We start from the raw sequence: 50495 nt of genomic DNA, 5'->3' as shown, positions 1-50495 counted from the left end.
CCCGAAGCCCGAAGCCCGAAGTCTTTAACGCTTATCTATCAAAGCTTAAAAAACCTGCTTGCTTAATTATCCTACTAGGCGTAAAATGCGCGCTCATTTCGGCTTTTAAATTATTAATTCCTTGCCTTAAACCGACCGGCCGAAACGGTAGAAGGCTCTATTAACCGTAAGGAATATCCATGCGTCATTACGAAATCGTATTCATGGTTCACCCTGATCAGAGTGAGCAAGTTGCTGGTATGATCGAACGTTATACTGGTTCTATCACTGAAGCAGGTGGTACTATCCACCGTCTTGAAGACTGGGGCCGTCGTCAACTGGCTTACCCAATCAACAAGCTTCATAAAGCTCATTATGTTCTTATGAACGTTGAAGCACCAACTGAAGTAATCAGCGAGCTAGAAACTACTTTCCGCTACAACGATGCAGTGCTTCGTAACTTAGTTATGCGTACTAAAAACGCTGTAACTGAAGCGTCTCCTCTTGTAAGAGAAGAGAAGAAAGAAGCACCAGCTGCTTAATTGTTTTGAGTCCTAGCATGGCACGTAGTCAGCAGTTACTATAATGGTTAGCCCATATACGAATCAGCTGGTTATATCGGGGGTTGTTTGTAAAACACCCAAGTTTAGCCAAAGCCCCGCGGGTATACCGCATTGTATTTTTGTTGTAGAACATAAATCAATGCAAGTTGAAGCAGATCTTAACCGTAATAGTTATGTGAGGCTTCGGGTGGTAGCCAGTGGTAAGCAAATGCAACAACAGACTCAACATTTGCACGTTGGGCAGGCATTGCAAGTGAGTGGTTTTTTAAATCGCCACGAAGGTCGTAACGGCCTTAGCCAATTGGTTTTGCATGCTCAGCATATAGAAAGAATTATTTGAGGAATTAATCTCATGGCACGTTATTTCAGACGTCGTAAGTTCTGCCGCTTTAAAGCGGAAGGCGTACAACAAATCGATTACAAAGATCTAGCTACTCTTAGAAACTATGTTACAGAAAGTGGCAAAATCGTACCTAGCCGTATCACAGGTACTAGCGCTAAATACCAGCGCCAGCTAGCAACTGCTATTAAGCGTGCTCGCTACTTAGCCCTTCTTCCATACACTGACTTACATAAGTAAGCAGCGGATTAACACGTTTTTAAAAGGTGTAGAAACATGCAAGTTATTCTACTAGATAAGATCGCTAACCTAGGTGGCCTAGGTGACCAGGTTGTTGTTAAATCTGGCTTCGCACGTAACTTCCTTTTCCCACAAGGTAAGGCAGTTCCTGCAACTAAAGCAAACATTGAAACGTTTGACGCACGTCGCGCAGAACTAGAAGCAAAAATCGCTGAACAGTTAACTGCAGCACAAGCACGCGCTGACAAACTTGAAGCATTAGCAGAAGTTACATTAGTATCTAAAGCTGGTGACGAAGGTAAATTATTCGGTTCAATCGGTACTCGTGACATCGCTGACGCTATCTCAGCTGTTGGTGTTGAAGTTGCTAAATCAGAAGTTCGTTTACCTCTAGGTACTATCCGTGAGACTGGCGAATTTGATGTTGCAATCGCAGTACACTCAGACGTAACAGCTACTATTAAAGTAATCGTTATTGCTGAAGCTTAATTTTTAAAATTAAGTTAAAAAAAACCGTGCTTTGCACGGTTTTTTTGTATCTAAAATTTGTAATTCAAAACAATAAATTGTTTGCTGTGGATTAAATCAAACACTTTTCTAAGTTAAACCTTTATTTTCAAAAAAATTTATTTCATTTAAACCTTTCTATTTCTCCTCGCGTCTAATAAGTTAAATTGCAATTACATAATTATAAACAGGAAAAATTTGCGATGTTAATGGACGCTAATCAGCCAATAACTGATCAAGTGCAGCAAATGCTTATTGATCAAGTTAAAAACGGCGACCAGTTAGCCTATAAAGCGCTCTATGACATGCATAAAGCAAAAGTTTATGGCTTATGCCTGAGGCTAATAGCCGATGAGGGGCATGCGCAAGATGCAACTCAAGAAGTATTTGTACAGGTATGGCACAAAATAGCGCAGTTTGATGGGCGTTCGCAATTTTCTACCTGGCTTTACAGTGTCACCAGTAATATTGCTATTAGCTATGTGCGTAAGCAAAAACATTGGTTTAATAAAGTTATTAGCTTTGAACAAAGCGGTATGGATGAGCAATCTGCAAATGACTGCAATGGCTTAAATGGCTTAGATAAATTAATCGTTAGGCTGCCTGAGCGTGCAAGAATGGTATTTGTACTGTATGCCGTTGAAGGTTATAGGCATGAAGAAATAGCAACCTTGCTAGGCATGGCTGTAGGCTCTAGTAAGGCGCAATATCATCGTGCAAGGCAATTATTAAAACAGTGGTACGAAAATGAGTAAAACAAATTTTGATGACTACTTAAATGAGTCGCTAACACAATTAAATAAAAATATAACACCCGATAAAGAGCTCTGGGATGGGATTGAGCGCGCCATAATGACTAATAAGCAGGCAAGTACAGTTAAGAGTGTAGTTTGGCCGAAGCTAACTGCCATTGCGGCATGTTGTGTGGCTGCTTTGGTTAGCACTATGGTGTTTTTTACATCTCCAGAGACAAATACCGCTGTGGCGATGAGTGATTTTTTTACTAAGCAAAAACAAAGTTTACTTGTTCAATACCAAAGCCAAGCGGCACTAACAGATAACTGGCAAGTGCAGCTAAAAGAACTTGAAGATGCTGAGCAGGCTATAAAGCAAACACTTGAAAATGAACCACAAAATAAGGCGCTACTGTCCATGTTAGCGCAAGTATATCAACAACAACTCGACTTAATTAACAAGGTGCATGCACCGCGTTGGCAACAAATCTAGGAGAAATAAATGAAAGCAATAATACTTGGAATAGCTTTATTACCAATGGCTGTATTTGCCGGTGAAAAAATAGAACAACAAATTGAAGTACCAAACGGTGGCGTTATTCATATAGAAAATCAGCGCGGCAATGTAAATATTATGGGCTGGGAGAAAAATCAATTTAAAGTGAGCGGCGAGCTTGACGATAAAGCACAAGGCTACACTCTTAAAACACAGGGTAATAAAACTCAGTTTATTGTAAAAATGCCTGATCTTTCAAATTGGGATAATAACAATAATGGCTCAACGCTAACTATTTTCATGCCTCAAAGCAGTGCGCTGGAGTATGTTGGGGTTAACGCTTCGGTAACTGCAAAAGAGTTAAAAAGAGGCACTGAAATTGATGTAGTCAATGGCGCCATTACAGTAAATGATCTTAACGGCGATATTAAGCTTACTAGTGTTAACGGTGACATCAACGCAAAAAACCTCAGTGGTAAAGTGCAATTTGAAACTGTAAATGGCGCAATTGATGATCAGCAATCTAACGGAGAAGTTCGTTTTAATGCGGTTAATGGGAATATAAAATCAAACTCGACTGCTAATGATATTCGCTTAGAAAACGTAAACGGTGATATCAATCTTACCTTCGATGCAATCAAAGAGTTACAAATAAGCACTGTAAATGGCGAAGTTGAAGTGCGTATTAATCGCCTTTTAAGTGATGCTGATGTAAGTTTTGAATCTGTAAGTGGCAATGCTGAGTTTTACTTTCCAGCTGATTTATCGGCACAATTTGAAGTGCAAGCCCATGCCAGCGGTAAAATTGACAACCAGCTAACGAGCGACCAAGTGCAAAAAGCCAAGTATGGCCCAGCTAGTGGAATTAAGTTTAATGCTAATGGCACCGATGCCAGTGTAGAAATGAATACCATAAGTGGGACGATTGGACTTAAGCGCCAATAATCATCCATTTTATTTTAAGTTACAAAAAGCAGGAAAGATTTCCTGCTTTGCTATTTGCACAGCCCTGCCAAGTCGATAGAATAGAGCCATTCAATTTTAGTACTGTGAAGTTATGGCCAAACCAGATAAGCAAGTCGACACTCTTAAAGTTCCTCCCCATTCAATAGAAGCTGAACAATCTGTTTTAGGTGGTTTAATGCTTGATAATCAAGCATTTGATCGCGTAGCTGAACTTGTTGTGTCACAGGACTTTTATACCCGTACCCATAAGCTTATTTTTGAGGCAATGACAGCACTGGCTGAAATTGGCGATCCGATTGATTTAATTACTATTTCTGAAAGTTTAGAAAAAAATAATCAGCTTTCAGGGATTGGCGGCTTTGCGTATTTAGCCGAAATAGCTAAAAACACCCCAAGTGCTGCTAATATTGATGCTTACGCTAGCATTGTACGCGAGCGTGCAGTTGTGCGTGAAATGATTGGTGTTGCCAATGAAATTGCTGAGGCAGGCTTTAACCCAGAAGGGCGCACAAGTCACGATTTACTCGACTTTGCTGAGAGCAAAGTATTTAAAATTGCTGAGCAACGTACAAAAAGTAGTGATGGCCCGCAAAGCATTCACAACATACTTGAAAAAACCGTTGATAAAATAGAAGAGCTTTATCAGTCACCACAAGATGGTGTTACCGGTGTAAGCACAGGTTATGCTGATTTAGATAAAATGACGACTGGTCTGCAGCCCTCTGATTTAATTATTGTAGCAGCACGTCCATCGATGGGTAAAACTACCTTTGCGATGAACCTTGCTGAGCATGCAGCAATGACCCAAGACAAGCCTGTACTTATCTACTCACTAGAGATGCCCTCTGAACAAATTATGATGAGGATGCTGGCGTCCCTTGGCCGAATTAACCAAACCAAAGTACGTACTGGTCAGCTAGATGACGATGACTGGGCGCGCCTTTCATCAACCATGGGGTTACTCATGGAAAAAGGCAAAATGTATGTTGATGACGCCTCAGGCTTAACACCCACTGATGTACGTTCACGTGCACGTCGTATTGCTCGCGATCATGGTGGGATAAGTATGATCATGGTCGATTACCTACAATTAATGCGCGTACCTAGCTTGTCAGATAATCGTACCTTAGAAATTGCCGAAATTTCACGTTCACTTAAAGCATTAGCAAAAGAATTACAGTGTCCGGTTGTTGCACTATCGCAGCTTAACCGTACCCTAGAGCAACGTGCTGATAAACGCCCAATTAACTCAGATTTGCGTGAGTCGGGCTCTATTGAGCAAGATGCCGATTTAATCATGTTTATTTATCGTGACGAAGTATACAACGAAGACAGTACTGATAAAGGTGTTGCAGAAATTATCATCGGTAAACAGCGTAACGGTCCTATTGGTAAAGTGCGCCTAACCTTCCAAGGTCAATTCTCTCGCTTTGATAATTACGCGGGGCCTGCTGTAGATGATGATTACTAATGCGCTTAGCTATTGCCGAAATTAACTTACAAGCACTTGCTCATAATTTAGCGCAAGTGCGACAGTTTGCGCCTAACAGTAAAGTAATGGCGGTATTAAAAGCCAATGCTTATGGCCATGGTTTAGTAAAAATAGCGCAGCACCTTAATGATGCCGACGCATTTGCAGTGGCACGAATAGATGAAGCGCTCGCACTGCGAGCTGGCGGGCTGACCAAGCCTATTGTGTTGCTGGAAGGTTTTTTCCATCAAGATGAGTTGCCGATTTTATTAGCCAATAACTTTCAAACTATAATCCATGATGAAAACCAGCTCAGAGCACTTGAAAATGCAAAGCTCGATGCACCAATCAGTTGCTGGTTAAAAATCAATACGGGTATGCATCGTTTAGGGGTTGCACCAACGCAATTGAATGATTTTTATCAGCGCTTGCAAGCGACTAATAACGCTAAAGATGCAATCAATTTAATGACGCACTTTTCCAGTGCCGATGATGTTAATGATCCCAAAACAGCAGAGCAAATTGCTTTGTTTGATTCATTAGTGCAAGGCAAACAACAAGCACATTGTTTAGCAAATTCGGCCGGTATTATTGCTTGGCCTGCCGGTCATGGCGAGTGGGTGCGTCCAGGCTTGATGATGTATGGTGTATCACCAATGCTTAACACTTCTGGAAAAGATCATCAGCTTAAGCCGGTGATGCGCTTAACCACTAAGGTTATTGCAATTCGCGATGTTGATGCTGCGCAAGGTGTTGGTTATGGTGGTAGATGGCAAAGTGCTCAGCCGACTAAGCTTGCAGTTGTTGCTATGGGCTATGGTGATGGCTATCCGCGTCATGCTAAACATGGTACCCCTGTAGTGATTGCTGGCAAACGTTATGGTATTGCTGGCAACATCTCTATGGATATGATCAGTGTTGATATTGGTGAAAATGCTGATAGCATCAAAGTAGGCGATGAGGTGGTGATGTGGGGCCCCGAGTTACCGGTAGAAGAAATTGCACAATGTGCTGATACTATATCTTACGAGTTATTGTGTAATATTACACCGCGCGTAAGTTATGAGTACCAGCGCTAATATTTATTTTAAAAATACCCATTAAGCTTACATTGCTAGAATGATCGTGATGTTCATTTAATCGGTATCGTTACTCTTTTATAAAGTAAATATCGCTAAAGCCCATGCGAGCAAATTCTTGATCACGAAAGTTACGCACAGCCGATGACCCTTTAGAGGTCATTTCAATTTGGCGTACCATGTTTAAGTAGTTAGTTAAATCGATACCTTCGGCAGCCGCAATAGCCTGATACATATCGTGGTATTTATCTTTGGCGAAGTTAATTTCGCGCGGTTGATTTTTAAAAGTGTAGGTAATTCTGCGTGCCATAATGAGCTCATTTAAATTGAGTGTTAGTGTAATTTTACACTGTATTTAAGTTGCGTTGAATGATTAGTTGAAATCAAATAATTAAAAAGGTGAGTTTGAAATGAAATTATCAGTAGAGATCAGTAAATACCCGCTCCACCAAGATTACATTCCTTTTATTAAAGGCTTTATCGACAGAGTTAATGCTTACGAAGAACTCAAAGTGATCACGAATACGATGTCAACCCAAATATTTGGTGATTATGATCTAGTTTTGCAAGTGATCAGCACAGAAATTAAACATTCATATGAGCAATTTGGTAAAGCTATATTTGTGTGTAAATTTATTTCGGGCGATTTATCTCCCGAATAACCTCTTAACAAACACGGTCGTTTTATAATGATGGATTTTGTAACGCAAATACTCAGTGGTTTTACTGCTATGTCGCATTGGGAATATATTGCGGTTGCTTTGTCGATGGCGTATTTATTACTGGCCATTAAAGAGAACTTATGGTGCTGGCCTGCGGCTTTTTTTAGTACGCTTATTTATACCATTATGTATTGGAATGGCGCGCTGCTAATGGAGTCGTTACTAAACTTTTATTACATGTATATGGCGGTGTTTGGTTGGGTCGTGTGGCGCAAAGGCAAGGCTAATCAAGCGCAGCGACTAATTACATCCTGGCCGGTAAACCGACATATTATTTTAATTGTACTCACTACATTAGTGTCATTAGCAATTGGCTATGTAATGCAAAACTATACGCATGCAGATTTTGCCTATCTTGATAGTTTCACAACTTGCTTTGCTGTGGTTACTACGTATCTGGTAGCTAAAAAAGTACTAGAAAATTGGCTCTATTGGATAGTCATTGATGCGGCCTCTATGTATTTGTACTATGAAAAAGGCTATTACCCAACCCTTGTTTTATTTGTATTTTATACCGTTATGGCAGCATGGGGGTTTAAAACGTGGTACGAAGAATACGAGCAAAGCCAAGCCAAGCCCATGGCGCAACTTTAGTCTATGAATCAGCATTCTCAGTTAGTTAATATTTGTAGCGCGTTTTTAGTACCGAGCACAATAACCGCAACAGAGTATTTGGTTAACGGTCTAAGCAACGATAACTTTTTGATCCGTACTGACAGCCAAGCTTATTTATTAAAGTGTTATAAATCGTATTGGCCACAAGTAGGGTTACATGCTCAGTATGAGCTCAGTAAACAACAAGTTTGCTCTGCTCCCATATGGCTCGATAAGCAAAATAAGCGCGCAGCTTTTAACTATATAGAGGGAGAGGTTGCAGAGTCTTATTTGGCGATGCCGCTACTGGCTAAACTTGTTAAGCTTCATGCGTATACAACTAATAATGAGGCAATGAATATAGCTTTGGAATTGCAAGCCTATCAGCATTTATTAGTGTTTAAACAGTATGAAAAGCTCATAAACAAGACATTAAAAAGCATAGCCAACATGCCCGTAGATAGCGGCTTTTGCCATAACGACTTAGTCAAAGAAAATATCGTGGTAAACCCGCAAGGTGTTTATTTAATCGATTTTGAGTATGCTCAAACAAATGATGTGTATTTTGATCTTGCTGCGTTAGCGGTTAGTTTTAAATTAGATGCTTCAGGCAAGCAGGCTCTGCTTAACAATTACAAAACGCACACCCTATCAGAACAATTTTATTTATCTATGCACAAACTCAATTGCTATCAGTTAGTTTATTTACTGTTATGTATAGGTTGGTATGAGCAACGCGCTATAAACAATCAGGTTGTTGTATTGCGCGCGCAACTGGATGAGCTTATTGCTTTAATGGAGGGTTAAAATCCGCCAAAGCGTTCCGCAAGCTCTTTGTATTTTGCTACTTCATCAGCGTCAAATTGCATTTCGCCGTTATTATCTTCTGATTTAGCGATTAATAGGCTTTCTCGAGCAAGGCGTTTAACTCGCTCGACTTTAACTCCTAAAAACTCAGCAACTTGTTCTGTTAACATTAACTTCATAATTACTTCCTCGTATTTAATCTTTCCGTCCAGTGACAATAATAGATAATATGTGTCTAAAGCGTTACTGTTTTTTATAGGATATAAATAAATAGCGCTTTTTTTACCTTTTGTTAAGTGATTAGCTCAAATTATAGACATGTAAACGAATCATGCTGGTATTTATACAAAGATGCCTTTATTATTGCGCATGCTAAAGCATTGATATCGCGAGTTGATGTAGAAGCAACAAATGTGCTCTCGTGGTGAAATGGATATCACGTGGCCCTCCGGAGGCTAAGTTGTAGGTTCGATCCCTACCGAGAGCGCCATTTGGTCCCTTTCCTTTTCTAGATAGTAAATACTAATATCTAAACAAATGATGACCTGAGTGTGGCCAACTTAAAACTATTTTAATTTTAAGAGCTGACAATTTCGTTACTTTTGCGTAATAAAAGTTTATCTTAAATTTAGAGTGTATTTACATATACGCATATCTACAGCTTTGTCCTTTCTAGCCATACTTCTCATCCTAAATATTTAATGACTTTATTTTCTTAGTTGAAATATAGATTAACTTCAGACCTTATTTCTTTCGTCAAACCATCAACAGGATCTACTTACACCGTTATGCAAATATAAAATATATTGTATACAATGATGATTTAATGTTACAAAAGTGTTTCTCTTTCCGAGTTGGATAGAGAAAACAATAATTATCAAAGGTAAATTATGAAAATTAAAACATTAATTCTGGCGCTACCTATACTTGGAGCAAGCTCTTTAGCTCAATCAGCTAACCTGCAAGAGCGCTTGTTTACACCAAAAAATGCAGAAGTTGAGCGCACACATCATCACGGTGTAGATCACCAAAATAATGAAAAAGCCCCTATAGCTGAGTTGCAAAAGCAGCCACAACAACTTAATCAATTTATGATGCGCAGCCAAGCTGCCGTTGTCAGTTGTGATTTAAGTGCGATGGCAAGTGCAAGCACTAGTGCAATTATCACTGAACTTAAGAGCCAAGGTACTAGTTGTATTAATGAACTATTTAGTGCGCCATCCTCTATTCAGAGTCAAGTTTACAGCTCAGATAACATGTATGCCGTTGCAAATCATGCTAAGTCACTCTCACAGACTTATGCTGGTGGTGGAGATGTTGACTTAGAAGCGCTGTTTTTATATTTGCGTGCGGGTTTTTATGTTGAGTTTTACAACGGTGACGTGAATTTTAGTTCTTGGGTACAGCCTGCAGTAGTTGATGCTATAGATGCATTTGTAAACAATAGCCACTTTTATGATGATAATGATGGACACGGTAAAACACTTGCTGAAGTTATCATAACTATGGATAGTGCTGAGCAGCAGCATCGTTACTTAAACGTGGTAAAGCAGTGGTTAACGCGCTTCAATGAGAGTTATGCTGCAAAATGGAATATGCGTAGTGCTGTTAATGGTATTTTCACGCTACTTTATCGTGGCCAGTGGAATGATGCATTTGTAACCGCTATCGGCACTGATACTGACTTAGTTGCTAAGCTAAGCGCATTTACTCAAAAGCAGTGGATGATAGACTCAGATGCACAATACTTAATTGTTAACGCTGCCAGTGAACTAGCTCGTTTAAAACAATATTCAGGCACGCCAATACAAGCAAGTGTTGATACTGGTTTGAAAGCTATTTTTAGCACCTATAACAGTTTTGGTTATGGTGATGCAGTATGGCTTGCAGCAGCTGATTCTGTAAGTTATTACGCAGATTGTAATGACTACGGTATTTGTGGCTTTGTTGATGAACTAACTCAACAAGTGTTGTCACAAAGTTATAGCTGTAGTAGTACTATAAAAATTCGCTCGCAAAATATGACGGCTATTCAACATGCATCAGCATGTGATGCTATGGGCGCTGAAGAAGGGCTTTTTCATAATAAGCTAGCCACAAATAACACCCCTGTTGCTGATGACAACAATAACTTTTTACAAGTAAATATTTTTGACAGTAGTGACGATTATAGCAAGTACGCAGGTGCTATCTTTGGTATAAATACTAACAATGGCGGTATGTATTTAGAAGGTGACCCATCTGTAGCTGGCAACCAAGCTAATTTTATAGCTTATGAAGCAAGTTATGCCAATGCAGAGCACTATGTATGGAACTTAGAGCACGAGTATGTTCACTATTTAGATGGCCGTTTCGACTTATATGGTGACTTTAATGCACCCACAGAAGATATTGTCTGGTGGTCAGAGGGGGTTGCAGAGTATGTTGCTAATTTAAATAACAACGATGCTGCAAAAGCCACTATTAGTGATGGCTCGCGCTATACACTAGCGCAAATTTTTGACACCACCTATGATGGATTTGATCAAGATCGAATTTATCGCTGGGGTTACTTAGCTGTTCGCTTTATGTTTGAACGTCACAACAACGAACTTGATGCCATGTTGGCTCATACTCGCACTGGTAATTGGAGTGCCTATAAATCAAAAACTGTAGAGTGGGCCAATAACTATGAGAATGAATTTGTACAGTGGTGCGATGACTTAGTTGCAGGTACGAGCACTAATATCCCACCAGTAGCACAAATTAATGGCCCATATTCTGGCATGCAAAATAACAATATTAACTTCACGAGTAATGGTAGTAATGATAGCGATGGTAGTATCGCCAGTTATCAATGGAACTTTGGCGATGGTAGCAGTTCAAATCTGGCCAATCCTACTCATAGTTACACAAGTGCAGGAGAATACACCATAACATTAACCGTGGTTGATAATGAAGGTGCAAGCCAAACTGTCACTACAGTAGCAACTATCGAAGCTGACAGTAGTGTTGATGATGGTGTGCTATTGAATAGCCAGCCAATTAACATCAGTGGCGCTCAAGATGAATTTTTATATTTCACTTTTGATGTTCCTTCAGGCGCCAGCGACCTTATGTTTAATTTAACTGGTGGTACAGGTGATGCGGATTTATATGTAAGTTTTGAAGCAGCACCGAGTGAAGCTATATATGATTGTCGCCCTTACATTGGTGGTAACGAAGAGTCGTGTGCTATAAACCCTGCACAAGTAGGCCGATACCATGTGATGGTTAGAGGTTATAATGCATTTGATAACGTTCAGTTAACAGCATCATTTACCCAAGTGACTTCTAACGTGCCAGATGTGTGTGCTAGTCAAGGCAGCCGAAGCCGTGGCCGCTTAAATGATGGCGAAGTAATTTGTCTAGGTAATAGCGATCCTATGTGGTTTAGCATTGCAGATGTTCAAGGCCAAAATGGTATTGCGATCACCACCGCTAATGGTAGTGGTGATTTAAGTCTAAGCTACGCTGCAAGTGGTTGGCCAAATGGTAACAACGAAGTGGCTGAGTCAAATAATAGCGGAAATGGAGAGTGTATTTATATTTCAGGCCAGAGTGAATATTGGGGCTACCTAAAAGTAGCTGGTAATAGCACTGGTGCAAGCTTAGTCATCGACTTTAACAGTCAAGGGTGTCGTTAGTTAATATATAAACTTAAAGCGTGATCTCACGTATTTTATATAATGGAGTCATCAGTTTTCTGGTGGCTCTTTTTTTATAAAGAAACAAATGCAAAGGCTCATTTCTTCAAAGTCAAAACACCCCTTTATCTTTTTTATAAATTGAACTACTTGGATGTAAAGTTGATAAATAAACATTCAATTGTACTTACGTTGCAAAAGTGTCGATAAAGCTGACAACTTCAATATTGATGAGTACATTGAAAGGTAATTAAATTAGGGCATAGGTGGCTGAGTATGAAGAGAAAGGAAGCAACTCAGTTAACGCTGGACTAAATAATGGTTATCTAAAGAGAAGCTTAAAGCCACTTTCTTTCGAAAGTGGCGTTTGTCCTATTGTTAAGCTTAGGACAAAGTTAGCTCTTGAATAAGACGAATAGGCTCACCATCAACATTTAAAATGGCCTTTACAGAAATCTGTTGTGGTTTGTCAGTTTTTGTTACTTTGAAGATGTATGTTTTTTGTTCATAAGGTGCTAAATCAACACTTTTCTGTTGAGATTTTGCGGGAGTGGCTTGCTCGAATGATGTCGAGGTTAGAATAATGTCACCAATTGTATCTCCAGAATAAGGCCCAGATAAATTAAGCTCTACTAACCAATGGTCTTCATGCTCTTTCGATTTTACTATATTTAACTCAACGCCATTAAACGGGGTTACTCGCTTTAAGAGAGTAGATTGGTGCGTTAACGACTTCCATTTGAGAGTTTGCGCAATAGTAATCTTTTCAGCATTTATTTCTGTTGGCAGTGAGATATTATGTGTTCCTGAGCTCAAGTTGCGTTTGAGCTGATGAGTTTTGATTAGCTTATCAGCGCTATCTATGAGTGTTACTTGTGCAGTAATTTCTAAAGGGGAACCAGTTGGATTGACCACTCTTAAAAAAGGCCTTTTTTGGTGATAATAAATATCAGATTTAACCCCGGATAGAGTACTAAAACCAGTATTATTTAATGTGGCTATATATTGATTTTCCAAGAACTCTAGTTCAGAACTGGCTTCATCGTGCAGCTCAATAGAGGGGAGTTTTGCCAAAATATTACTCAATTCAAGATCGCATTGTGGTATAAATCTCTCGTGTTGCTGGCAGGTTTTAAACACTCGGTTTAATAGAGCATAATTTTTAAAAAGCCAGGGGTTTGTAAGCGCATTCTCTGCTGTGACAGACACCAAGCGAGTGGGGGTAGGGTTAAATAAGTACGGGGTGATTTTATGGTTGTTATTTTGACCTAATAAGCTGATCTTTTCGCTGTTAAGTGTTGAAATCATTTGCTTATTCAGGGGAATAGAAAATTGTTGGGTTACTTTTTTACTGTCACTTTGAGCGTGTAAGTTAACGCGTAACTGTGTTTGCTCGAGCGTTAGATTTATTGCAAGTTTCTTATCTGCAATTAATGCACCTTTTATCTCAGGTGTCAGGGCTATTTGCTTTGCTTTAAAGTTATCGTAGCTTTGTGCATTTATAATTAAGTGACTGCCATCTTCAATAAGCAGCATCAGTAATTGATCATCACTTGCTTGCTCTTCACCGACAAAAGTACGGCGATATTTTTGGTTTTTTTGGCTACGCTTACCTTGTAATGCTATGCCAATGTTTCCTCGATGTAATTGAGCAGCTTCAAATTCGATTAACGCGGCCACTTGGTTTTTATTTACCACATCAATGAGCGAACTCGGCTTTGGTGCAGGAAAGTCCATGACTGGGTGATTAGCCGTTGAGGGGGGGGTAATATCTAACCGCGATAATGCCGTCGATTGAGTGTTACGTAGCCAGTAAGCGTTACCGTCTTGCTCCCAAGGGCCCGATACAATATGGAAGCTAGGCTGGATATTCTCTACAAAATCAGCAAAACCTTGTTCTATTTCCGACCAATTTTTAAAAGTACTTTTAAGCAGTGAGTTAGCTGTTGAAAGTGTGGCTTCGCTGTGTGGGTTCGCCAGTCTTAGCTCTTCAATAAAGTGAGCAAAGTACTGTGCCCGTTCAGGAGAGCTTAAAAGGTAATGAATTATAAAAAAATTAAGTCCACGTTTTAGTGCAGGATCGTCATTTATTTCTTCAATTGTAGGTTTATTTGCACTGTAATATTGTTTTAAACCGGTTTCAATGTAATTCATTGGAGCGCGATCAAATACCATAACGGTGAGTTGTTTTTGCTTAGGATCATAAACATGGTGAGCAATCGAATCAGCTAAACCTTCGGTGATCCAATTAGGTGCCCACGTTGAATGGCCGTTTAATGCCATATGAAAAGCATGCATGGTTTCGTGAATAACTATATAGCGCTGGTGGTGCTCACGGTGGCTGGGGAAATTATATCCGGCACGGTTATAAAACATGGTTTCACCACCGGCAGTTTTATGTACCCCACGTAAAAAACCATCATCAAGCATGGCCTCTTGTACACGTGATCGACTACTACCATAAACAACTGCAATGCGTTGGCGCTCAATATTGGGGGGAGCCATACCAAATAAAGCAACATAATGTGGGTATGCCATTTCAAGTAACTCTAAGTATAGCGTGACTTTTTCTTTAGGTAGATCACTTTTTAGCGCAAAGTGCTTACTTACCCACCAGTTGTAGCCCCGACTATTTCCTATTTTGCCATCGCTGTATGTATATGGAATTTTTTTTCCTAAAAACTCTATATCGATATTATTGAGTGTGCTGGTATAGCCCTGCACGGTAATGTTTGCTTGCATTTTACTTGGGCTGCTTTTTATATTGCCAATACTAGGCTTATTATTATTCGCACTAGAATTAGGCGTGGGCTGACAGGCCGTGAGTAGTAAAGTTAATAATGTGAGAGATATAATTTTTGTCATTTTATTTGCTTTAAGTGTATATTGTATGCAATATAAAATACTGTGTTTAATTGAAAAAGTAAACTATGAATAATAACCAACAATTACAATCAGCAGCACAGCAGGGAACCGAGAAAAATAAACAAACTTGGCGTAGCTTTGGATTAGGTTTCTATTTGGCTAATACCATGGAAATTTTTGAGCGTTTAGCTTGGTATGGTTTCTTTGCTGTATCATCGGTATATATGACCACACCCATTGAACAAGGGGGGGTCGGATTTAGTGATGCAGAGCGAGGTGCAGTACAGGGGATAATTCCGTTTTTTTTATATTTATTACCTGTGATCACTGGGGCTTTTGCCGATCGCTATGGCTATAAAAAAATGTTTACATGCTCATTTGTTGTGATGGCGCCAAGCTATTACTTCTTAGGTCAAGTGACTGATTTTAATTCGTTCTTTATGATTTTAATGTTAGTCGCTTTTGGTGCATCCTGCTTTAAACCTGTGGTAGTAGGCACTATTAGTCAAAATACTAACGACAGTAACCGAGGATTAGGCTTTGGTATTTTTTACACTATGGTTAATTTAGGTGGCTTCATTGGCCCGTTAGTGGCTGGGTATTTAAGGACTATTAGTTGGGATGCGGTATTTATTATGTCGGCATCTTGGATTGTTATTAATTTTATTCCATTGCTTTTTTACCGTGAGTCAAGCAGTAAACTACGTAGCAGCATAGGTGCGGCAGCGGTTTTACAGCAAGCTCAACATGTTTTGGGTAACAGCCGTTTCGCATTATTACTGTTTACCAGTGTAATTATTTTAATGACGGGGGGAGTTAGCTGGTTAACATACACTCAAGCTTTTTCACTAATTACGATTTGGTTAGCTGCGAACTGGTTATGGGATAAGTGCGTAAGCGTGCAAAAAGCGTCTAAATGGTATCTACAACCGGTGAGGGTTAGCAATCGTAGTTTTGCACTATATTTAGCAATATTAACGGGGTTTTGGACGGTATATAACCAACTTTTTTATACTCTACCTTTGTTTATACGTGACTATATTGATACTCAAGATTTAGTTGTACTCTTGAGTTACTTTGGTCAATCAGCAGTGGATTTTTTTGCTTATGTTGATATTCAAGCTTTAAGTAACAAACTGCAAACACTGGCTGCTACTCATAGTGTAACACCAGTCAAAGAGGTAAATTTAGAGGCTGTGCGTCTAGAGTTAGTCCACTTAAAAGTTAATGTTCCTGTTGCTGAAATAGCGCTATTTTTTAAACAAGCCAGTGCTTCTAGCTTTTCGGCTGAGCAAAGTATGCAATTGGCGCAGCAGTGGCTTAAATACCGACAGGTAAACCCTGAATACCTGATTAATTTAGATTTTGCAGCTATTGTTCTGTTACAAATAATAGTAAGTGTTAAATGTCAGCATTTTAAAGTTATATCTGTCTTAATAAGCGGTTTAATTGTCACAGCAGGTGCTTTTTTAGTGTTGTTATTAATGAGCGCGGGGGTATTACTAAGCCAATTGGGAGGTTTAGTAGTGGTAACGGTTATATTATTAATTGCTTTTGGTGAAATGCTCACCTCTCCAAAAAGCCAAGAGTATGTAGCCAGCATAGCTCCAAAAGGCAGTGCTGCTATGTTTATGGGTTATTACTTTGTGTCTATGGCATTAGGCTTTTTATTTGCTGGATTTTTGTCTGGGTGGAGTTATGGTTACCTAGTCAAAGAGATAAAGTCCCCCGAAATCATGTGGCTATTATTTGCAGGCATTGCACTAGTTACCGGATTTGGTTTTTATTTATTAGCGCGATACAAAAAGGACTAAATAAATGATTTTTAAAAATCTGTTTATTTTAATCACCGTGCTTTTAATCAGTCATTGTAAGGCTGCTGCCAGTGAGGTGGTTAATTATAAGAACTTAATAAATAGAACCGGCAGCCCATATTATATGCAGGAATTTGAGCAAGGCGATCATCAACGTTTTAGCCCTCTTTTTGATTTAGGCGCATGGCATGGACATTTGCTACCAACAGGTGAAAACGCCGGCGCGTTCACCGGGCCTGCTATTGTTACTGAGGAGTATTTAAATTTTATAGCACCTTATTTAGAAAAGCTGACTGTTTATAAAGGCTTGAAAGTCGATGAGGCCAATAAAGTGAAGCTAGCAATGCGGGCTTACAGCTTACCCGGCGCGTTAGTGCAAGAGCTAAGCGGTGACGGGGTAAACATAATACTTACTTTGCGCTTTGTGACAAATCGCACTTCATTAGTTAAAACACAGATCAAAACCACAGAGCCTATTACATTACATTTTGCAGGACAGCTTATAAACCATTTACGTGCTAACAATGGCACTGAAAGAGAGGGGCGTTCGCCATTTGTGGTTTATCCGGAATTAAATCCCCAATGGCAAGTCACCAACAATAGTATTGCGATTAGTTTTGGCAAAGTAAGGGCGCATGGACACATACTCACTTCGGGGAGCTCACAGTTATTGCTTAAAAAAACGTTAGCGGTTAGAACACGTCATGACGACCTAAGTTACTCAAGCACAACGCACATAAAAAACAATCGTACATTCTACACAAGCTATTCATATTTATTAAATAATCAAGAAGCGGTACGTGAAAAAGAGGTTATTGATAAAATTTTAAAGCAACCCGAACATCATTTATCACTTAGTAAATTACGTTGGCAAGAGTATATAAATAAAGCCACACAGCCAATTAGTAACAAGCAACCAGCTCTACAAAAACTTGCAGTAAAAAGTGTTGAAACGTTAATTGGAAATTGGCGCAGTAAAGCTGGTGCAGTAGGTTTTGATACCGTTAGTCCAGCCGTTACCGGTCGCTGGTTTTCAGGTAATCAAACTTGGCCTTGGGATAGCTACAAGCAGGCATATGCACTGGTAACATTTAATCCAGAGCTTGCTAAACAAAATTTGAATGCTGTGTTTGAGCATCAAATAACGCCAAACGATGCTGTCAGGCCATGGGATGCTGGATTTATACCTGACTTAGTGGCCTATAATTTTAGTGCAAAACGCGGTGGGGACGGCACAAATTGGAATGAGCGTAATACTAAGCCAAGCTTGGCATCTTGGGCTGTGTGGCAGGTGTTTGAAAATACAGGCGATACTCAGTGGCTCGCGCACATATACCCTAAACTAGTTGCTTATCGTGAATGGTGGCTAAGCAATCGTGATCATAATAAAAACGGTGTGCCAGAGTATGGTGCCACTGTTGATAAAGCTCATAATACTCGTGACGGCAAGTTATTATTTAAAGTAAAAACCTCGGCAGGTTGGCGAACAAGAAGTGGCTTAAAAAACTATAGGACTTACCTAAGCGATGAAGCAACCTTAGAAATTAAAGTTCCGGCACAAACAGCCGCATCTTGGGAATCTGGTCGTGATGATGCTGCTGTGTTTGGTTTTATAAATAATCAACAGTTAAATCGTTATATAAAAAACGGCGGGATTCGTGGTGACTGGCATGTTGGTTTTGCAGAAAATCGTAATGATACAGGTACATTAGTTGGGTATTCATTATTGCAAGAATCTGTGGATCAAGCCTCTTATATGGCTGCTGATAACCGTTATTTAAGTAAAATAGCGAAGCAGCTTAAATTACCGCACCAAGCAAGTTACTTTTTAAGGCAAGCCGCTCAGTTAAGGGATTATATCAATCGGTGCATGTTTGATAAAAATACAGGCTTCTACTACGACATTGAAATAGCAGATACCCCCTTAGCGAATGGTTGCGCTGGGAGGGCTTTAGTAAAAAGAGGCAAAGGTCCTGAAGGGTGGTCACCGTTATTTAATCAAGTAGCGAGTATGGAACAGGCCAGTGATGTGGTAAAAACAATGCTTGATAACAATGAGTTTAATACTTACGTTCCGCTTGGCAGTGCTGCGCTGACTAACCCGGCTTTCGGTGCGGATATTTATTGGCGTGGACGTGTATGGCTTGATCAAGCTTACTTTGGGTTAGTAGGTATGAGTCATTACGGTTATTGCAAACAAGCTCAGCAACTAAGTGAAAAGCTATTAAATCATGCCAATGGTTTGCTTTCTAATGCACCAATACGTGAGAACTATAATCCGCTTAATGGTGAGCAACAAGGAGCGCCTAACTTTTCATGGAGCGCAGCACACTTATTACTAATTGCTCAAAAGCAAGGTAAATGGTGCCAATAATTGACACTGTTTAATTCAGTTCACCAGACTAATCACACTATGGCATAAATTAATCACCACTGCTTAAGCTTCACAAATTACAAGAGAACTAACACAAATAGAATATTGTATACAATATTCTATTTGTGTTAGTATTTATAGGAGTTACCTTTAAGCAACAGGAAATATGATGAAAACAACGAACACAGATTGGCGCTCTTCAGTTATGCCGGCCGTATTCACATGGCTAAAAGAGCCTGAATCTGGGGTACTTGAAATTGATTTTGATACAACAAAAAAGTACGCTGCAGAAATTTTAAAAGCACAAGGGAAAGGCGGTAGCAAAATGGGGGGGCTCGTTGGGTCCGGTACGTTAGGTGAAAATAGTTATTTAAGTGTTGAACAGCGCCTTTCTTTACTAGAGGCTCTTTCTGATGTTGCAAAAGAATACGGTGTCCCACTGATCAGTGGTGCTGCGGCAGAAACGAAAGAAGAAATAGCTGAAATTGTAAAGCAACTCGCATCTGTTGGCGTAGATACAGTCATGGTTATGCCACCAAAAACCAAAGAAGCACCTAGTGATGAAGACATGTATGCGTATTATGCGCTTTGTGCAACAGCCGCTAAAGAGGCTGGCATTACAATTATGCCTTATAACAACCCAGATGCAGCTGGCTACCATGCGCTCTCAACCGAGCTTCTTAAAAAACTTGCTGCGCTTCCTGAAGTAACTGCGTTAAAAATATCGACGTCAGATGTTTCAATCATTGAGACGATAATGCTAGAAAACAAAGATGCAAAAATTTTGGCAGGTGTAGACACTGTCACTGTGCATGCCGGACTAGCAGGAGCATGTGGCGGGATCACAGGTGTAGGTTGTATCTTTCCAAAAGCGAGTGTGACGATGCAGGAGTATGTAAATAAAGGGGAATGGGCTGAGGCTAACAAAATTTCTCAGGCTATGAATTCCATCTCTTACTTGGATGCTCAACCGCTACTTATGGAGTACCTTAAGTGCGCATTTGGAATTCATCATGACGATAAGGATGGTGGACTTCGTACTTTCGGTAATAAATTAACTCAACAGCAAATTGATGACGTTCGTGCAAGATACCTTATAGCACGAGAGAGGCTTAAAGCTTTGGACTTGTTAGGCTAATTCGTTGTCTAGTTCTTTCAAGTACTAATTAGCTGCACGGTAAGTATTCGCCGTGCAGCAATGAGTATATTTATCTTATAACCCAAATGGGTTTTCGAGGCTATGAGCGGGTTCAGTGAACCACTTTGGACCATTCTCAGTCATATAAAAGTGATCCTCTAAACGCACACCAAATTCACCAGGTACAACGAGCATTGGCTCATTACTAAAGCACATACCAGCGGCTAGAGATGTTTTGTCACCGCCGACCAAATAAGGCCATTCATGGATGTCTAAGCCTATACCATGACCGGTACGGTGTGGGCAGCCAGGTGTTTGATACTCAGGGCCAAGGCCTTGCTCTGCTAAGTAAGAGCGGGCAGCGTTGTCGACACTCTCACAACTTTGACCTATTTGAGCTGCATCAAAAGCGGCCATTTGTGCGGCTTTTTCATAATTCCAAAATTGGCGTTGGCGGTCTGTAGCTTCACCAAATACGTAAGTGCGAGTTATATCTGATAAGTAGTCGTGTACTTTACAGCCAGTATCAATTAAAACCATATCTCCTTTTTTAAGAATTTGTGGCTCTTTGACACCATGAGGAAATGATGTAGCGAGGCCAAACAAAACGATGCAAAAGTAGTTACCAGGCGCGCCAACTTTTTTGTGCGCTTGTTTAATAAATTCTTCTACCTCAGTTGTGCTTATACCCTCATATAGCATGCTAGCTGTGGCCTGATGAACTTTTAAGGTCATATCCATCGCACGCTGTATTAGCATTAGTTCATTGGCTGACTTATGCATGCGGCAATGAGCTGTAACAGGCTGTGCATTAACGAGGTTTAAGCCTGTTTGCGCTTTATTTATGCCATCGAAAATGAAAAACTGCGCGCTTTCGTCAATCCCTACAGTGCCACTCTCAGCAATGCCCATTTCGGTGAGCACTTTGACAAATAATGCATAAGGACTTTCGTGTTCAAGCCAGCCGCGAATTGGGCCTTCTATAACTTTAAAGCCATTGAGAGAGCCAATTTCAAAATCAGGGGCTATATATTGTACTTCGCCCTTCGCGGGTAAAATAGCACCGACCATGCGCTCACTTGCGTACCAGCGCATACCCGTAAAGTAAGTAAGGTTAGTCCCTGCATTTAAGTAAATGGCATCAATATTATTGGCTTGCATATACTCTTGAGCACGGGCAATACGGGCTAGATGCTCATCAGCTTGAATGGGAATTAAATCGCGAGTCATATTGGAAAGACTAGCAAGTGCTTGTTCTTTCGTTTGAGTACTAATACCTTTGGTCATCATTAGGTTCTCCTATGTATTTGTTTAATTATAATTTTTAAAGAATTAGCGCATAAACCGGTTTATAGAATATGGCTCTAAATTTATGGAGGGGGCTTTATTGAGACACAAATCTGTAATTAACTCGGCAGTTATGGCTCCTTGTGTCAACCCTAAATGCTGATGACCAAAGGCAAAGTACAGGTTATTGTGATTGGGGGCTTGGCCTATTATGGGTAATGAGTCAGGCAATGATGGCCTACAGCCCATCCATGTAGTCGTGGCACTAAGAGGCTGGCTAGCTAATAACGCTTGTGCATGGGGCAGTAAAGCTAATGCACGTTTATTGTTAGCCTTTCTATTTATACCCGCAAACTCCACTGTGCCTGCCACTCTTAACCCTTGACTCATCGGGGTCATGATAAGACTCCGTTCAGCAGAAGCTACGGGCCGTGTTAGGCCATGGTTAATATTAACCATACAGTGGTAACCACGCTCGGTATCTAAAGGTGCTGTGTATCCAAGCGGCTCGATGAGAGAGGCACTCCAAGCACCCGCTGCGATCACGACTTTATCGAAATTGAGACTATCTTGTTCATCACTCACCATAAAACCTTCACTTTTAGGCGTGATAGCAACTACTTTCTGTTGACGAAATTGCCCCTTTAATAAACTGAACTTTTGCGCTAATTGGATACAAAATAAATGTGGTTCAATACTATGAGCAACGTCTTCAAATAATAAAGCGTGATTTATTTTGTCGGATAAACTGGGCTCTAGAGCATGTACTTGCTTTGTATCAAGTAGCTTTACCTTAATTCCTTGTGCTTGGTACATAGCCAAGGTGCGCTGCACATCAACCAATGGGGTTTTTTCAAAGGTAAGTAAACTCCCTTGTTTAGTAAGCAGGTGGTCAAGCTGATAGTTTGCTAATAATCTTTCATAAGCATGGATCGCATGTTCATTTAAGGCTTTGAGAGCGCGTGTATGTGAAATGAATTTGGCGCTTGGCATATTTTTAATAAATTGCCAAAACCAAGGAAGTGCTTTTATTGCATAGCGCCAATCAATGCGCAATGGCCCTAATGGGTTAAAAAGCATAGCAGGTAATTTTTTTAATAATGCTACCTGCGCTAGAGGAAATACCTGTTCGGTGGCAAAGTGCCCAGCATTACCTTTTGAGCAGCCTTGCGCTAGGCCATTTTCATCGTATAGCGTCACTGCAAAGCCAGCTTGTTGTAACTGTAAAGCTGTGCAAATACCAATTACACCAGCACCGATCACAGCGACTCTTTGTGTTTTTTTATTGGCCAAAACTACCTTCCCCTGATGATAAAAGTAAAACGCTATACGTTTTTTTAAGGACTAAATCGATATTGTATTTACTGAGAAGTAGCCAGATAAAATTTATATGCGCTTTCTAATTTTATTTTTATACATAAATTCAATTGTTTATGTTTGGTTTTCTATTTGGAAGCTCTTAAGTATAAAGATCTATAAGTTTAATATTAAAATAGGATATTGATTATTGTATACAATATACCTATCATATCAAGCATAAATATCAATTCGGAATAGGCAAATGAGAATCAATTGGCATGGCATAAACCCAGCAATGGCCGCTCAGTTTAATAGTGATGAGTTAGTTAGCTCTACATGGCAACTAGCTGGCAGCGCTATAGTAAAAGCTATAGCAGATTTTAAACTACTGGTTGTAAATGAAAAAACTTCTTTATCAACGCTTAACGATACTGCGAAAGCGTATTGTGTTGATTTAAATAAATGTAAATTGGATTAAGTGATGCGAAAAGGCACCTTTTTTTGTATAGATGGCCATACTTGCGGTAATCCTGTGCGACTTATAACAAGTGGTCATCCTGTGTTACAGGGCAATACCATGAGTGAAAAGCGCCAAGACTTTTTAGCTAACCATGATTGGATCCGTCAAGCGCTCATGTTTGAGCCCAGAGGTCACGATATGATGTCGGGCGGTTTTTTATACCCACCTACTAGCGAAGATGGTGATGCAGCCATTTTATTTGTAGAAACTTCCGGCTGCTTACCCATGTGTGGCCACGGTACAATGGGTATTGTTACCTTCGCCTTAGAGCATGGTTTGCTACATGCTAAAACCCCCGGTACTTTAAAACTGGATACGCCAGCAGGACGAGTTCAGGTCAATTATGAAATGACGGATGGCAAAGTACAGTGGGTTAAAATTTATAATGTGCCTGCTTATTTGGCGCATCAGTCTATTTATATCAATATCACAGAGTTGGGCGAATTAAAGGTTGATATCGCTTTTGGTGGTAACTTTTATATTATTGTCGAGCCACAGGGTAACTTTAAGGGCATTGAACATTTAAGCGCGGGGCAAATACTCAAGTACAGCCCCCTAGTGCGCGATGCCATTAACGCCAAAATACAATGTATACATCCACTTGATTCTACCGTTCAAGGTGCTAGCCATGTGTTATGGACTGGCTCACCCAAAAATTCCAGCTCAGATGCGGCTAATGCGGTTTTTTATGGTGATAAAGCCATTGACCGCTCACCATGCGGAACAGGCACTAGCGCCCGCATGGCTCAGTTGTTTAGTAAAGGCTTATTGCAGCAAGGCGATGCATTTATTCATGAAAGTTATATTGGCAGCCAGTTTATTGGCTGTATAGAGCAGGTGTCTGAAGTGGCAGGTCAAACTGCTATTTTACCTAGCATTCGCGGCTGGTCTCGGGTAACCGGAACGAGCACCATTACAGTAGATGACGACGACCCATATGCCTATGGGTTTCAAGTAATTTAACGAGGAGAAAAGCATGACATTAACAGGACAAAGCCTAATTGCCGGACAATGGCAAGGTCGCGCTGAGCAAGGTGAATTTCAAGCCTTTTCACCGGCTAAAAATCAACCATTATCGACACGCTACTTTAATGTAACGAGTACTCAGTTAAATACGGCAGTTGATGCTGCTGATAATGCTTTTATCGAGTACAGAAAAACGAGTTTTAGTCAGCGTGCAGATTTTTTAGAGTGTATTGCAGAGCAAATTTTAGCACTTGGCGATGATTTACTAACGCAAACCGCGCAAGAAACCAATTTACCTATGGCACGCTTACAAGGTGAGCGAATGCGCACGGTTAATCAGTTAAAAGCATTTGCCAGTGCACTGCGTGAAAACCCAGATTCACCACTAGGTTTAAAGCTGATTGATGAAGCTGATAGTAATCGCTCGCCACTACCTAAACCTCGTACAGAGCTTAATTACTTACCGCTTGGGCCTGTAGCTGTATTTGGTGCGTCTAATTTTCCGTATGCATTTTCAACACTCGGGGGGGATACCGCCGCCGCACTTGCAGCAGGCTGCCCAGTGGTTGTTAAAAATCATACTGCGCATCCAGGCACAGGGGAGCTAATGGCTCGTGCAGCGCTTGCTGCGATTAAAGAATGTGATATGCCGCTAGGTGTATTTTCAGTGCTGCAAAGTGATGTTTACGATATTTCGCATCAATTAGTCGCAGCTCCGGCCATTAAAGCAGTCGGTTTTACTGGGTCGTTTAATGTGGCTAACTTACTGCAAGCTACTATAGCGAAACGCCAAGAACCAATTCCATTTTATGGTGAGCTAGGTAGCATAAACCCACAAATAGTTTTACCCAATAAAGCGCAAAATGAAGGTAAAGCTATGGCTGAAGCTCTTTGCCAATCAATGCTAATGGGTAATGGCCAATTTTGTACCAGTCCTGGCTTATGGCTGGTACCAACGGGCTGTGATGAATTAGAAGCCGAGGTAGCCAACTGCATTAGTGCAGCCGCCTCAGATACTTTATTAACCCCAGGTATTGTAAAGACCTTTAAAAAGCAAGTTAGCCAGCGCAGTGAGCTCGAAAACGTAGAGCTTATTGCAAAAGGCGCACTTACAGAAGACTTTCATGGTAATGCCCATGTATTTGCCTGTAATGTTGATACCTATTTAGCAACCCCTGCATTACGTGAAGAAGTATTTGGCCCAGCCGCTTTATTGGTTCGGTATGAAAGCATGGAGCAGTTAAGTTTACTAGTAGCAGCGCTTGAAGGTCAGCTGACAGCAAGTGTGCATGGAAGTAGTGATGATTTCGTTAGTGCAGAAAAAGTCATTGAAGCGCTACAATACAAAGTAGGGCGTTTAATACACAATCAAATGCCAACCGGTGTAGAAGTGTGTAGCTCAATGAACCATGGTGGACCATTTCCAAGCTCCACAGATGTACGTAGCACTTCCGTTGGGTTAAATGCAATGTTGAGATTTTTGCGACCAATTTGCTATCAGTCTTAGTTAATTGTAGCGGGAGTGGAAATTGCATTTCCCGCTATCTCTTTATTGTGAAGGATTCTAACTTGGCATGCGTGTTTTTATAGGTATAATGTATACCAAATGCAATTTATAGAAATTACTATGGCCATAGAACATAAAACTCGAACTCAGCTTGTTGCAGAAGCTATCCGTGAAAAAATTCTTTCAGGTGAAATAAAAGCGGGAGATCCATTACGTCAAGCAGCATTAGCCACTGAGCTAAACGTAAGTCGGATTCCAGTACGTGAAGCTTTGCTACAACTAGAAGCCGAAGGACTAGTCAATTTTGAAGCTCATAAAGGTGCGACTGCTACACAGCTTTCGGCATCGCAAATTGATGAGATTTTTGACCTCAGAGCACTTCTTGAAGCCGAGCTATTAAAACATTCAATACAAAGCTTAACTGATCAAGACTTAATTGATGCCGAGCTTATTTTAACTGAGCTTGAAAGTGCCATGGATGCCGGCGATACCCACCTTGCCACTGGCGATTTAAACAGCCAGTTTCATGCTAAATTATACAGCCGCGCCGCGCGCCCACAAACCCGTGAGTTGGTTGATATGTACAGCAAAAACTCAGAGCGCTATGTACGTATGCATATTTTATTGGCAGGCGGTTTAACAAAAGCTCCTGAAGAGCACCGTACTTTACTCGAGTTATGCAGAAAAAAAGACTGTCAAAATGCCTGTGAATTTCTAAAAAATCATATTGTTAAAGCTAAAAACGATATAAAAAGATTACTTATAAAATTAGAAGGTGAAAAAAGTAATTAAAAAATATATCTGGCAATAAGTACAGGCTACTAAACTCTAATTTATAACTTTAGGCATCGCTTTAGCTTTCCAGCAGCAATAATAAAGAAGTGATGCCTTTCCCCTCTTTTTATTATTCCAATTAGCACCATAAATAGCTCCTTTCTGTTGGGTCGAAAGTTCATAAATTTTTTTACTATTAAGATCAGTTGGTTATTTTTAAATGTGAATTTTGTGTATATTTAATATTGTATACAATATGTAATAGGTGTATATTTTTTGTTGTCTAAGTTAGATAGGCATTAAAAACCAACAGGAACAAGGGAACATTCACATGTTTACAAATAATAAAAAGCAAACTCGGGGAATAGGCATTAAATCGCTGTTAGCAACGGCGGTAACAGCTGCATTAATAATGACCCCTACAGCAAAAGCAGTTGATGGTAGTAGTGTTGTTAAAGGTCATGTGGTGGCCCACGCTGGCAACGATTTAACTGGGGCAACAATAACTTTAAAGCATAAAAGTAAAGGTTTAGTGTATACCATTATCAGCAATAATGATGGTGAATATTTACTGCGCAATGTGCCCGTTGGGATATATGATGTCACTATAAGCAAAGAAGGTTTTGAGCCATTAGTAGAAGAAAATGTCGCTGTGACGATTGGGCAATCCATTATTCTCGATGCACAATTATATAAAGCCGGTAGCGATATTGAGCGCATTGCTGTTACGGGATCAGCCATTCGCCGTGTTGATATGGCCTCATCTACTTCGGGTTTAACATTCAGTGATGCTGAATTAAAAGCAATGCCAGTAAACACAGGATTTGAAAGTATCGCTTTACTAGCTCCAGGCACTGCGGCTCCGGGCGGCGCAAATTTTAATGGTGCATCGAGCTTTGGTGGTTCATCAGCAGCTGAAAATGGTTATTACTTTAATGGCTTAAACGTAACCAGTATTCGTACAGGTCTGGGTTCAATTCGCTTGCCATGGGAAGCTATTTCACAAACGCAAGTGAAAACAGGGGGTGTTAGTCCTAAATTTGGTGGAGCACTTGGCGGTATTGTTAATGCAGTGTCTAAATCCGGTGAAAATGACTTTAACTTCGGGGCAGAAGTACGTTGGGATCCTGATAGTTTACGTAGCCAGCACGATTCTATTTATCAAGAAAATGGCACAATTAGCACCAATACACAGCAAAGTAGTTACGACTTTAAAGAACTACAGTTATGGGCTAGTGGTGCAATTATCGAAGATACCCTGTTTTTTTATGGCTTATTCGCACCTCGCCGTGAAGAGTCTACAGGCGCAGGACAAACAACTTTTTCTGATTTTGAGCGTGATGAAGACCGCTGGTTCACAAAAGTAGATTGGTTTATAAATGAAGATCACTCAGTGGGTTTTTCAGCAATGAACAATAAGCGCACTTGGACCGATAAAACCTTTGCTTACAGCTGGCAAGAGAATGTGATTGGTGAGCAACAAGGTGTGGATGCACCAGGGGAAGATGGCGGTAAAGTATATAGCTTAAATTATAATGGCTACTTAACTGATACTTTTTCTGTTTCAGCTGTCGTTGGCCGAGTGACAGAAAACGTTGAAAATGTGGTCGCATCACCAAATCCAGGTGTTTGGGATGAGCGTGATGGCTTTGTCACTTTGAGTCAACATACAAATTCATCGGTGACAGAACAAGAATTCACGCGCGACCAAGCAAGAATTGATTTCAACTGGGATTTAGATATGCACTCAATCCAGTTTGGTGTCGATTACACTAATGTAAAAGTGGATTACTTTGAAGGCCAAAACGGCATTGGTGATGCAGAGGGCTGGTGGACGGTCAAAACTGCCGGTGAAAATGATGTATCAGGTGCACCTTTGGGAAGTGATTTTATAGAAAGACGAGTTCGAAGTCGCGAAGTCGATTCCGATACAACTTCACTCGCTTTTTATATTAATGATTCATGGCAAGCAACCGATAGTTTAGTGCTTAACATGGGGCTACGTTATAGCCAGTTTGAAAACACAGTATCAGATGGGCGTGCCTTTGTTGATATCGATAATCAAATAGCACCGCGTTTACAAGCAATTTATGATGTGTCAGGTGACGGCAGCGCTAAAATTTTTGCTACGTATGGACGTTATTTCCAACCCGTATCTGCGAACATGAATATCACCCAAGGATCAGCTTCAATTGAATGGTTTGAGTACTTTGAGTTAGATGATTTAGACGCAAACGGTGCACCAAGTTTAATGGCTGATGGCTCGCCAAGCAGAGGAGATATGCTACGAGATAGGCGTTGGCGTCAGCGTGGTATTACTGAACCAGGATTGATTGCTTCATCTTCATTAAAACCAATGTACAGTGATGAATTTACTATCGGCTATCAGCAAGAAGTGTTCGATACTATGTCAGCGGGTGTACGCGCGATTTATCGTGACCTTGGACGCAGTGTTGAAGACACTGATGTCGGCCCGGTATTAGCTAAAAAGCTGGCAGAAATGGGCATTACCGATAACGTGGGTCAAGGCTCTTATTATGTGCTTAATAACCCAGGTGAAGCTATTCAAATGTCATATGATTTTGACGGTGATGGGCAGATTGATGAGGTTAATTTAAGTGCTGATGAACTTGCTTTACCAGAGGCGAAGCGAAAGTACTTAGCACTTGAGTTTACCTTAGACGGCAATGTGACGGATGATTTACGTATTAACACCTCATATACCTGGTCGCATAGTTATGGTAATACTGAAGGATTAGTTAAAACGGATAATGATCAAGCCGACCCAGGCTGGACAACCTCTTATGACTACGGTGACTTGATGGATCACGGTTATGGTAATTTACCTAACGATCACCGTCATGCTCTTAAATTTAGTGGTGCATATAACATCACCGAAGCTCTGACCATAGGCCTTGTTGCCCGCACTACGTCAGGCCGTCCTAAAAGTTACTTCTCAGTTCATCCAGCGGGCGTAGATAGCTGTGCAGAGGGAAATCCTTGGGATGCGTGTATTAGCCAATACTATGATCAAGCATCACATTACGATGAAAATGGTAATCCAGCTCCTCGTGGTAGCAAAGGAAACCTACCTTGGTTAACGAATGTCGATATGTCTTTGACTTATAACACGGACTTTTTTGGTACCGATATGACTTTAAAAGGCACCGTCTATAACTTATTTGATGGTGATAGTGCTATGTCAATCAATGAAGAGCGTGCGCAGTACGGTGATAATGGCTTAGAACTGAATCCAGACTATGGACTCGTGACGGGGCGCCAAGGCGCGCGTTATGTGTCTTTAGTTGCACGTATAGAGTTTTAACTCCCTGGTGAAACAGCTGTTTGAAAACAACCTACTAAGCTATTTATCTGAGGGTAATATTAGTGTGTTGTTTTGATGTTTAAGCACATGCTCATTTGAGCCATACAGCCTTAATGCTGAGCAGGAAACTGCTTGGCATTTTTCGTATAAATTTTAAGGTTAACTATGACGAACAGTTTATATTCTCATTGGCAACAGCCTAAAGATGGTTGGCTGCAAGTGGATACTCTTGATATGCATACCGGCGGTGAACCTTTACGCATAATCATTGATGGGTTTGCTGAACTACAAGGGCAAACCATGATTGAAAAGCGAGCTGATTGCCTAACAAGATTCGATCACCTACGTAAAGCACTGATGTTCGAACCCCGAGGTCATGCTGATATGTACGGCGCGTTGATCACAAAACCTGAACGTAAAGATAGCCATTTTGGCGTACTGTTTTTACATAATGAAGGCTATAGCACAATGTGTGGTCACGCTATCATAGCGCTTGCCACAGCAGCCAAAAATAGCAGTATTTGCAACTTTATTGAAGGCGTTAATGAGTTACGTATAGATACACCAGCAGGGCTTATCAAGGCGTATATTACTCTTCGAAATAACCAACTAATAAGTGTTTGTTTTGATAATGTTGCAAGTTATGCAGAAAAACTTGATATGCCAATAGAAATACCTCTGTTTGGTGCCGTCAATTGTGATATTGCTTATGGCGGCGCTTATTATGCTTTTGTAGATGCTGATACTTTGGATGTAAGTTTGGCGCCCAACAATCATGAACAAATTATTAGCTTAGGAAAAATCATTAAGCAGCATGTTAATAGCCAGTACCAACCAAAACACCCGACCGATGATACATTAAGCTTTTTATATGGGGTGATTTTCTATTCAAATTCACAAAAAAGTCATTCTGTATTTAGCCGCCATGTCTGCATTTTTGCTGAGGGCGAATTAGATCGCAGCCCTACGGGTACCGGCGTGAGTGCCAGAGCTGCATTAGAGTTTGCAAAAGGCAGGCTTAAATTAGGACAGCAAATAAAAATAGAGAGTATTTTAGGCTCTATATTTTCAGTTGAGCTAAAAGCGCAACGCATGTTAGCTGATACCCATGCAGTAATACCTAGAGTGAGCGGTGAAGCCTTTGTCACTGGCAAACATACTTTTTTAATTGATCCAAATGATCCCCTAAAGCAAGGATTTATATTTCGATGAAAAATCAATTTACCTCTCGCCAACAATTACTAAAGCAGGCATTAAAAAAAAATGGGTTAACAGCGCTACTCGTATTAGGCCATGAAAATATTCGTTACTTAAGTGGCTTTAGCGGTAATGCTGCTTACGCGTTAATAACTGCGGAGGAAAGTGTACTAATAACCGATTATCGCTATTTTGGCCGAGCTCAAGAAGAGTCTATTGGCTTTGAGGTTGTCAGCCGTGATCGTGATAGTGAAACATTAGGTCAGTGCATAAATCGTTTTTTAACGACTAATAGTCAATTAGGTTTTGATGCCGCTTTTATTGATGTTGCACTTTGGCAGCAAGTGGCAAGTGAGTTAACTAGTCATACAGTTACACAAGTTACCGGTATGGTTGAACGTTTACGCATGGTTAAAAATGATTGGGAAGTCGAGCAAATAAAAGCGGCTGCGGCCATTGCTGACGAAGCGCTTAGACAAACATTACCCTATTTTAAAGAAGGTGTAACAGAGCGAGACCTAGCGCTGGAACTTGAATTCAGAATGCAAAAACTAGGCTCTGAAGGAATGTCGTTTGCCACTATTTTAATGTTTGGAGAGCGTTGTGCACTGCCTCATGGCAGCCCGAGTGAACGTACTCTATCTAAAGGTGATTTTATTACTCTTGATTTTGGCGCAGTGGTGAATGGTTACCGCTCTGATATGACTCGCAGTTATGTACTTGGTAAAGCTTCAAAGAAACAATCAGCAATCTATCAAAGCGTAAGCAATGCTCAGCAAGCAGCGATCAACCTACTCAAAGCAGGTGTTGACTGTCTAGACTTACAAAACATCTCACAGCAAGTACTCGATGACTCTGGTTTTGGTAAATGGGCAGGGCAAGGGTTGGGCCATGGAGTTGGCTTGTTTTTACATGAGTTGCCCTTTATTAATAAAAATTGCCGTCATGTATTAGAGGCAGGTAATGTGATCACGATTGAACCTGGTATTTACATTCCGAATTTTGGTGGTGTGCGAATAGAAGACGATATTTTAATAACTCAAAATGGTTATGAAGTATTAACCCACGCCCCTAAGCCGTTTGAATTGGAGGGGTAGGATGAAAGTAATAGATCAAACGCAAATTGATGCTGTCCTAGATTTTGACTCGCTTCGCATTGCTTTACAAAAAGGGTTTGCTCAGCAGTTTACTATGCCCAAGCGTCATGTGTATGAGTTAGATAAAACAGACACAAACCATGACGCATTTGCCGTATTACCAGCATGGAATGAACAGGTTATTGGAGTAAAGGCATTTACCTACTTTCCAAGTAATACTGATAGTGAGTATGCGTCACTTTATTCAAAAATAATGCTGTTCTCTCGCGCTCATGGTGAACCTCTTGCTCTGGTTGATGGTACACGTGTAACACTTTGGCGCACAGCTGTAGTATCTGCTTTGGCAAGCTACTATTTATCGCGAAAAGATAGCCAGCATTTAGTGTTTTTTGGCAGCGGCAATTTAGCTGAGTATATGGTTCGAGCACACTTGAGTGTGCGCGATTTTAAATGTGTAACGTTAATTGGGCGTAATCAAGATAAAGTTGCTGTTTTACACAATAGCTTACAGCGTGCATTTACTGATATTGAGTTTGTTATCGGACAAAGTTGTGAAAAAGTTATTAAAAGTGCCGATGTGATCAGCTGCGCAACAGGTTCACCAACGCCATTATTTAAAGGTGGTTGGTTAAAGCCTGGTACGCATGTTGATTTGATTGGTAATCATCGCTGCGACTCGCGCGAATGTGACAGTATTACTATCGCACAAAGTAAGGTATATGTAGATAGCAAGGAGAATGTTCTTGCTGAAGCTGGTGAATTGTTGATTCCTATTTCTGAGGGAGTTTTTGATGAAGCTAATATATCCGGCGAGCTTGCGGAGCTAGCTAAAAAAAATAACTATGAGAGAAAATGTGAATCCGATATAACAGTATTTAAGTCTGTTGGCACAGCGTTAAGTGATCTTATAACTGCACATTATATTTATAAGTCATTAAAAAATGAGTAGCTTATTACTTTTATTATTAGGGCTTTGTTTCGTTATGTTGGGCTTACTAACATTTATAAGATGGCTCAGGATTCGTTATGATAAGCACCATTGGCGAGTTTGCAAAATTGTAAACATTAACAATGTAATTGATAATAACGTGCGCAATTTAGAGCTTTTGCACTACAAGAGGATATTAGTCAGCTATAAATTTAAAGGTAATTTTTATAGTGTTTTTGTTGCTTTTGATCAGCAGCTTATAGCCCAGTTTAAAAATGGGATTGATTGTACAATTTTAATTGACTCTAACAATCCTAATGTCACTTATCTTAATAGTAATTACTGGGTGAAATACTGTGGAGTTTGGTTTTTTTCGGGCATTATTCTTATAGCTTTAAGTTTCTTAATCCACATCTGAATTGGGTAAATAAGAGAGCTGGTTAAGGTGTTTGCTTAAAGTGTGTAGTTTAGCTTTTTAAAAAATGTATCTTATTTTGTAAAAGTTAAAATGGCTTACGACAACTGGAAAGCTTTTTTCTCTTTTAAATATTAGCTGACTATAGTTTTTCTCAAAGCGGTGATGCAAATAAAAGAGACTCATAAGTATTAAATATTTAGGGTATACCTGTAATTAATAATTTAAAGGTTAGACATATTTTATTCCTATAATCGATTATCAGGGTATAGGTTTTTACGAAGGCTATGTTGCAGGTTCGATCCCTGCCGAGAGCGCGATTTGCTCCGTTATCTTTTATTGATAGTATATACTAACATCCAAGTAAATGGTGTCCTGAGTGTGACCAAGTTAAAAACGTTGACTTAAAAGCACCATTAATTTTTAAAAGTGTTAATCTAATACTCTAACTAGCACATTTTTACATCTAGCTAAGGAGTTGCATTAGCTCACAGCCTGATATTTTAAGGTGCTTCATCGCTTCTCTGCTGCTAAGCCAAACACCTTTTTGAGAATTTAGCGCTATGTTACTTGAGAGATCCCCCGCTGATTATAAAATTAACTTACCTCGACTTTTAAAAGAGCATTTACTGCTTTAGTATTTTTGCATCGTCTTTTTCTGTTTGTTTTAGCAGAAATATACCCACCTAAAAAGCAATTACCCATTAACGTTATCCACAGTAATGTGCCTAATTCTACATGCAGCGCTAAGCAGCAAAAAACCAAAGAAATAATTGCCATGCTAATGGCTGCTAACCAATAGAGATTAACTGGGTTGTCACATTTACCTGCCTGCGTACACGCGCAATAATTTGCTTTATAAAAGAAATAAACACTTAAGCCACAAAAAGTAAGCGCTGTAACAATAAGTAAAATGATCACTGTTTTCTCCCTTGGTGATTTTATTGGCAGTGTAAATTGCAAAGTATTTCAAGTCAATGCAAATGAGAATTAATATCATTAGAGTATATACTCTAATACCATACTTCTGCTCCGATGAGTTTTAAATAGTTGTTAAATTGTCGTTAAAAAACGTGTTTTTTGGCCTTTTTTAACGTTTTAGTAGGGTTTTTTATAAAAAATTAAGGTAGTGTACGCGGGTTTGAAACTCTAATAACAACACACATAGCTATCCAAACAGTAAGTTTGGCTAAGGACACAACAATGAAATTTACTAAAACTCTTATTGCTGCATCGCTGGCATTTGTTTCAGCTGATACCTTTGCAGCGGCTTTTCAGCTTGCTGAGCAAAATGTATCTGGTTTAGGTCGTGCATACGCAGGTGAAGCGTCTGTAGCAGATGATGCGTCTGTAGTAGCACGTAACCCAGCGTTAATGACGTTGTTTAAAGAGAAGCAACTTAGCGTTGCAGCTATTGCTGTCATTCCTGATGTGAGCCTAACAGGCACAGGTAATGCCTATGGTTTAGATAACAGCGTATTAAATGATGACAGCATTGCACCAAGCGCGATTATTCCAGCAGGTTATTTCACTATGCCAGTAAACGATAGAGTATCGGTTGGTTTTGGTGCTTTTTCTAACTTTGGCCTTGCCACTGAGTTTAACGATGATTATGCAGCTGGCCAAATTGCCGGTGAAACTGAAATTGTTACTGTAAACATGAACGCAAGTGTTGCTTATAAAGTATCAGAGCAGTTTAGCTTTGGTATTGGTTTGAATGCAATTTATGCAGAAGCGAAGATTATCCGTAAGTTTGGTTTCGTACCTCCTGTAAACCCTGTTATTGCATCTATTCCTGCAAGTGCTGATGCGGTTAACCTTGAAGGTGATGATATGGGTTACGGCTTAAACGTTGGCTTAATGTATCAGCTAGATGAAAATAGCCGCTTTGGTTTTAATTACCGCACAGAAACAGACATCACTTTTGAAGGCGAGTACTTTACACAGCTTCCAGTATCACCACTTCAAAATCAAGTTTTACCAGGCTCTGTTGAAATTACATTACCAGCAATTGCTGAGTTCTCAGGCTCTCATCAGTTAGACGAGAAACTAGGCGTTCACTACAGCGTATTATGGACAGGTTGGAGCAGCTTTGACTCATTAGAAGCGCAAGTTACTGCGCCTACAGGCGATAAGTTCAGTGCCTTCGGAAAAACAGAAGATTTCTCTGATGCAATGCGCTACTCAATCGGTGCTGATTACCAGTACAGCGAAAACTTAATGCTACGTGCCGGCTTTGCGTTTGATGAGTCGCCAGTGTCACAACAGCATTTATCAATTTCTATTCCTGATACAGACCGTTTTTGGTTCTCGTTTGGTGGTAACTACGCGATTGATCAAAACTCAAATGTTGATTTGGGTGTGAGTGTATTACGTGGTAAAACGCAAAAGTTCACTGAAAAAGTAGAAAGCGAAACGCTACCTCAGCAATGGTCTTTTGAATCAAAAGGTCACGCCGTACTTATTGGTGCTCAGTATAACTACACGTTCTAATTCTGCCTAGAGCCTAGAGCCTAGAGCCTAGAGCCTAGATATAAAAAGCCGCTTACTTCAAATGAAGTAAGCGGCTTTTTTATACTTATAAATTAACTGTTTACGAATAGCATAAGCCATCCGTAACGGTTTAATTATAAGCTTTCTATTTTAACTTTTTGCTCTAGTAGCTTAGTTTTAGCATCGGTAAATTCAGCTAGCTTAGCATTTTCTTTAGCAAGTACCGCTTCAGGTGCATTGTTAACAAACTTTTCGTTAGCCAGTTTATTTTGCACTTGCGCTAGGCCTTTCTCTGCTTTTTCAAGTTGCTTGTTGATACGTGCAAGCTCAGCTTCCACATCAATTAAGCCCGCCATTGGGATCATAATCTCAAGGTTGCCAACATAAGAGGTTGCACACGCAGGGGCATCGTCTTTGTTTTCAAGCAGAGTAAATGCTTCAAGCTTAGCGAGTGACGCTAAAAACGATTCATTTTCGTTAATACGGCGCACATCGTCGCTCGATGCATTGGCTAGTAGCACTGATAACGGCTTGCTTGGGCTGATATCCATTTCACCACGAATATTACGAATCGCTAAAATGAATTGCTTAACCCACTCTAAGTCATCCATCGCTTGTGAATCAACATTGGCTTGGTTATAAACAGGAAACCCTTGAACCATAATGCTAGTGCCTGTTGTTTCAAGCCCTGCAAGTGGTGCTACACGTTGCCAAATTGTTTCTGTAATGTAAGGCATCATTGGGTGCATTAAACGCAGTAAGCTTTCAAGTACGGTAATAAGTGTATGACGTGTACCACGTTGCTGAGCTTCATTGCCTTTAAATAGTACCGGCTTAGTTAGTTCTAAGTACCAATCACAGAACTGATTCCAGGTGAATTCATATAATGTGTTCGCCGCTAAATCAAAACGGTAGTTATCAAGGTGCTCAGTGTAGGTTTTAACCGTGGCTTCATATTGGCCTAAAATCCAGCGATCAGCTAACGAGTACTGCTTTTCGCTCTCGTTAAAACCACAGTCTTGCTCTTCTGTGTTCATTAATACGTAACGGCTTGCGTTCCATAACTTGTTACAGAAGTTACGGTAGCCTTCAAGGCGGTTCATATCCCAGTTTATATCACGACCAGTTGAAGCCATGGCTGCTAAGGTAAAGCGCAGTGCGTCGGTACCATGTGCTTCAATACCGTTTGTAAATACTTTGCGGGTATCTTTTTCAATTTTAGCGGCAAGTTTAGGCTGCATCATATTACCAGTACGTTTTTGTACTAAGTCTTCAAGGCCAATGCCGTCAATCATATCAAGTGGGTCAAGTACGTTACCTTTTGACTTCGACATTTTATCGCCGTTATCGTCACGTATTAAGCCAGTTACATACACGGTTTTAAATGGAACTTGTGGTTTGCCATTTTCATCTTTTATAAAGTGCAGCGTCATCATGATCATACGTGCAACCCAGAAGAAAATGATATCAAAACCGGTTACCAACACGTCAGATGGGTGGAAGGTTTTTAAGTCATCAGTATTTTCTGGCCAACCTTGGGTTGAGAAGGTCCACAGTGCTGATGAAAACCAAGTATCAAGAACGTCTTCATCTTGGCTAAGCGCTACGCTATCTGCAATATTGTTATCGCGGCGTACTTCCGCTTCATCACGACCAACGTATACGTTGCCTTCGCTATCGTACCAAGCTGGAATACGGTGACCCCACCAAAGCTGGCGTGAAATACACCAATCTTGTATGTCGTTCATCCACGAAAAGTACATGTTTTCGTATTGCTTAGGTACAAACTGAATGTCGCCGTTTTTAACTGCGTCTTTTGCAGGTTCAGCAAGTGGTGCAACACGTACATACCATTGGTCAGTAAGTAGTGGTTCAATAACCACACCAGAGCGATCACCGTAAGGAACAGTTAGGCCATGGTCTTCAATTTTTTCAAGTAGGCCTAGCTCTTCAAATTCAGCCACAATCGCTTTACGTGCGTCAAAACGGTCAAGGCCATGTAAGCGCTCAGGAATTGGCGCGTCAAATTCAAGTTCTTTACCATCAAAGGTGTAGGTTTCACCTTTAGTTAAAATAGCCGCGTCTTTATCGAAGATATTAATCATCGGCATTTGATGACGTTTACCTACTTCGTTATCGTTAAAGTCGTGCGCTGGCGTGATTTTTACACAGCCCGTGCCTTTGTCTTTATCGGCATGTTCATCGGCAACAATTTTAATACGACGATTAACAATCGGTAGTAAAATCTCTTTACCGATTAGGTCTTGGTAGCGCTCGTCATCTGGGTTTACGGCCACACCAGAGTCACCCAGCATTGTTTCTGGGCGCGTAGTGGCTACAACAATGTAGTCTTTACCGTCTTGTGTTTTTACACCATCAGCCAGTGGGTAGCGTAAGTTCCACATGTGGCCTTGTTTGTCTTTATTTTCAACTTCAAGATCAGAAATCGCCGTGTGTAATTTTGGATCCCAGTTTACTAGGCGTTTACCACGGTAAATTAGGTTTTCTTTATGAAGGCGTACAAATACTTCTTTAACAGCTTCTGATAGGCCATCGTCCATAGTAAAACGTTCACGGTCCCAATCAACAGAAGCACCTAGGCGGCGAAGTTGTTTAGTGATTGTGCCACCAGACTCGTTTTTCCATTCCCAAATTTTTTCGATGAATGCATCACGGCCCAAATCATGGCGTGTTTTACCTTCTTCTGCCGCAAGCTTACGCTCTACTAGCATTTGTGTGGCAATACCTGCGTGGTCAGTACCTACTTGCCACAACGTATTGTTACCTTGCATACGTTTAAAGCGCGTTAAGGTATCCATGATGGTATCTTGGAAAGCGTGGCCCATGTGTAAGCTACCCGTGACATTTGGCGGCGGGATCATAATTGAATATGGGGTGCCTTGGCCAGATGGCTTAAAGTAGCCTTTTTGTTCCCAGTCTTGATAGAGAGACTGTTCAATATCTTGCGGATTGTAGGTTTTATCCATTACACAGAACCTTAAATAAGTACTTAAATGAGTTAGTTAGCTTTGTACGCAGTGAGCGTTAGCGATTAATATCTTGCGTGGTGATATTGGCACCGAGTTGGCGTAGTTTTTTAAAGCGCTCACGAGCGGCTTGTTTGGCTACGGACTCTACGGGTACAAAATCAAAAACTTGGTTAAACCGACGAATAAAATCCGGTAAGTGATTGGCCAAGTTAATTAATACTTTACGATTACCAACGGGTGGTGTTGTGCCTATTTCTACAGGTGCGCCGCCTTTTGGGCCTTCGCCTTGTAAATTGTGAGGTACAAAACTGTCGGCATCAAATGTCCAAATAGTTTCGTCAATGCTGTTGGCGGTTTCTTCGCTATCTACAAAAATAAATACGCGTTGACCAAGCCGATACTGTTGCCCAGCTATTTGAGCTGCTAAAGTAAAGTGATCATCGGCTTTAGCTAATGACTCATCTTGTTGCTTTAAAATGAAAAACTGGGCATTCATGTTCATTGTATCGGGATTTCCCATGACATTGATTGTGCTGTTATTAAATACACACAAATTAAGAAGGGGATTTTGCCATATAACGGGGGTTGCTTCAATTAATACCCAATAAATAAGGCGCTTTAAAAGCGCCTTATTTAATACTGTACATTGAGCTGTGAAGCCCTGTGTTGGTTTGTTAGTCGTGAGTCGCTTCGCTAATACCAGCTCGGTTCAATAAATACTGAGTCAGCATAGGAACAGGACGACCTGTTGCGCCTTTTTTAGCGCCGCTGCGCCATGCCGTACCGGCAATATCTAAATGAGCCCAATTATACTTTTTAGTAAATTTAGATAAGAAACAGGCCGCGGTAATAGTGCCTGCAGCTCGGCCACCTAAGTTAGTAAAGTCGGCAAACGGGCTTTCTAGTTGATCTTGATAATCATCCCATAATGGCAGTTGCCATGCACGATCGCCACTTTGCTCCGACGCTTTTAATAAATCATGCGCCAGTGGATTATGGTTTGCTAATAAACCCGTAGCGTGGGCACCTAAAGCAACAATACACGCACCGGTTAATGTAGCCACATCAATCACGGTTTCTGGTTCAAAACGCTCAACATAGGTTAGCGCGTCACATAACACTAAACGGCCTTCGGCATCAGTATTAAGTACTTCAACCGTTTGTCCAGACATAGTTGTTAAAATATCACCTGGGCGATAGGCGTTTGAGCTTGGCATGTTTTCACAGCCGGCTAAAACACCAATTACGTTTATCGGTAGCTGCATTTGTGCAAGCGAGCGCATAGCGCCAATAACACCAGCTGCGCCTCCCATGTCGTATTTCATTTCATCCATGCTTTCGCCTGGTTTTAATGAAATACCGCCTGAGTCAAAGGTTAAGCCTTTACCAACTAATACGATAGGCGCTTGGTCATCGCCTGCGCCTTTGTAGTTAATTACTGACATAACTGATTCGTTATCACTACCACGACCAACTGCTAGGTATGAGTTCATTCCTAGTTCGGCCATTTTATCTTCGCCAATTAGCTCAACAGTGATGTTGTCAAAATTAGCTTCCAGTTCTTTGGCTTGCTCGCCAAGGTACGCTGGATTACAAATATTAGGCGGCATATTGGCAACGTCTTTGCACAATTTGCTGCCAGCAGCAATCGCTAGGCCATGCTCAATGGCACTTTCACCTATAGTCAGTTCGCGGCGCGTAGGAACGTTAAATACCATTTTACGCAGTGGACGACGAGGGTCTACTTTCTTACTTTTTAGCTGATTGAAGGTGTATAAACAGTCTTGGGTTGTTTCTACCGCTTGACGCACTTTCCAATAGGTATCACGGCCTTTAACGTGTTGCTCAGTTAAAAAGCACACTGCTTCCATCGAGCCTGTTTCATTTAAGGTGTTGATAGTTTTTGAAATAATTTGTTTATATTGTTTATCGTCTAGTTCGCGTTCTTTACCGCAGCCAACGAGTAGAATACGTTCGCTTAAAATATTAGGTACATGGTGTAATAGTAATACTTGCCCTGGCTTACCTTCTAAGTCGCCACGACGTAATAAATTTGAGATATAACCATCGCTGATTTTATCAAGTTGTTCACCAATGGGGGATAACCTGCGTGGTTCATATACACCCACAACAATACACGCACTGCGTTGTTTTTCTGGGCTACCACTTTTTACGTTGAATTCCATTGTCACTCCTGATTTTGAGTCATCTATAGAAGCTAAATTGGGACTAAAAATGTGTTTTCTAGTCTTTTTACCTAAATTTTTAGGTCTAGCGCTAATATTAGTAGATTTTACTCGACTCTTACTGTGTATTTGAACTTTATATGCTTAAGGGTTACTAATGCAACATTATATCGTGATGTTAGGTAGGATAATTAATATTGATGGCTTATAATATGTGCTTAATACTCATTTAAAATGAGTGAATTAACTAGTTCACTCATCGTTTTTATTATTATATTGAAATTCCATGTTTAACAGGGGCGAATGTTGCTAATTTTCCGTTATTTGACCACTGAGGTTTTAAAATCGCAGGTCGCCGTATTTTTAACTTTAATGACCATATTTTTGTCGCAAAAGTTTGTTGTTATTCTTGGTGATGCCTCAGAGGGGAGCATCCCAGCAAAGCTTGTGTTTGCCATGATTGCGCTTAAATTGCCACAGTTGGCATCGTTAATTTTGCCTCTGAGCTTATTTTTAGGAATTATTTTAGCTTACAGCCGGATTTACGCCGACAGTGAAATGACAGTACTTAAAGCCTGTGGCGTGAGTGAGTGGTATGTAGTGCGCATTACGCTTATTTCTAGTGTCATCTTAGCGTTACTCGCCGCGGTACTTACCTTGTATGTTGCACCTTGGGCTAGCGAGCAAGAATATCAATTAAAAGAGCAAGCAAAGGCGGATGCTGGATTATCGGCGCTTAGAGCTGGGCGTTTTCAACAAACCGGTAATGAAAAAGCCGTGGTATTTATTCATAATATTGAAAATGGCGGCAAAGAACTTAATAAAGTATTTGTTGCACAGTTGCCAGATAGTGAAAAAGGCGATTTAGCGCGTTTAGTATACGCTGAGCAAGGCGTTGTAATTGAAGCACAAAATGGTGAGCAGCAGTTAGTACTTACTGACGGTAAACGCTACGAAACTGATGGTGAAGCGCCTTCACTTAACTTAACTGAGTTTGATGGCTACAGCGTACAGATTCGCGAACAAGAAATAGAACATCAGCGGCGTAAGTTAGAAGCTGTGCCAACTCGTGAACTTATGTCAATTAATACTCCCGAAGCAATTGCACAGTGGCAATGGCGTTTAGCTATTCCGTTATCTATTCCATTATTAACTTTATTAGCAGTACCCCTTAGCGTTGTTAATCCACGCCAAGGTAAATTTGCTAAATTAGTGCCTGCTTTGAGCTTATATTTAGGGTATTTCATTTTACTCAATGCGGCTAAATTTGCGGTAGAAGATGGGAAAATTCCGCCCTCTATTGGCCTATGGTGGATTCACCTAAGTGCATTATTTATAGGTAGTTTATTAATTATTAAAGGCCGCCCATTAGGTGTTTGGCTAAAAGCTGTCGTGACTAAACGGGAGCAACACATATGATGAAAACGCTTGATTGGTATTTAGGCCGTAGCATTATGCAAACCACTGGATTTGCACTAATGGTATTGGTGGGGATCAGTACTTTAATAAAATTTATAGAGCAGCTTAAATCGGTTGGCCGTGGTAGTTACGATATTATGACCGCCTTGCTATATACCATTTATAGTATGCCTGGCGATTTAGTGGTGTTTTTTCCAATGGCAGCACTTATCGGTGGCTTAACAGGGCTAGGTGCTTTGGCCTCTAATAGTGAGCTGGTAGTGATGCAAGCAGCGGGTATGTCGCGTTTACAAATCATTGGCTCGGTAATGAAAACCGCAATTTTTATGGCGCTGTGCGTGATGGCATTAGGTGAGTGGGGGGCGCCCGCAGCTCAATTGCACGCTAAGGAAATGCGTAACCAAGCTATTCATGGTGGGGATGTATTTAATGCGCAAAAAGGCGTGTGGGCTAAAGATGGCAGTAACTTTATTAATATTGAAGACGTTGACCAAAACGGCATGCTCCGCGGCGTAAATATGTACCACTTTGATAAGTCGTTACTACTTACACAAATTACTAAAGCAAAAGAAGCGGTAGGGCGTGATAATGGCTGGTTACTGCGCGATGTGAATAAAGTATTGATCAGTGAAGAGCTTATTACCACGGAGCAAGTTACTGAAGAGTTTTATCCGTCGCAGCTTACTGGGGAAAAACTTGGCGTGGTTTCAGTAAAACCAGAGTCTTTGTCGTTTTCCGGATTGTGGTCATATTTAGCTTATTTACAGCAAAATGAACAAGACACCAGTACCTATGATTTAGCGTTATGGCGTAAGTTAATGCAGCCCGTGTCTATTGCTGTGATGTTGTTGGTTGCCTTATCGTTTATATTTGGTCCGCTGCGAACTGTAACTATGGGGGCACGAATTATTATGGGAGTGGTAACGGGGATAGTGTTCCACTTAACCAATGAGATATTTGGCCCAGTGGTAATGGTATATCAAATTCCAGCCATTGTAGGCGCCGTTCTGCCGAGCATTTTATTTACTGGGTTTGCAGCTTATTTGATGAATAAGCGGGTTTAATTTAATTTGTAGCTTTATTAAAAAACGCGGCCTTTTTTAAAAGTGCCGCGTTTTTTATGCTTTAGCTTGAGGTTATACCAATTAGCTTAATTAAGTATTATTGCGGATTGATATCATAGTTCGCGATACACGCGTTTATTTTCTTCTTTGGTGAGCGTAACTACTTCGGTTTTTGATAAGTAATCTTGCAGTGCTTTTTTATTTTTAAAGTCGACTAATACCATTAAATTCCCTAAACCAAGTAATGCGCTGATACTGCGGATAATAGCTTGTGGCCAGCTAATTAAACTTCCTTGGCTGGTTTGCACTTTTAAGCGCCATGCGCGCATACCAATTGTTTGCCCGCTTTTTGTCCAAAAATAGCCAAAAAAGACCAAGCCAACAAGCACCAGCAGCGAGCTGCGAATACCAGAAAGTAATAGTGAATCCTGAATTCGTGCAGATACATCTTCAGCGCCATTGAGGGCAATAACATCAAGGGAAATAAGTCCTTGGATAGCAAATAAATACAATACCACCGCTAGCATCGCAAAAGCGATAATAGCTAATGTGTCGTACACCAATGACGCAAAACGACGCCAAAACCCTGCTCGTGGAAACTCAGCCGACATAAATATACTCTCACTGTTAATGTGCGCGATAGTTTAGCAAATAAGCCATTAAATACTACCTATTACGCTACGTGCTTAACTCGATATTGGCTCAAATGTTAATGGTTGCCTAAATGTTAAGCGGTCGATCACGCTTAATACATAAAACGCTTGCCGCTTTGCTCATTGTTTGTATAATGCTAGGCAATGAGATGGAAGAGGGTACATAATCTTTCACTCTTAAGTGGTTTTTCTTTATCTTCTCGTGTTTAGAAGGTTAAAGAAAAATGATGCCAGCGTGATGAAATTGGTATACATGGGGGATTCAAAATCCCCTGCCGCAAGGCGTGCCGGTTCAAGTCCGGCCGCTGGTACCACTTTTTATAACCCCTGCTAGATTTAGCAGGGGTTTTTTTATGCCTAAGATTTGAGTTTACGGATTTTAATTACAAAAAATGTGTCCAACATTGCTACTTTTATAAGCAGTAGGTTTTGATCTAAACTTGCCCAGTAAACGTTTTGGTTTACCTAACCTTAAGCTCTGCTTGAGATAGGTTTCTTATCCAGAACTATGGTTATATAGTAAACACGTGCCTACTTTAATCGTATTTTTCATTGATACGGGTGTGACAAGTTATGCAATGTGTTTTGACTCGGGTATTATATACCTCAACCTCTTGTTGCGAATAAAACACCATGACTCAACTAACCGCAAAACAGAATATTCAAGCCATTGTAAAAGCGATTAAGGCTGAAGAAGCATTACTACGTAAAAAACACCCGCTATTAATGCATCAAAATACCTTAGGAATGACTATTTTATTACTTTCTTTGAGTGCATTAATCGGAATTGGCACGCTGTATTATTTTGCTATTATTCCCGCTTGGCTATGCATTATTTTAGCGGCGATTGCTACCTCAATTTCCCATGAGCTTGAGCATGACTTAATCCACAAACAGTATTTTAGCAACCAACCATTTTTGCATAATTTTATGATGTTAACCGTGTGGCTGATGCGTCCTAATACCATAAGCCCATGGTACCGTCGCAAGATGCATTTACATCATCATAAAACGTCGGGTACTGAGCAAGACTTAGAAGAACGTTTGGTAGGTAATGGTATTAAAAATCCGTTTTTACGTGCTTTGGTAATTGTTGATGGATTACTCGGTTTATTAATTAATGCAAAACGTTTTAGTAAAGAAATTAATGGGTTTAGCTTCTTTAAAGTGTTTAATGCAGGTTTTCCAATTACCACTGCGTATTTCGCCATTTTATATAGCGTAATTGTGTTTCACTTAGTTAATTTGTTCACTCCACTGGCTGCTAATTCACCTGTATTGCTGCTTGATGTAATGAATGTGTTTGAATTTCTAATGGTGGTGCTGATTGTGCCTAATATTGTGCGTTCGAGCTCACTTAATTTTGTTACTTCAAGTATGCATTATTACGGCGGTGTTAATAATATGCTTGAACAAACTCACGTCATCACCAGCCGTTTGTTTATGCCATTTAATTTATTTTGCTTTAACTTTGGGCATACTCATACTATTCATCATTTTGTGCCGAATCAGCCGTTTTATTTACGACAAATGATCAGTAAAAAAATCCTTGAAGTGATGCGCCAACACGGCGTGCGTTTTAATGATTTTGCCAGTATTAGGCAAGCAAACTTGTATCAGTAATACTCAGTGTAAAATGGCATCATAATGCAGTCGGACTCGCAGCAGCAATTAACTCAGCAAGATGCGTTAGCGCAATGTGTACAAGCTATAAAGGGGACCAGTTTTGCGCAAAAGCTGGTTAATTACATTGCCCTTATTGTTGAGTTTGATTGTGCGGTTGTATTGGCTTGCAGAGTAAATAAGCATCCCATTTATTTATTCGATTCTATCGAGAAACAGCGTGAACTTTTATTTCAGCGCTACCTTACTAACTCGTTTGTAAACGACCCTTTTTATACTGAACTGATTAGTAAAGCTGAGGAAGGAGTATTTCGGCTCGCTGATATAGCTCGTTATCAAGATGAACTGACCTTTAAGGCATATCAACAGCAGTTTTATACTCACACTGGCTGGACTGATGAGCTAAGTATTTGTACTAATATAGGTAACGGTCGCTCGATTGTTATTTACCTTGGTTTATTATCCAATAACCAACGCTTTATTGCGTTGCAAAAGCAGCAATTAATAGCACATTTTAATTTAATAAAAGCACTGTGTAGCCAACATTGGGGTAGCCAAAAATTACTATTAAATCAATTTAATAATTCAGTTACTGGGCAGCTTATAGAAAATGCCCTCACATCATTCGCTAACCTACAACTTACTCAACGAGAGCATCAAGTGGCTTGTTTAATTGTGCAAGGTTGCGACTCCGCAGATATTGCTGCTCAGCTTGGGATTGCCCTAGGTACAGTTAAAAACCATCGCAAACGTATATATTCGCAGTTAAACGTTGCTTCACTGAGTGAATTTTTTCGATTGTTTTTAAATCATTTAATGCATACAAAATAAAACGCGATTATGTCCCTTTAGGGATATAGTGCCCATCGCTGAGTTTAATTAGTATTTTTCTTATAGATAATTTTGAGAAATACGATGACAGCACATTTACTTAATGACATTACGCAGCGTGGTTTAGTCTCTCAAGTGAGTAATATTGAGCAATTAACCCATAAGCTTAAAACTCCACAGGTGGTTTACTGTGGCTTCGATCCTACCGCAGGTAGCTTACACATAGGGCACTTAGTACCATTAATAATGCTAAAGCGTTTTATGGATGCAGGGCATCAAGGTGTGGCATTAATTGGGGGTGCTACAGGGTTGATTGGTGACCCGAGTTTTAAAGCCACTGAGCGTAGCCTAAATACCAAACAAACGGTGTCACAATGGGTGACAGCGCTTGCAAACCAAGTTGAAAGTGTACTTGGTCCGCATTTAAACCAGCCACTGCAAATAAAAAATAACGCTGACTGGTTTAGCTGTATTGATGTATTAGACTTTTTTCGTGATGTAGGTAAACACTTTTCAATTAACACCATGTTCAACCGCGAGTCAGTAAAACAACGTTTGCAACGTCCAGACCAAGGGTTGTCGTTTACTGAATTTAGTTACTCCTTATTGCAGTCGTATGACTTTGCTAAGCTCAATAGTGAGTTAAATTGTACTTTGCAGATAGGTGGTAACGATCAGTGGGGTAATATTATCAGTGGAATTGATTTAACCCGCCGTTTAAACCAGCAAACAGTGTTTGGTTTAACACTGCCACTTATTACTAAGTCAGATGGCACAAAATTTGGAAAAACTGAGGGCGGTGCTATTTGGCTCGAGCCTAAAAAAACCTCACCGTATCGCTTTTATCAGTTTTGGTTAAATTGTGAAGATGCTGATGTGTATAACTTTTTGCGTTTTTATACTTTTTTATCAGTTAAAGAAATTGAGGCCATAGAAGCAAACGATAAGATAAGCGGCCAAAAGCCTCAAGCACAGCGCATTTTAGCTGAGCAATTAACACGTTTTGTTCATGCTGAAGAAGGCTTGGCAAGTGCGCAGCGTATCACTGAGTTGTTATTTAATGGTCAGGTGCAAACACTCACCTTGGCAGAGCTTGAACAGTTAGAGCAAGATGGGCTAACCGTGAACACTATTAGCGACACGCAAATAAGTATTGCTGAGTTATTAGTTAAAAGTAAACTGGCCAGCTCAAAGCGACAGGCGCGTGAATTAATAACAGCTAATGCGATTAAAATTAACAGTATGGTCGTTACTGACGAGCATGCGCAGCTTGATATTTCGTTGTTTGAACGCTTTTGGATAATGCAGCGTGGCAAAAAGCAATTCAGGCTTATTAAACTAGTTTAAAGTATAAACAGTGGGCTTATGATTGCACGGCCCACCTTTAATTTACACTTAGGCCTTGTTGCGCATAGTAATATTCCGTCCGCCTAAATAGCCAAACATAGCGCTTAGCGCACTCGCACTCGCGCAAAACCACAAAGTAGATGTCCAGTTACCAAAATAACTATGTAGTGCACCTGCAATAATAGGCCCCGTAGCGGCAAGTAAATAACCAATACACTGCGCCATACCTGAAAGGGCAGCAGCTTGATGTGAGTCGTGAGTACGTAAACTTATAAACGACAAGCCCAATATAAAGCATGCACCCGAGCAAAACCCCATAGTAATTGACCACACAAGCGCATGTACTGGCATATACAGTAGTCCTATTGAAGATAGGCTTGCCAATACTCCTAAGGCAAAGGTGAGTACACGCTGATCTTTCAGTTTTGCTAATAAAGGAATTAAAATAATACCAGGCAATGCCGAAGCCACCTGAAATGAGCCTTGTAATGCACCCGCTTGCTGTGCATTGAAGCCACTGTCAATTAATATACTTGGTAACCAGCCAATAATTATATAAGTAAATAACGAATTACAGCCAAGTAGCAAGGTGATTTGCCACGCAAGCGCTTGGTGCCACACTTTAACCTCATCGGTATTTTCAACTAGATCTTTAGTTGGTTTGGTGCGTAGCTTTAATTGCGGTAACCAAATAAATAAACTTAGTAAAGTAATTAACGCATAACTGGCCAAAGCGATTTGCCAACCCATTTGTTTATATTCTGCAAGTGGAATAATTAACGCTGAGTAACTACCACCAAAAATACCCATAGCAAGTACATACGCCGAGGTCATTACTGCTACTTTATGCGCAAAGTCGCGCTTAATTAAACTCGGTAACAGTACATTACCTATTGCAATGCCTACCCCGATGACAACGGTGCCTAAATAGAGTATCGGCACAGAATCTATCATGCGTGATGCTAAGCCTAGGCCAATCAAAATAAGAGCAATGAATAGCGATACTTCTAAACCTTGTCTTTTAGCTATACTAGTTGCTAATGGGCTTGCTACAGCAAATGCAATTAAAGGTAAGGTGGTAAGCATACCGGCTTGTGATGCGCTTAAATTAAAACTAAGAATTATTTGGTCCAATACAGGCGCTAAACCAGTCACCGGCGCACGTAAGTTACTAGCAATAAGTAAAATACCCAGTATTAATAATGCGAAAGATAAACGAGATTGAGGTTGTTGGATTAACAAGGTAAATGTCCTAGCAGGTTAGTTATTTAGCAAGAGGCAATTGAGCCTAGTATAAAGGCTTAATCATCACTATAATTTAGTAAAAGAGACATTAAATAACTAAAAACGGACAAAATGCAGCTTTCCCAAGATTGGAATGAAATAATAAACTTTGAAATCATGCCGCAGCCGGTTATTGCAAAAATAGAATATGCCCAGCTTAGCCGTGAAATTCCACTGCATACACACCCAAAAGGGCAGTTAATTTTAGCTCTATACGGCTATGTTACTTGTGAAGTAGCAACAAAAATGTGGATGGTACCTACCCACAGTGCTATTTGGATCCCAGCAAATGTAGAGCACAGTAATAGGGCATCTGATAATGCGCATTTATGCCATTTATTTATTGATGTAAACTTACAAGGAATGCCAGCTACAGCCTGTACATTAACTATCAGTCCTCTTGTAAAAGAATTAATGCTTAGTTTGGCAGGTAACCAGCAAAACTATAGCTTAATAGGTAAAACCGCGCGGCTTGCACAAGTATTATTTGATCAATTAGTGGATATGCCAATTCAACCTTTAGATTTTGTACTATCAAAAAATAGTGTGATTAAAAACATGAGTGATCAGCTTATTAGTCAGCCTCATAGCCGCAAAACATTACCACAATGGGCGCAGCAATTTGCTTTAACTGAGCGTACTTTAGCGCGATTGATAAAAAAAGAAACAGGCATGACCTTTGGTAAATGGCGTACTCAATTGCATATTATAATTGCACTGCAGGCGTTATCTAATCAGCAAAGTGTACAACAGGTATCAGAGTTATTAGGTTATGAATCGGTGAGTGCGTTTATTACTATGTTCAAAAAGGTAATGAAAAAATCGCCCATGCGTTACATGAGCGAACTAGGGGCTGTTGATCTTTGTAGTACATATATCAATCAGCCCACATTGGTAGCCACATCATAGTAAATGCTAAAGCGAGCATTGAATGAT

At 40.3% G+C, this 50495-nt stretch carries 42 protein-coding genes and 2 tRNA genes; 33 read left to right on the top strand and 11 right to left on the bottom strand.

The genetic code is table 11. The features are described 5' to 3' along the window. Positions 1-179 precede the first annotated feature (179 nt). From rpsF to alr, 9 genes are all read left to right on the top strand, one after another. Positions 180-521 (top strand): 30S ribosomal protein S6, encoded by a 342-nt coding sequence (gene rpsF / locus CWC30_RS15825; protein ID WP_036980061.1) that lies wholly within the window; start codon positions 180-182, stop codon positions 519-521. Between the two features lie 43 nt (positions 522-564). Further along, entirely contained in the window at positions 565-882 is a 318-nt protein-coding gene (priB, locus tag CWC30_RS15820) for a primosomal replication protein N (protein ID WP_138627573.1), read from the top strand. 12 nt (positions 883-894) lie between these two features. After that, positions 895-1122: a 30S ribosomal protein S18 gene (gene rpsR, locus CWC30_RS15815; RefSeq protein ID WP_002962753.1), complete on the top strand. Its 228-nt coding sequence runs from the start codon at positions 895-897 to the stop codon at positions 1120-1122. Between the two features lie 36 nt (positions 1123-1158). Beyond that, positions 1159-1611 (top strand): 50S ribosomal protein L9, encoded by a 453-nt coding sequence (gene rplI, locus CWC30_RS15810; RefSeq protein WP_008110407.1) that lies wholly within the window; start codon positions 1159-1161, stop codon positions 1609-1611. 221 nt (positions 1612-1832) lie between these two features. Continuing rightward, on the top strand, positions 1833-2384 hold the full coding sequence (locus CWC30_RS15805; protein WP_036980059.1) for an RNA polymerase sigma factor: 552 nt from the start codon (positions 1833-1835) through the stop codon (positions 2382-2384). Then, positions 2377-2856 carry a hypothetical protein gene (locus CWC30_RS15800; RefSeq protein ID WP_036980058.1) on the top strand — a complete coding sequence of 160 codons (480 nt, stop codon included), beginning with the start codon at positions 2377-2379 and terminating at the stop codon, positions 2854-2856. The genes CWC30_RS15805 and CWC30_RS15800 overlap by 8 nt, the downstream gene beginning before the upstream one ends. A gap of 9 nt (positions 2857-2865) precedes the next feature. Next, positions 2866-3804 (top strand): DUF4097 family beta strand repeat-containing protein, encoded by a 939-nt coding sequence (locus tag CWC30_RS15795; RefSeq protein ID WP_138627572.1) that lies wholly within the window; start codon positions 2866-2868, stop codon positions 3802-3804. Between the two features lie 112 nt (positions 3805-3916). Beyond that, positions 3917-5296, top strand: coding sequence for a replicative DNA helicase (gene dnaB / locus CWC30_RS15790; protein ID WP_016900130.1), 1380 nt, complete (start codon positions 3917-3919; stop codon positions 5294-5296). Further along, the gene (gene alr / locus CWC30_RS15785; RefSeq protein WP_036980054.1) at positions 5296-6375 is read left to right on the top strand and encodes an alanine racemase; all 1080 of its coding nucleotides are present in this window, start codon (positions 5296-5298) and stop codon (positions 6373-6375) included. Before dnaB ends, alr begins: the two co-directional genes overlap by 1 nt. A 70-nt stretch (positions 6376-6445) precedes the next feature. Here the strand turns inward: alr and CWC30_RS15780 are convergent, their stop codons facing one another. Beyond that, a complete protein-coding gene (locus CWC30_RS15780; protein ID WP_004588463.1) occupies positions 6446-6685 on the bottom strand; it encodes a DUF2960 domain-containing protein in 240 nt (79 codons plus the stop codon). A gap of 100 nt (positions 6686-6785) precedes the next feature. On the opposite strand from CWC30_RS15780, the gene CWC30_RS15775 reads away from it, so the two are divergent. Genes CWC30_RS15775 through CWC30_RS15765 form a run of 3 tightly spaced genes read left to right on the top strand, consistent with a single transcriptional unit; the run spans position 6786 to position 8498 of the window. Then, a complete protein-coding gene (locus tag CWC30_RS15775) occupies positions 6786-7037 on the top strand; it encodes a hypothetical protein (protein WP_138627571.1) in 252 nt (83 codons plus the stop codon). Between the two features lie 30 nt (positions 7038-7067). Further along, positions 7068-7691 carry a nicotinamide riboside transporter PnuC gene (pnuC, locus tag CWC30_RS15770; RefSeq protein WP_013464158.1) on the top strand — a complete coding sequence of 208 codons (624 nt, stop codon included), beginning with the start codon at positions 7068-7070 and terminating at the stop codon, positions 7689-7691. Positions 7692-7694: 3 nt separating this feature from the next. Next, positions 7695-8498 carry a phosphotransferase family protein gene (locus tag CWC30_RS15765; RefSeq protein ID WP_069439268.1) on the top strand — a complete coding sequence of 268 codons (804 nt, stop codon included), beginning with the start codon at positions 7695-7697 and terminating at the stop codon, positions 8496-8498. Here the strand turns inward: CWC30_RS15765 and CWC30_RS15760 are convergent. Beyond that, complete coding sequence (locus CWC30_RS15760) at positions 8495-8677, bottom strand: helix-turn-helix domain-containing protein (protein ID WP_138627570.1); 183 nt, start codon at positions 8675-8677, stop codon at positions 8495-8497. The genes CWC30_RS15765 and CWC30_RS15760 overlap by 4 nt on opposite strands. 236 nt (positions 8678-8913) lie before the next feature. On the opposite strand from CWC30_RS15760, the gene CWC30_RS15755 reads away from it, so the two are divergent. Both CWC30_RS15755 and CWC30_RS15750 read left to right on the top strand, forming a co-directional pair. After that, positions 8914-8988: transfer RNA gene (locus CWC30_RS15755), tRNA-Arg, on the top strand. 400 nt (positions 8989-9388) lie between these two features. After that, the gene (locus CWC30_RS15750) at positions 9389-12163 is read left to right on the top strand and encodes a collagenase (RefSeq protein WP_171034738.1); all 2775 of its coding nucleotides are present in this window, start codon (positions 9389-9391) and stop codon (positions 12161-12163) included. Positions 12164-12547: 384 nt separating this feature from the next. On the opposite strand, the gene CWC30_RS15745 is transcribed toward CWC30_RS15750, so the two are convergent. Continuing rightward, positions 12548-15028: a hypothetical protein gene (locus tag CWC30_RS15745; RefSeq protein ID WP_138627568.1), complete on the bottom strand. Its 2481-nt coding sequence runs from the start codon at positions 15026-15028 to the stop codon at positions 12548-12550. 65 nt (positions 15029-15093) lie between these two features. Here CWC30_RS15745 and CWC30_RS15740 point away from each other — a divergent pair, with 65 nt between their 5' ends. The 3 genes from CWC30_RS15740 to CWC30_RS15730 all read left to right on the top strand — a co-directional run bounded on the left by CWC30_RS15740 (position 15094) and on the right by CWC30_RS15730 (position 20354). Next, positions 15094-16842 carry an MFS transporter gene (locus CWC30_RS15740; RefSeq protein WP_138627567.1) on the top strand — a complete coding sequence of 583 codons (1749 nt, stop codon included), beginning with the start codon at positions 15094-15096 and terminating at the stop codon, positions 16840-16842. Positions 16843-16846: 4 nt separating this feature from the next. Further along, on the top strand, positions 16847-19216 hold the full coding sequence (ygjK, locus tag CWC30_RS15735; protein WP_138627566.1) for an alpha-glucosidase: 2370 nt from the start codon (positions 16847-16849) through the stop codon (positions 19214-19216). 169 nt (positions 19217-19385) lie between these two features. Further along, the gene (locus CWC30_RS15730; RefSeq protein WP_138627565.1) at positions 19386-20354 is read left to right on the top strand and encodes a dihydrodipicolinate synthase family protein; all 969 of its coding nucleotides are present in this window, start codon (positions 19386-19388) and stop codon (positions 20352-20354) included. A 75-nt stretch (positions 20355-20429) separates the two neighbouring features. Here CWC30_RS15730 and CWC30_RS15725 read toward each other — a convergent pair whose 3' ends face one another. Both CWC30_RS15725 and CWC30_RS15720 read right to left on the bottom strand, forming a co-directional pair. Further along, complete coding sequence (locus CWC30_RS15725) at positions 20430-21644, bottom strand: M24 family metallopeptidase (RefSeq protein WP_036980034.1); 1215 nt, start codon at positions 21642-21644, stop codon at positions 20430-20432. Between the two features lie 42 nt (positions 21645-21686). After that, complete coding sequence (locus CWC30_RS15720; RefSeq protein WP_171034737.1) at positions 21687-22934, bottom strand: NAD(P)/FAD-dependent oxidoreductase; 1248 nt, start codon at positions 22932-22934, stop codon at positions 21687-21689. Between the two features lie 268 nt (positions 22935-23202). Between CWC30_RS15720 and CWC30_RS15715 the strand changes: the two genes are divergently transcribed. The 8 genes from CWC30_RS15715 to lhpI all read left to right on the top strand — a co-directional run bounded on the left by CWC30_RS15715 (position 23203) and on the right by lhpI (position 33275). Further along, positions 23203-23418: a hypothetical protein gene (locus tag CWC30_RS15715; protein ID WP_069439260.1), complete on the top strand. Its 216-nt coding sequence runs from the start codon at positions 23203-23205 to the stop codon at positions 23416-23418. 3 nt (positions 23419-23421) lie between these two features. Next, entirely contained in the window at positions 23422-24423 is a 1002-nt protein-coding gene (locus CWC30_RS15710; RefSeq protein ID WP_138627564.1) for a 4-hydroxyproline epimerase, read from the top strand. A gap of 13 nt (positions 24424-24436) precedes the next feature. Beyond that, the gene (locus CWC30_RS15705) at positions 24437-25933 is read left to right on the top strand and encodes an aldehyde dehydrogenase (NADP(+)) (RefSeq protein WP_138627563.1); all 1497 of its coding nucleotides are present in this window, start codon (positions 24437-24439) and stop codon (positions 25931-25933) included. 120 nt (positions 25934-26053) lie between these two features. After that, positions 26054-26725, top strand: coding sequence for a GntR family transcriptional regulator (locus CWC30_RS15700; RefSeq protein ID WP_138627574.1), 672 nt, complete (start codon positions 26054-26056; stop codon positions 26723-26725). A 313-nt stretch (positions 26726-27038) separates the two neighbouring features. Next, a complete protein-coding gene (locus CWC30_RS15695; protein ID WP_138627562.1) occupies positions 27039-30032 on the top strand; it encodes a TonB-dependent receptor in 2994 nt (997 codons plus the stop codon). Positions 30033-30197: 165 nt separating this feature from the next. Next, the gene (locus tag CWC30_RS15690) at positions 30198-31244 is read left to right on the top strand and encodes a proline racemase family protein (protein ID WP_138627561.1); all 1047 of its coding nucleotides are present in this window, start codon (positions 30198-30200) and stop codon (positions 31242-31244) included. Continuing rightward, complete coding sequence (locus CWC30_RS15685) at positions 31241-32326, top strand: M24 family metallopeptidase (RefSeq protein WP_036980015.1); 1086 nt, start codon at positions 31241-31243, stop codon at positions 32324-32326. Before CWC30_RS15690 ends, CWC30_RS15685 begins: the two co-directional genes overlap by 4 nt. 1 nt (position 32327) lies before the next feature. Continuing rightward, a complete protein-coding gene (gene lhpI, locus CWC30_RS15680) occupies positions 32328-33275 on the top strand; it encodes a bifunctional Delta(1)-pyrroline-2-carboxylate/Delta(1)-piperideine-2-carboxylate reductase (RefSeq protein WP_069439254.1) in 948 nt (315 codons plus the stop codon). A gap of 991 nt (positions 33276-34266) precedes the next feature. On the opposite strand, the gene CWC30_RS15675 is transcribed toward lhpI, so the two are convergent. After that, on the bottom strand, positions 34267-34590 hold the full coding sequence (locus CWC30_RS15675; RefSeq protein ID WP_036980007.1) for a hypothetical protein: 324 nt from the start codon (positions 34588-34590) through the stop codon (positions 34267-34269). A gap of 282 nt (positions 34591-34872) precedes the next feature. Here CWC30_RS15675 and CWC30_RS15670 point away from each other — a divergent pair, with 282 nt between their 5' ends. After that, on the top strand, positions 34873-36162 hold the full coding sequence (locus CWC30_RS15670) for an outer membrane protein transport protein (RefSeq protein ID WP_138627560.1): 1290 nt from the start codon (positions 34873-34875) through the stop codon (positions 36160-36162). Positions 36163-36296: 134 nt separating this feature from the next. Here CWC30_RS15670 and CWC30_RS15665 read toward each other — a convergent pair whose 3' ends face one another. From CWC30_RS15665 to pepA, 3 genes are all read right to left on the bottom strand, one after another. After that, positions 36297-39149 (bottom strand): valine--tRNA ligase, encoded by a 2853-nt coding sequence (locus CWC30_RS15665; RefSeq protein WP_138627559.1) that lies wholly within the window; start codon positions 39147-39149, stop codon positions 36297-36299. A 58-nt stretch (positions 39150-39207) separates the two neighbouring features. Continuing rightward, positions 39208-39654: a DNA polymerase III subunit chi gene (locus tag CWC30_RS15660; RefSeq protein ID WP_036979998.1), complete on the bottom strand. Its 447-nt coding sequence runs from the start codon at positions 39652-39654 to the stop codon at positions 39208-39210. A 172-nt stretch (positions 39655-39826) separates the two neighbouring features. Then, positions 39827-41338, bottom strand: a complete 1512-nt coding sequence (gene pepA, locus CWC30_RS15655) for a leucyl aminopeptidase (RefSeq protein ID WP_036979996.1) — start codon at positions 41336-41338, stop codon at positions 39827-39829. A gap of 306 nt (positions 41339-41644) precedes the next feature. Between pepA and lptF the strand changes: the two genes are divergently transcribed. Beyond that, a complete protein-coding gene (gene lptF, locus CWC30_RS15650) occupies positions 41645-42757 on the top strand; it encodes an LPS export ABC transporter permease LptF (RefSeq protein WP_036983304.1) in 1113 nt (370 codons plus the stop codon). Beyond that, on the top strand, positions 42754-43821 hold the full coding sequence (gene lptG / locus CWC30_RS15645; protein WP_036979994.1) for an LPS export ABC transporter permease LptG: 1068 nt from the start codon (positions 42754-42756) through the stop codon (positions 43819-43821). Before lptF ends, lptG begins: the two co-directional genes overlap by 4 nt. 113 nt (positions 43822-43934) lie before the next feature. On the opposite strand, the gene CWC30_RS15640 is transcribed toward lptG, so the two are convergent. Then, positions 43935-44432, bottom strand: coding sequence for an RDD family protein (locus CWC30_RS15640; RefSeq protein ID WP_036979992.1), 498 nt, complete (start codon positions 44430-44432; stop codon positions 43935-43937). Positions 44433-44703: 271 nt separating this feature from the next. On the opposite strand from CWC30_RS15640, the gene CWC30_RS15635 reads away from it, so the two are divergent. The 4 genes from CWC30_RS15635 to tyrS all read left to right on the top strand — a co-directional run bounded on the left by CWC30_RS15635 (position 44704) and on the right by tyrS (position 48275). Continuing rightward, a tRNA-Leu gene (locus CWC30_RS15635) sits at positions 44704-44788 on the top strand. A 319-nt stretch (positions 44789-45107) separates the two neighbouring features. Then, a complete protein-coding gene (locus CWC30_RS15630; RefSeq protein ID WP_138627558.1) occupies positions 45108-46097 on the top strand; it encodes a fatty acid desaturase in 990 nt (329 codons plus the stop codon). 24 nt (positions 46098-46121) lie between these two features. Beyond that, entirely contained in the window at positions 46122-46928 is an 807-nt protein-coding gene (locus CWC30_RS15625) for a LuxR C-terminal-related transcriptional regulator (RefSeq protein ID WP_138627557.1), read from the top strand. Between the two features lie 84 nt (positions 46929-47012). Further along, the gene (tyrS, locus tag CWC30_RS15620) at positions 47013-48275 is read left to right on the top strand and encodes a tyrosine--tRNA ligase (protein WP_138627556.1); all 1263 of its coding nucleotides are present in this window, start codon (positions 47013-47015) and stop codon (positions 48273-48275) included. A gap of 48 nt (positions 48276-48323) precedes the next feature. Here tyrS and CWC30_RS15615 read toward each other — a convergent pair whose 3' ends face one another. Continuing rightward, positions 48324-49517, bottom strand: coding sequence for an MFS transporter (locus tag CWC30_RS15615; RefSeq protein ID WP_069439246.1), 1194 nt, complete (start codon positions 49515-49517; stop codon positions 48324-48326). 114 nt (positions 49518-49631) lie between these two features. Between CWC30_RS15615 and CWC30_RS15610 the strand changes: the two genes are divergently transcribed. Beyond that, positions 49632-50468 carry an AraC family transcriptional regulator gene (locus tag CWC30_RS15610; protein ID WP_138627555.1) on the top strand — a complete coding sequence of 279 codons (837 nt, stop codon included), beginning with the start codon at positions 49632-49634 and terminating at the stop codon, positions 50466-50468. Positions 50469-50495 lie beyond the last annotated feature (27 nt).

This window comes from Pseudoalteromonas sp. S4741 (assembly GCF_005886135.1).
Taxonomy (GTDB): Bacteria; Pseudomonadota; Gammaproteobacteria; order Enterobacterales; family Alteromonadaceae; genus Pseudoalteromonas; species Pseudoalteromonas tetraodonis.
The sequence above is the reverse complement of the archived record's forward strand: the minus strand, read 5'-3'. Positions and strand labels throughout refer to the sequence as shown.

Excerpts from the sequence above, each read along its gene's own strand:
- CWC30_RS15800 (WP_036980058.1), top strand. The coding sequence starts at position 2,377 with ATGAGTAAAACAAATTTTGATGACTACTTAAATGAGTCGCTAACACAA.
- tyrS (WP_138627556.1), top strand. The coding sequence starts at position 47,013 with ATGACAGCACATTTACTTAATGACATTACGCAGCGTGGTTTAGTCTCT.
- CWC30_RS15685 (WP_036980015.1), top strand. The coding sequence starts at position 31,241 with ATGAAAAATCAATTTACCTCTCGCCAACAATTACTAAAGCAGGCATTA.
- ygjK (WP_138627566.1), top strand. The coding sequence starts at position 16,847 with ATGATTTTTAAAAATCTGTTTATTTTAATCACCGTGCTTTTAATCAGT.
- CWC30_RS15710 (WP_138627564.1), top strand. The coding sequence starts at position 23,422 with ATGCGAAAAGGCACCTTTTTTTGTATAGATGGCCATACTTGCGGTAAT.
- CWC30_RS15740 (WP_138627567.1), top strand. The coding sequence starts at position 15,094 with ATGAATAATAACCAACAATTACAATCAGCAGCACAGCAGGGAACCGAG.
- dnaB (WP_016900130.1), top strand. The coding sequence starts at position 3,917 with ATGGCCAAACCAGATAAGCAAGTCGACACTCTTAAAGTTCCTCCCCAT.
- lptG (WP_036979994.1), top strand. The coding sequence starts at position 42,754 with ATGATGAAAACGCTTGATTGGTATTTAGGCCGTAGCATTATGCAAACC.
- CWC30_RS15695 (WP_138627562.1), top strand. The coding sequence starts at position 27,039 with ATGTTTACAAATAATAAAAAGCAAACTCGGGGAATAGGCATTAAATCG.
- CWC30_RS15690 (WP_138627561.1), top strand. The coding sequence starts at position 30,198 with ATGACGAACAGTTTATATTCTCATTGGCAACAGCCTAAAGATGGTTGG.
- CWC30_RS15745 (WP_138627568.1), bottom strand. The coding sequence starts at position 15,028 with ATGACAAAAATTATATCTCTCACATTATTAACTTTACTACTCACGGCC.
- CWC30_RS15730 (WP_138627565.1), top strand. The coding sequence starts at position 19,386 with ATGAAAACAACGAACACAGATTGGCGCTCTTCAGTTATGCCGGCCGTA.
- pnuC (WP_013464158.1), top strand. The coding sequence starts at position 7,068 with ATGGATTTTGTAACGCAAATACTCAGTGGTTTTACTGCTATGTCGCAT.
- priB (WP_138627573.1), top strand. The coding sequence starts at position 565 with ATGGTTAGCCCATATACGAATCAGCTGGTTATATCGGGGGTTGTTTGT.
- CWC30_RS15700 (WP_138627574.1), top strand. The coding sequence starts at position 26,054 with ATGGCCATAGAACATAAAACTCGAACTCAGCTTGTTGCAGAAGCTATC.
- rplI (WP_008110407.1), top strand. The coding sequence starts at position 1,159 with ATGCAAGTTATTCTACTAGATAAGATCGCTAACCTAGGTGGCCTAGGT.
- CWC30_RS15670 (WP_138627560.1), top strand. The coding sequence starts at position 34,873 with ATGAAATTTACTAAAACTCTTATTGCTGCATCGCTGGCATTTGTTTCA.
- CWC30_RS15715 (WP_069439260.1), top strand. The coding sequence starts at position 23,203 with ATGAGAATCAATTGGCATGGCATAAACCCAGCAATGGCCGCTCAGTTT.
- CWC30_RS15625 (WP_138627557.1), top strand. The coding sequence starts at position 46,122 with ATGCAGTCGGACTCGCAGCAGCAATTAACTCAGCAAGATGCGTTAGCG.
- CWC30_RS15765 (WP_069439268.1), top strand. The coding sequence starts at position 7,695 with ATGAATCAGCATTCTCAGTTAGTTAATATTTGTAGCGCGTTTTTAGTA.
- CWC30_RS15705 (WP_138627563.1), top strand. The coding sequence starts at position 24,437 with ATGACATTAACAGGACAAAGCCTAATTGCCGGACAATGGCAAGGTCGC.
- CWC30_RS15610 (WP_138627555.1), top strand. The coding sequence starts at position 49,632 with ATGCAGCTTTCCCAAGATTGGAATGAAATAATAAACTTTGAAATCATG.
- CWC30_RS15640 (WP_036979992.1), bottom strand. The coding sequence starts at position 44,432 with ATGTCGGCTGAGTTTCCACGAGCAGGGTTTTGGCGTCGTTTTGCGTCA.
- CWC30_RS15760 (WP_138627570.1), bottom strand. The coding sequence starts at position 8,677 with ATGAAGTTAATGTTAACAGAACAAGTTGCTGAGTTTTTAGGAGTTAAA.
- CWC30_RS15660 (WP_036979998.1), bottom strand. The coding sequence starts at position 39,654 with ATGAACATGAATGCCCAGTTTTTCATTTTAAAGCAACAAGATGAGTCA.
- CWC30_RS15805 (WP_036980059.1), top strand. The coding sequence starts at position 1,833 with ATGTTAATGGACGCTAATCAGCCAATAACTGATCAAGTGCAGCAAATG.
- CWC30_RS15775 (WP_138627571.1), top strand. The coding sequence starts at position 6,786 with ATGAAATTATCAGTAGAGATCAGTAAATACCCGCTCCACCAAGATTAC.
- CWC30_RS15780 (WP_004588463.1), bottom strand. The coding sequence starts at position 6,685 with ATGGCACGCAGAATTACCTACACTTTTAAAAATCAACCGCGCGAAATT.
- rpsF (WP_036980061.1), top strand. The coding sequence starts at position 180 with ATGCGTCATTACGAAATCGTATTCATGGTTCACCCTGATCAGAGTGAG.
- CWC30_RS15725 (WP_036980034.1), bottom strand. The coding sequence starts at position 21,644 with ATGATGACCAAAGGTATTAGTACTCAAACGAAAGAACAAGCACTTGCT.
- alr (WP_036980054.1), top strand. The coding sequence starts at position 5,296 with ATGCGCTTAGCTATTGCCGAAATTAACTTACAAGCACTTGCTCATAAT.
- CWC30_RS15795 (WP_138627572.1), top strand. The coding sequence starts at position 2,866 with ATGAAAGCAATAATACTTGGAATAGCTTTATTACCAATGGCTGTATTT.
- rpsR (WP_002962753.1), top strand. The coding sequence starts at position 895 with ATGGCACGTTATTTCAGACGTCGTAAGTTCTGCCGCTTTAAAGCGGAA.
- CWC30_RS15630 (WP_138627558.1), top strand. The coding sequence starts at position 45,108 with ATGACTCAACTAACCGCAAAACAGAATATTCAAGCCATTGTAAAAGCG.
- CWC30_RS15750 (WP_171034738.1), top strand. The coding sequence starts at position 9,389 with ATGAAAATTAAAACATTAATTCTGGCGCTACCTATACTTGGAGCAAGC.
- CWC30_RS15665 (WP_138627559.1), bottom strand. The coding sequence starts at position 39,149 with ATGGATAAAACCTACAATCCGCAAGATATTGAACAGTCTCTCTATCAA.
- pepA (WP_036979996.1), bottom strand. The coding sequence starts at position 41,338 with ATGGAATTCAACGTAAAAAGTGGTAGCCCAGAAAAACAACGCAGTGCG.
- lhpI (WP_069439254.1), top strand. The coding sequence starts at position 32,328 with ATGAAAGTAATAGATCAAACGCAAATTGATGCTGTCCTAGATTTTGAC.